Source organism: Pseudomonas sp. P8_229, from assembly GCF_034008635.1.
Classification (GTDB): Bacteria; Pseudomonadota; Gammaproteobacteria; order Pseudomonadales; family Pseudomonadaceae; genus Aquipseudomonas.
The window spans coordinates 5,834,902-5,892,194 of record NZ_CP125378.1 but is presented as its reverse complement, the minus strand read 5'-3'; the positions used below and the strand labels follow the sequence as shown (position 1 = coordinate 5,892,194).

The 57,293-nt window shown below is 59.1% G+C and carries 51 protein-coding genes and 2 pseudogenes; 36 read left to right on the top strand and 17 right to left on the bottom strand.

Annotated elements, in window-relative coordinates; genetic code table 11:
* The first annotated feature begins 108 nt into the window (after positions 1 to 108).
* From QMK55_RS26575 to QMK55_RS26555, 5 genes are all read left to right on the top strand, one after another.
* Positions 109 to 1,212 (top strand): sn-glycerol-3-phosphate ABC transporter ATP-binding protein UgpC, encoded by a 1,104-nt coding sequence (locus tag QMK55_RS26575; protein WP_320328136.1) that lies wholly within the window; start codon positions 109 to 111, stop codon positions 1,210 to 1,212.
* A gap of 17 nt (positions 1,213 to 1,229) precedes the next feature.
* Positions 1,230 to 2,702, top strand: a complete 1,473-nt coding sequence (locus tag QMK55_RS26570; RefSeq protein ID WP_320328135.1) for a mannitol dehydrogenase family protein — start codon at positions 1,230 to 1,232, stop codon at positions 2,700 to 2,702.
* Between the two features lie 135 nt (positions 2,703 to 2,837).
* Positions 2,838 to 4,334, top strand: a complete 1,497-nt coding sequence (gene xylB, locus QMK55_RS26565) for a xylulokinase (RefSeq protein ID WP_320328134.1) — start codon at positions 2,838 to 2,840, stop codon at positions 4,332 to 4,334.
* Between the two features lie 13 nt (positions 4,335 to 4,347).
* On the top strand, positions 4,348 to 5,286 hold the full coding sequence (locus QMK55_RS26560) for a carbohydrate kinase (protein WP_320328133.1): 939 nt from the start codon (positions 4,348 to 4,350) through the stop codon (positions 5,284 to 5,286).
* Positions 5,287 to 5,329: 43 nt separating this feature from the next.
* Positions 5,330 to 5,950, top strand: coding sequence for a hypothetical protein (locus QMK55_RS26555; protein WP_102356143.1), 621 nt, complete (start codon positions 5,330 to 5,332; stop codon positions 5,948 to 5,950).
* Positions 5,951 to 6,091: 141 nt separating this feature from the next.
* Here the strand turns inward: QMK55_RS26555 and QMK55_RS26550 are convergent, their stop codons facing one another.
* Entirely contained in the window at positions 6,092 to 7,393 is a 1,302-nt protein-coding gene (locus QMK55_RS26550) for an OprD family porin (protein WP_102356142.1), read from the bottom strand.
* A 374-nt stretch (positions 7,394 to 7,767) separates the two neighbouring features.
* On the opposite strand from QMK55_RS26550, the gene QMK55_RS26545 reads away from it, so the two are divergent.
* The 8 genes and pseudogenes from QMK55_RS26545 (at position 7,768) to QMK55_RS26510 (ending at position 16,451) form a co-directional block, all read left to right on the top strand.
* On the top strand, positions 7,768 to 9,840 hold the full coding sequence (locus tag QMK55_RS26545) for a type VI secretion system tip protein VgrG (protein ID WP_320328132.1): 2,073 nt from the start codon (positions 7,768 to 7,770) through the stop codon (positions 9,838 to 9,840).
* Positions 9,837 to 10,685, top strand: coding sequence for a DUF4123 domain-containing protein (locus QMK55_RS26540; RefSeq protein WP_320328131.1), 849 nt, complete (start codon positions 9,837 to 9,839; stop codon positions 10,683 to 10,685). Before QMK55_RS26545 ends, QMK55_RS26540 begins: the two co-directional genes overlap by 4 nt.
* A 343-nt stretch (positions 10,686 to 11,028) precedes the next feature.
* Entirely contained in the window at positions 11,029 to 11,898 is an 870-nt protein-coding gene (locus tag QMK55_RS26535; protein ID WP_320328130.1) for a hypothetical protein, read from the top strand.
* Between the two features lie 8 nt (positions 11,899 to 11,906).
* A complete protein-coding gene (locus QMK55_RS26530; RefSeq protein WP_320328129.1) occupies positions 11,907 to 14,132 on the top strand; it encodes a lipase family protein in 2,226 nt (741 codons plus the stop codon).
* Between the two features lie 112 nt (positions 14,133 to 14,244).
* Positions 14,245 to 14,361, top strand: a pseudogene (locus QMK55_RS26525) (contractile injection system protein, VgrG/Pvc8 family); the annotation flags it as partial.
* Between the two features lie 510 nt (positions 14,362 to 14,871).
* A complete protein-coding gene (locus QMK55_RS26520) occupies positions 14,872 to 15,429 on the top strand; it encodes a hypothetical protein (RefSeq protein ID WP_102356137.1) in 558 nt (185 codons plus the stop codon).
* A 262-nt stretch (positions 15,430 to 15,691) separates the two neighbouring features.
* Positions 15,692 to 15,961, top strand: coding sequence for a DUF2790 domain-containing protein (locus QMK55_RS26515; protein ID WP_320328128.1), 270 nt, complete (start codon positions 15,692 to 15,694; stop codon positions 15,959 to 15,961).
* 91 nt (positions 15,962 to 16,052) lie between these two features.
* Positions 16,053 to 16,451 carry a hypothetical protein gene (locus tag QMK55_RS26510; protein WP_102356198.1) on the top strand — a complete coding sequence of 133 codons (399 nt, stop codon included), beginning with the start codon at positions 16,053 to 16,055 and terminating at the stop codon, positions 16,449 to 16,451.
* Here QMK55_RS26510 and QMK55_RS26505 read toward each other — a convergent pair.
* Positions 16,448 to 16,717, bottom strand: a complete 270-nt coding sequence (locus QMK55_RS26505; RefSeq protein ID WP_102356135.1) for a DUF1652 domain-containing protein — start codon at positions 16,715 to 16,717, stop codon at positions 16,448 to 16,450. The two genes, QMK55_RS26510 and QMK55_RS26505, sit on opposite strands and share 4 nt — an antisense overlap.
* A gap of 370 nt (positions 16,718 to 17,087) precedes the next feature.
* Here QMK55_RS26505 and eco point away from each other — a divergent pair, with 370 nt between their 5' ends.
* Complete coding sequence (eco, locus tag QMK55_RS26500) at positions 17,088 to 17,573, top strand: serine protease inhibitor ecotin (RefSeq protein WP_102356134.1); 486 nt, start codon at positions 17,088 to 17,090, stop codon at positions 17,571 to 17,573.
* 21 nt (positions 17,574 to 17,594) lie between these two features.
* Positions 17,595 to 17,900 carry an NIPSNAP family protein gene (locus tag QMK55_RS26495; RefSeq protein WP_102356133.1) on the top strand — a complete coding sequence of 102 codons (306 nt, stop codon included), beginning with the start codon at positions 17,595 to 17,597 and terminating at the stop codon, positions 17,898 to 17,900.
* 30 nt (positions 17,901 to 17,930) lie between these two features.
* Here the strand turns inward: QMK55_RS26495 and ilvA are convergent.
* Positions 17,931 to 18,920: pseudogene (ilvA, locus tag QMK55_RS26490) on the bottom strand (threonine ammonia-lyase, biosynthetic); the annotation flags it as partial.
* A gap of 252 nt (positions 18,921 to 19,172) precedes the next feature.
* Between ilvA and QMK55_RS26485 the strand changes: the two are divergent.
* Entirely contained in the window at positions 19,173 to 19,508 is a 336-nt protein-coding gene (locus tag QMK55_RS26485) for a DUF2834 domain-containing protein (RefSeq protein WP_102356131.1), read from the top strand.
* 589 nt (positions 19,509 to 20,097) lie between these two features.
* Here QMK55_RS26485 and QMK55_RS26480 read toward each other — a convergent pair.
* Together QMK55_RS26480 and QMK55_RS26475 are read right to left on the bottom strand one after the other, a co-directional pair.
* Positions 20,098 to 21,021, bottom strand: coding sequence for a magnesium transporter CorA family protein (locus tag QMK55_RS26480; RefSeq protein WP_320328127.1), 924 nt, complete (start codon positions 21,019 to 21,021; stop codon positions 20,098 to 20,100).
* Positions 21,022 to 21,028: 7 nt separating this feature from the next.
* Positions 21,029 to 22,603 (bottom strand): RimK family protein, encoded by a 1,575-nt coding sequence (locus tag QMK55_RS26475; RefSeq protein WP_320328126.1) that lies wholly within the window; start codon positions 22,601 to 22,603, stop codon positions 21,029 to 21,031.
* A gap of 92 nt (positions 22,604 to 22,695) precedes the next feature.
* On the opposite strand from QMK55_RS26475, the gene QMK55_RS26470 reads away from it, so the two are divergent.
* Positions 22,696 to 23,790 (top strand): peptidase C39 family protein, encoded by a 1,095-nt coding sequence (locus QMK55_RS26470; RefSeq protein ID WP_320328125.1) that lies wholly within the window; start codon positions 22,696 to 22,698, stop codon positions 23,788 to 23,790.
* 143 nt (positions 23,791 to 23,933) lie between these two features.
* On the opposite strand, the gene QMK55_RS26465 is transcribed toward QMK55_RS26470, so the two are convergent.
* Both QMK55_RS26465 and QMK55_RS26460 read right to left on the bottom strand, forming a co-directional pair.
* Positions 23,934 to 25,079, bottom strand: a complete 1,146-nt coding sequence (locus QMK55_RS26465) for a PQQ-dependent sugar dehydrogenase (protein WP_320328124.1) — start codon at positions 25,077 to 25,079, stop codon at positions 23,934 to 23,936.
* A gap of 52 nt (positions 25,080 to 25,131) precedes the next feature.
* A complete protein-coding gene (locus QMK55_RS26460; RefSeq protein ID WP_320328123.1) occupies positions 25,132 to 25,473 on the bottom strand; it encodes a hypothetical protein in 342 nt (113 codons plus the stop codon).
* A gap of 188 nt (positions 25,474 to 25,661) precedes the next feature.
* On the opposite strand from QMK55_RS26460, the gene QMK55_RS26455 reads away from it, so the two are divergent.
* Positions 25,662 to 26,534 (top strand): Ku protein, encoded by an 873-nt coding sequence (locus QMK55_RS26455; protein WP_320328122.1) that lies wholly within the window; start codon positions 25,662 to 25,664, stop codon positions 26,532 to 26,534.
* A 150-nt stretch (positions 26,535 to 26,684) separates the two neighbouring features.
* Here the strand turns inward: QMK55_RS26455 and lpxO are convergent, their stop codons facing one another.
* Positions 26,685 to 27,584: a lipid A hydroxylase LpxO gene (gene lpxO / locus QMK55_RS26450; protein WP_102359104.1), complete on the bottom strand. Its 900-nt coding sequence runs from the start codon at positions 27,582 to 27,584 to the stop codon at positions 26,685 to 26,687.
* 391 nt (positions 27,585 to 27,975) lie between these two features.
* On the opposite strand from lpxO, the gene QMK55_RS26445 reads away from it, so the two are divergent.
* Together QMK55_RS26445 and QMK55_RS26440 are read left to right on the top strand one after the other, a co-directional pair.
* Entirely contained in the window at positions 27,976 to 29,562 is a 1,587-nt protein-coding gene (locus tag QMK55_RS26445; RefSeq protein WP_102359097.1) for an ABC-F family ATPase, read from the top strand.
* 281 nt (positions 29,563 to 29,843) lie between these two features.
* Positions 29,844 to 31,037, top strand: coding sequence for an MFS transporter (locus tag QMK55_RS26440; protein ID WP_320328121.1), 1,194 nt, complete (start codon positions 29,844 to 29,846; stop codon positions 31,035 to 31,037).
* Positions 31,038 to 31,069: 32 nt separating this feature from the next.
* Here the strand turns inward: QMK55_RS26440 and QMK55_RS26435 are convergent, their stop codons facing one another.
* On the bottom strand, positions 31,070 to 32,107 hold the full coding sequence (locus tag QMK55_RS26435) for an alpha/beta hydrolase family protein (protein ID WP_102358877.1): 1,038 nt from the start codon (positions 32,105 to 32,107) through the stop codon (positions 31,070 to 31,072).
* A gap of 238 nt (positions 32,108 to 32,345) precedes the next feature.
* On the bottom strand, positions 32,346 to 32,957 hold the full coding sequence (locus QMK55_RS26430) for an FMN-dependent NADH-azoreductase (RefSeq protein WP_102358876.1): 612 nt from the start codon (positions 32,955 to 32,957) through the stop codon (positions 32,346 to 32,348).
* A gap of 125 nt (positions 32,958 to 33,082) precedes the next feature.
* Here QMK55_RS26430 and QMK55_RS26425 point away from each other — a divergent pair, with 125 nt between their 5' ends.
* Together QMK55_RS26425 and QMK55_RS26420 are read left to right on the top strand one after the other, a co-directional pair.
* Positions 33,083 to 33,991 carry a LysR substrate-binding domain-containing protein gene (locus tag QMK55_RS26425; protein ID WP_320328120.1) on the top strand — a complete coding sequence of 303 codons (909 nt, stop codon included), beginning with the start codon at positions 33,083 to 33,085 and terminating at the stop codon, positions 33,989 to 33,991.
* Positions 33,988 to 34,347, top strand: a complete 360-nt coding sequence (locus tag QMK55_RS26420; RefSeq protein ID WP_102358874.1) for an MmcQ/YjbR family DNA-binding protein — start codon at positions 33,988 to 33,990, stop codon at positions 34,345 to 34,347. The genes QMK55_RS26425 and QMK55_RS26420 overlap by 4 nt, the downstream gene beginning before the upstream one ends.
* A gap of 114 nt (positions 34,348 to 34,461) precedes the next feature.
* Here the strand turns inward: QMK55_RS26420 and QMK55_RS26415 are convergent, their stop codons facing one another.
* Both QMK55_RS26415 and QMK55_RS26410 read right to left on the bottom strand, forming a co-directional pair.
* Positions 34,462 to 34,890, bottom strand: coding sequence for a DUF1294 domain-containing protein (locus tag QMK55_RS26415; RefSeq protein WP_320328119.1), 429 nt, complete (start codon positions 34,888 to 34,890; stop codon positions 34,462 to 34,464).
* On the bottom strand, positions 34,887 to 35,717 hold the full coding sequence (locus QMK55_RS26410; protein ID WP_102358872.1) for an undecaprenyl-diphosphate phosphatase: 831 nt from the start codon (positions 35,715 to 35,717) through the stop codon (positions 34,887 to 34,889). The genes QMK55_RS26415 and QMK55_RS26410 overlap by 4 nt, the downstream gene beginning before the upstream one ends.
* A gap of 305 nt (positions 35,718 to 36,022) precedes the next feature.
* On the opposite strand from QMK55_RS26410, the gene QMK55_RS26405 reads away from it, so the two are divergent.
* The 9 genes from QMK55_RS26405 to QMK55_RS26365 all read left to right on the top strand — a co-directional run bounded on the left by QMK55_RS26405 (position 36,023) and on the right by QMK55_RS26365 (position 44,230).
* Positions 36,023 to 37,657 (top strand): methyl-accepting chemotaxis protein, encoded by a 1,635-nt coding sequence (locus QMK55_RS26405; protein ID WP_102358871.1) that lies wholly within the window; start codon positions 36,023 to 36,025, stop codon positions 37,655 to 37,657.
* 150 nt (positions 37,658 to 37,807) lie between these two features.
* Positions 37,808 to 38,371, top strand: coding sequence for a nicotinamide riboside transporter PnuC (gene pnuC / locus QMK55_RS26400; RefSeq protein ID WP_102358870.1), 564 nt, complete (start codon positions 37,808 to 37,810; stop codon positions 38,369 to 38,371).
* Positions 38,368 to 38,892 (top strand): AAA family ATPase, encoded by a 525-nt coding sequence (locus QMK55_RS26395; RefSeq protein WP_102358869.1) that lies wholly within the window; start codon positions 38,368 to 38,370, stop codon positions 38,890 to 38,892. The genes pnuC and QMK55_RS26395 overlap by 4 nt, the downstream gene beginning before the upstream one ends.
* Before the next feature lie 335 nt (positions 38,893 to 39,227).
* Complete coding sequence (locus tag QMK55_RS26390) at positions 39,228 to 39,677, top strand: hypothetical protein (protein ID WP_102358868.1); 450 nt, start codon at positions 39,228 to 39,230, stop codon at positions 39,675 to 39,677.
* Position 39,678: 1 nt separating this feature from the next.
* Positions 39,679 to 40,251, top strand: coding sequence for an adhesin (locus QMK55_RS26385; RefSeq protein ID WP_320328118.1), 573 nt, complete (start codon positions 39,679 to 39,681; stop codon positions 40,249 to 40,251).
* Between the two features lie 71 nt (positions 40,252 to 40,322).
* The gene (locus tag QMK55_RS26380; RefSeq protein ID WP_102358866.1) at positions 40,323 to 41,327 is read left to right on the top strand and encodes a heme utilization protein; all 1,005 of its coding nucleotides are present in this window, start codon (positions 40,323 to 40,325) and stop codon (positions 41,325 to 41,327) included.
* Positions 41,328 to 41,390: 63 nt separating this feature from the next.
* Positions 41,391 to 42,071, top strand: coding sequence for a C39 family peptidase (locus QMK55_RS26375; protein ID WP_102358865.1), 681 nt, complete (start codon positions 41,391 to 41,393; stop codon positions 42,069 to 42,071).
* Between the two features lie 44 nt (positions 42,072 to 42,115).
* Complete coding sequence (locus QMK55_RS26370) at positions 42,116 to 42,862, top strand: hypothetical protein (protein ID WP_102358864.1); 747 nt, start codon at positions 42,116 to 42,118, stop codon at positions 42,860 to 42,862.
* A 45-nt stretch (positions 42,863 to 42,907) separates the two neighbouring features.
* Positions 42,908 to 44,230: a hypothetical protein gene (locus tag QMK55_RS26365; RefSeq protein ID WP_102358863.1), complete on the top strand. Its 1,323-nt coding sequence runs from the start codon at positions 42,908 to 42,910 to the stop codon at positions 44,228 to 44,230.
* Positions 44,231 to 44,333: 103 nt separating this feature from the next.
* Here QMK55_RS26365 and QMK55_RS26360 read toward each other — a convergent pair whose 3' ends face one another.
* Positions 44,334 to 45,659 (bottom strand): sigma-54 dependent transcriptional regulator, encoded by a 1,326-nt coding sequence (locus QMK55_RS26360; RefSeq protein ID WP_102358862.1) that lies wholly within the window; start codon positions 45,657 to 45,659, stop codon positions 44,334 to 44,336.
* A 344-nt stretch (positions 45,660 to 46,003) separates the two neighbouring features.
* Between QMK55_RS26360 and QMK55_RS26355 the strand changes: the two genes are divergently transcribed.
* From QMK55_RS26355 to nhaB, 3 genes are all read left to right on the top strand, one after another.
* Positions 46,004 to 46,270, top strand: a complete 267-nt coding sequence (locus QMK55_RS26355) for a hypothetical protein (RefSeq protein ID WP_102358861.1) — start codon at positions 46,004 to 46,006, stop codon at positions 46,268 to 46,270.
* 278 nt (positions 46,271 to 46,548) lie between these two features.
* A complete protein-coding gene (locus QMK55_RS26350; RefSeq protein WP_102358860.1) occupies positions 46,549 to 47,838 on the top strand; it encodes a hypothetical protein in 1,290 nt (429 codons plus the stop codon).
* Positions 47,839 to 47,905: 67 nt separating this feature from the next.
* Positions 47,906 to 49,408 (top strand): sodium/proton antiporter NhaB, encoded by a 1,503-nt coding sequence (gene nhaB, locus QMK55_RS26345; protein ID WP_102358859.1) that lies wholly within the window; start codon positions 47,906 to 47,908, stop codon positions 49,406 to 49,408.
* A 973-nt stretch (positions 49,409 to 50,381) separates the two neighbouring features.
* Here the strand turns inward: nhaB and QMK55_RS26340 are convergent.
* The 3 genes from QMK55_RS26340 to gnd are packed head-to-tail and all read right to left on the bottom strand — an operon-like array spanning position 50,382 to position 53,688.
* Positions 50,382 to 51,191 (bottom strand): HAD family hydrolase, encoded by an 810-nt coding sequence (locus QMK55_RS26340; RefSeq protein WP_102358514.1) that lies wholly within the window; start codon positions 51,189 to 51,191, stop codon positions 50,382 to 50,384.
* Positions 51,188 to 52,711: a glucose-6-phosphate dehydrogenase gene (gene zwf, locus QMK55_RS26335; RefSeq protein WP_320328117.1), complete on the bottom strand. Its 1,524-nt coding sequence runs from the start codon at positions 52,709 to 52,711 to the stop codon at positions 51,188 to 51,190. Before zwf ends, QMK55_RS26340 begins: the two co-directional genes overlap by 4 nt.
* Entirely contained in the window at positions 52,708 to 53,688 is a 981-nt protein-coding gene (gene gnd, locus QMK55_RS26330) for a phosphogluconate dehydrogenase (NAD(+)-dependent, decarboxylating) (RefSeq protein WP_320328116.1), read from the bottom strand. Before gnd ends, zwf begins: the two co-directional genes overlap by 4 nt.
* 273 nt (positions 53,689 to 53,961) lie before the next feature.
* On the opposite strand from gnd, the gene QMK55_RS26325 reads away from it, so the two are divergent.
* Both QMK55_RS26325 and QMK55_RS26320 read left to right on the top strand, forming a co-directional pair.
* Positions 53,962 to 54,144, top strand: a complete 183-nt coding sequence (locus QMK55_RS26325; protein WP_003225385.1) for a DUF6026 family protein — start codon at positions 53,962 to 53,964, stop codon at positions 54,142 to 54,144.
* 199 nt (positions 54,145 to 54,343) lie between these two features.
* Entirely contained in the window at positions 54,344 to 56,092 is a 1,749-nt protein-coding gene (locus QMK55_RS26320) for a phosphoethanolamine transferase CptA (protein WP_320328115.1), read from the top strand.
* A 346-nt stretch (positions 56,093 to 56,438) separates the two neighbouring features.
* Here the strand turns inward: QMK55_RS26320 and galU are convergent, their stop codons facing one another.
* Positions 56,439 to 57,278: a UTP--glucose-1-phosphate uridylyltransferase GalU gene (gene galU / locus QMK55_RS26315; RefSeq protein ID WP_008082670.1), complete on the bottom strand. Its 840-nt coding sequence runs from the start codon at positions 57,276 to 57,278 to the stop codon at positions 56,439 to 56,441.
* Positions 57,279 to 57,293 lie beyond the last annotated feature (15 nt).

Sequence of the window (57,293 nt, the reverse complement as noted above, 5' to 3'; positions counted from 1 at the left end):
GTCATTCAACGGCGATGTCGGCTGACATGGCCCTATCGCGAGCAGGCTCACTCCTACAGAAAAGCCCGTCTGGCTCAAACGAATAACAACATCTGGAGGCCCATCATCATGGCCAACCTGAAAATCAACAATCTGCAAAAAGGCTTCGAAGGTTTCTCCATCATCAAGGGCATCGACCTTGAGGTGAACGACAAGGAATTCGTGGTCTTCGTCGGCCCGTCCGGCTGCGGCAAATCCACCCTGCTGCGGCTGATTGCCGGCCTGGAAGAAGTCAGCGGCGGCACCATCGAACTCGATGGCCGCGACATCACCGAAGTCAGCCCGGCCAAGCGCGATCTGGCGATGGTGTTTCAGACCTACGCGCTGTACCCGCACATGACCGTAAAGAAAAACATGTCGTTCGCCCTCGATCTGGCGGGTGTGCCAAAAGCCGAAGTCGAAAAGAAAGTCGGCGAAGCGGCGCGCATTCTCGAACTCGGGCCGATGCTGGAACGCAAGCCAAAACAACTGTCCGGCGGGCAGCGCCAACGTGTCGCCATCGGCCGGGCGATCGTGCGCAATCCGAAGATTTTCCTGTTCGACGAACCGCTGTCCAACCTCGACGCCGCGCTGCGGGTGCAGATGCGACTGGAGCTGCTGCGCCTGCACAAGGACCTGCAGGCAACCATGATCTACGTGACCCACGATCAGGTCGAAGCAATGACCATGGCTGACAAGGTCGTGGTGCTCAATGGCGGCAAGATCGAGCAGGTCGGCTCGCCGCTGGACCTCTATCACAACCCGGCCAACCTGTTCGTCGCCGGTTTCCTTGGCACACCAAAAATGGGTTTCCTCAAGGGCAGGATCGCCCGGGTCGACGGCCAGAGCTGCGAAGTGTCGCTGGACGCCGGAACGCGCATCACCCTGCCGTTCAACGCCGCCAATCTGAGCGTCGGCAGCGCCGTGACCCTGGGCATTCGCCCGGAGCATCTGGAACTGGCGCGACCGGGCGACTGTACCCTGCAAGTCACCGCCGACGTCAGCGAACGCCTCGGCAGCGACACCTTCTGCCACGTCACCACCAACGCCGGCGAAGCCCTGACCATGCGTGTACGCGGTGACCTCGCGAGCCGCTATGGCGAGCAACTGAACCTGCACCTGGACGCCAGCCATTGCCACCTGTTCGACGCCGACGGCGTGGCGCTGACCCGCCCGCTGCGCGCGGCGGCCTGAATTTCGAGACTTGCCCGATGAAACTGAACAGACACAACCTGCATCGCCTCGCTCCCGAGGTGCAACTGCCGGCCTACAGCCTCAGCGACACCCGCCAGGGCATCGCACACATTGGCGTCGGCGGCTTCCACCGCGCGCATCAGGCGTATTACACCGATGCGCTGATGAACACCGGTCAGGCTCTGGACTGGGCCATTTGCGGTGTCGGCCTGCGCGCTGAAGACCGCCGTGCCCGTGACGATCTCAAAGAGCAGGACTACCTGTTCACCCTGTTCGAACTCGGCGACAGCGATGACACCGAAGTACGGGTGATCGGCGCGATTCGCGACATGCTCCTGGCCGAGGATGGCGCACAGGCGCTGATCGACAAACTCGCCGATCCGCAGATCCGCATCGTCTCGCTGACCATCACCGAGGGCGGTTACTGCATCGATGACAGCAACGGCGAATTCATGGCGCACTTGCCGCAGATCCTGCACGATCTGGCGAACCCGGGCGCACCGACAACCGTGTTCGGCTTTCTCTGCGCAGCGCTGGAAAAGCGCCGCGGCGCAGGCACTCCGGCGTTCACGATCATGTCCTGCGATAACCTGCCGCACAACGGCGCAGTGACCCGCAAGGCACTACTCGCATTCGCGACCCTGCGTGATAAAGGGCTGCGCGACTGGATTGAGCAGAACGTCAGTTTCCCCAACGCCATGGTCGACCGCATCACGCCGATGACCAGCACCGCGCATCGCCTGCAACTGGCCGACAAACACGCGGTGGACGACGCCTGGCCGGTGGTCTGCGAGCCGTTTGTGCAGTGGGTGCTGGAAGACAAATTCGTCAACGGTCGTCCGGCCTGGGAACAGGTCGGCGTGCAGTTCACCGATGACGTTTCGCCTTACGAAGAAATGAAGATCAAACTGCTCAACGGCAGCCACCTGGCCCTGACCTACCTGGGCTTTCTGAAGGGCTATCGCTTCGTCCACGAAACCATGAACGACCCGCTGTTCGTGCGCTACATGCGCGCCTACATGGACCTCGACGTCACCCCGCAACTGGCGCCGGTACCGGGCATTGATCTGACTGATTACAAAGACACGCTGGTGGCGCGATTTTCCAATCAGGCAATCGCCGATCAACTGGAGCGGGTGTGCTCGGACGGCTCGTCGAAGTTTCCCAAGTTCACCATTCCGACGATCAATCGCTTGATTGCCGACGGCCGTGAGACCAAGCGCGCAGCGTTGGTGGCGGCGGCCTGGGCGCTGTATCTGAAGGGGGTGGATGAGAATGGTGATACCTATTCGATTCCCGATCCGCGCGCGGCGTTTTGTCAGGGACTGGTGGCGGATGATGCGTTGACCACCCAGCGTTTGCTGGCGGTTGAGGAGATTTTCGGCACGGCAATTCCACGTTCGGCGGAGTTTGTTGCGGCGTTCGAATGGTGCTGCGACAGTTTGCGCGAGGTGGGTGTGACGCGCACGTTGGAGCGGGTGCTGGCCTGAGTCCAGCGCTGAGACGACTGACGCCTTCGCGAGCAAGCCCGCTCCCACAGAGGAACGCATTTCAAAATGTGGGAGTGAGCCTGCTCGCGAATGGCAGCCTCACATTGGCAGACCTGACACCCTGAGGACCTCACTGTGACAACCCGACAACTCTTCCTCGGCATCGACTGCGGCACCCAGGGCACCAAGGCGATCATCCTCGATGCCGCCAGCGGTCAGGTGCTCGGTCAGGGCGCCGCCACGCACACGATGATCAGCGGCGCCAACGGCCGCCGCGAGCAAGACACCCGGCAGTGGCTGGACGCCTTCGCCCTCGCCACCCGCCGCGCCTTGCTCGCGGCCAATATCGACGGCCAGTCGATCCTTGGCATCGGCGTCTCCGGCCAGCAACACGGCCTGGTACTGCTCGACGACCAGGGCCAGGTGCTGCGCCCGGCCAAGCTGTGGTGCGACACCGAAACCGCTGACGAAAACGACCGTCTGCTCAAACACCTGGGCGGTGAAAAAGGTTCGCTGGAGCGCCTCGGCGTGGTCATCGCGCCGGGCTACACCGTGTCGAAACTGCTGTGGACCAAAGAACAGCACCCGGCACTGTTCTCACGCATCGCACGCATCCTGCTGCCCCACGACTATCTGAACTTCTGGCTCACCGGCCGCGCCTGCAGCGAATACGGAGACGCCTCCGGCACCGGTTATTTCAACGTGCGCAGCCGTCAGTGGGACTTGCAACTGCTGCGCGACATCGACGCCACGGGGCGCCTGCAAGCGGCGTTGCCGGAGCTGGTCGACGCGCATCAGGCGGTCGGCACGCTGCTGCCGGCGATTGCCGAACAGCTCGGCCTCAACCCGAATGCGCTGGTTTCCAGCGGCGGTGGCGACAACATGCTGGGCGCGATCGGCACCGGCAACATTCAGCCGGGAGCGATTACCATGAGCCTCGGCTCCTCCGGCACGGTGTACGCCTACGCCGAGGCGCCGAAGGTCAGCCCGGATGCGTCAGTCGCGACGTTCTGTTCTTCCAGCGGTGGCTGGCTGCCGCTGATCTGCACCATGAACCTGACCAACGCCACCGGGGCGATCCGCGAGCTGTTCGACCTCGATCTGCAACAGTTCAACGACCTCGTCGCCCAGGCGCCCATCGGCGCCGAAGGCGTGAGCATGCTGCCGTTCCTCAATGGTGAACGCGTCCCCGCCCTGCCCCATGCCACCGGCAGCCTGCACGGGCTGACCCTGAGCAACCTGACCCAGGCCAATCTGTGTCGTGCCGCGGTCGAGGGTACGACCTTCGGTTTGCGTTATGGACTGGATCTGTTGCGCCACAATGGTTTACAAAGCCGCAGCATTTGCCTGATCGGCGGCGGCTCGAAAAGTGCGGTGTGGCGGCAGATCGTTGCCGACATCATGAACACCCCGGTGATCTGCACCGAGCAAAGCGAAGCCGCAGCCCTTGGCGCAGCGATTCAGGCAGCGTGGTGCAAGTCATGGTCGAACGGTCACGAAGACAGCCTTTCGACCCTGTGCGAACGCTGCGTGAAGCTCGACCTGAGCAGTGAAACCCTGCCGGTTGCCGCCAATGTCGCGGCGTTCCAGCAGGTCTATGAACGCTATCAACAGCATGTCGCAACCCTATAAAGAGCAAACAATTATGTATTTGGTGTGTGGCGAAGCCCTGTTCGATTTCTTCAGCGAAGACGATGCCAGCGGTCTGGCCTCAAAAGTGAATTTCAAGGCGATTGCCGGCGGCTCGCCGTTCAACGTCGCCGTCGGTTTGCGCCGCTTGGGTGTGGATTCAGCGCTGTTTGCCGGGCTGTCCACGGATTACCTGGGCCGGCGTTTGCAGCAAGTGCTGCGCGAAGAAGGTGTGCGCCCGGACTATCTGCTGGACTTCGCCGCGCCGACCACCCTGGCGATGGTCGCGGTCGGCGCCAATGGTTCGCCGCATTACAGCTTTCGCGGTGAAGGCTGTGCCGATCGCCAGTTGAGCGTTGCGCATCTGCCGGAGCTTGGCGCGGACGTGCGCGGATTGCACATCGGCTCGTTCTCGCTGGTGGTGCAACCGATTGCCGACACCCTGCTGACCCTGGTGCAACGCGAAAGCGGCAAGCGCCTGATCACCCTCGACCCCAACGTGCGCCTCAACCCCGAGCCGAACATCAACCTGTGGCGCGAGCGCGTGGCGACCCTGGTGCAACTGGCCGACATGATCAAGGTCAGCGATGAAGACCTGAGCCTGCTGTATCCCGAGCAAGACCCACAACGGGTCATCGAAGGCTGGCTGCAGCATCGCTGCCAGGTGGTGTTCCTGACCCGTGGCGGTGCAGGCGCGACCGCGTTCAGCCGCGCGCATGGTTCGTGGTCGGTGCCGGCGTGCTCGGTGAAAATCGCCGATACCGTCGGCGCCGGCGATACCTTCCAGGCCGCGTTGATCACCTGGCTGACCGAGCAAGGCCTGGACTCGGTTGAAGGTGTGCAACAACTCAGCCGCGAGCAGATCGACGCAATGCTCAGGTTTGCCGTACAGGCGGCCGCCCTTACGTGCAGCAAGACCGGTCCGGATTTACCCTATCGTCACCAGTTGAACTGAGCGCGTAGACTGTCGCCCTTTTTGCGCGCATGGGGATGACAGTTTGATTTCGGGGCGGACGGCGGGACTTTTGATACTGGCGGGATTACTCAGCGGTTGCGGCACCTCGCCGCCGCGATCGCCTGAAGACATCTGCGAAATCTTCCGCGAGAAAAGCGATTGGTACGACGCCGCGCAAGTCACGCAGAAGCGCTGGGGCGTACCGATCCAGGTGCCCTTCGCGATCATGTATCAGGAGTCCGGCTACCGCTACGACGCCAAGACGCCGCGCAAATACCTGTTGTGGGTGATCCCGTGGGGTCGGGTCACGACGGCGTCGGGATACGCTCAGGCCAAGGATGAAGTCTGGTCCGATTATCAGAAAAGCACCGGCAGACACGGCGCCGACCGCGAAGACTTCGACGATGCCATCGACTTCGTCGGCTGGTACATGGACAAGACCACCTCGATCAACGGCGTGTACAAGTACGACGCCTATAACCAGTACCTCAACTACCACGAGGGCTGGGGCGGTTTCCGCAACAAGACCTACGCCAGCAAGGCCTGGCTGATGCCGACTGCACGCAAGGTACAGGTGCGGTCCGACGTGTATGCGCGGCAGTATGCCGGGTGCAAGGAAGACCTGAATCGGGGCTTCTGGAGCCGGTTCTGGCATTGGTTGTAGCGGTGGCTTTCGGACCCAATCGCGAGCAGGCTCACTCCTACAAAGGGATTTTGGTAGACGCGAATAGCGTGTTCGCCATCGATCCCTGTAGGAGTGAGCCTGCTCGCGATAGCGGTCTCCCAGGCGCCACAATTCTAAGGGTTACAACACCGAAAAGTTGTAACTCACAATCAACCGGGTCTCATCCACATCCCGCGCAAACTTTTCATAGTTGGTGCGGTAAGTCGCATTACGCAGACGCAAGCTGACATCCTTGAACGTGCCCGTCTGGATCACGTACTTCAGCTCGCTGTCGCGTTCCCACTCTTTGCCTTCCTGATCGCTGCCCGGGACCTTGATGTGGTCACCGTTCACATAACGGGTCAGGAAGCTCAGGCCGTTGATGCCGATGGCCTTGAAGTCATAGTCGTAACGCAGCTGCCAGGAACGCTCCTGCGCCGCGGCGAAGTCGTTGACCTGCACGTAGTTGACCAGATACGGATTGCTGCCATCGAGGTACGGCATCGAGTTGTCGCCGTTCATGCGCTGCCAGCCGGCGCTGAAGGTGTGGCCACTGATGCCGTACGAGAGCATGCCGCTCAAGGCGCGGTTGTCGATGGAGCCGGCACGCTCAGCGCCGCTGTCGGCACTCTTGATCAAACGCAGGTCAGCCTTCAATACGCCGTCGCCCAACGGCTGATTGCCCAGCAAACCGATGAAGTGCTGACGGTAAATATCTTCCAGCTCCGCGTAGTGATACTGCGTGGTCAGGCGATCGTTGATCTTGTAGTCCAAGCCGTACATGTCGAAATGATCGGCGGTGGTGTTACAGGCGTAGCGCTTGTTCTTGCAGTGCACGCGGATGTCTTGCGAATCGGTGGAATCGCGCGCGGTGTACTTGTCCAGACGCGCGGCCATGAAGGTCAGATCCTTGACCTCTTTGGAGGTCAGCATGGCGCCGTTGAACATGGTCGGCAGCAAACGACCGTCGTTGTACTTGAGCAGCGGCAGATCCGGCAGCAACGCGCCGTACTTCAGCACCGTGTCCGAGACTTTGACCTTGGCGGTCAGGCCCATTTTCGCGTACTGGCCCTTCGAGCCGCGCGGGTTCTCGCCGCTGGACGGCAGCAAGCCGCTGTTGCTGCGATCAGGGCTGGAATCGAGCTGAAAGCCGAGCATGCCCAGCGCATCGAGACCGAAGCCGACCGTGCCCTCGGTGTAGCCCGATTGCAGATTGAGAATGAAGCCCTGTGCCGACTCTTCACGCTTGGAAGCGCCCTGGTCGCTGGAGGTGTGCCCATCACGGAAATCGCGGTTGAAGTACACCGTGCGCGATTCGATTTTCGCCGTGGTGTCTTCGAGAAAACCACTGGCCTGAGCCTGCGCGGCAAAACCTGCGCACAGCACAACGGCTCCGAAGCCAAACGCCTGGCGCGGGGTGATGAGGGGAAATGGGGGACGCATGAAAAACTCCAACAGTACAGCGTTTGCGCCGGGGCGCAGTTAGCCAGAAAAATAGCTCCCGTCCCGGGTCAAAAACAGCCGGGAAGAAGTGGACACGCAGGGGTGAGGCGCAATGATGGCAGATGGCTTTGACGGGCTGAAGGCGACTTTAGTCTGAAACTGACCGATCATTCTTCAGCGCAGGGCTGGCCCGACCTGCGCGTTCGACACGCGTTCATGACGACGAAGTGCCCGGTTTCATTAGGCGAAATCGCCGACATAAGGGTTTTCCCTATGCCCTGCGGCCCCCGTCCCTACGGCATTTGCGCCTTGAACGAGGCGGTTTAATCCTCCATCATCCGTCACCTGCTTATTCAACGGACGGAATTCAAGGCATGCTGGACGCCAACGCTACCCACATTACCCTTACGCTCGAAGGCGCCTCCGCCGACCTGCAAGTGCTCAGCTTCACCGGTCGCGAAGCCCTCAACGAGCCTTTCCGTTTCGACCTCGAACTGGTCAGCGCCCGCCCCGACCTCAAACTCGAAGAGCTGCTGCACAAGCCCGGCGTGCTGACCTTCGGCGCCACCGGCGAGGGCAAGATTCACGGCCTGGTGTATCGCATCGAGCAAGGCGATTCCGGCAAGACCCTGACCCGTTACAGCATCAGCCTGGTGCCGCAACTGGCCTATCTGCGGCACAATCATGACCAGCAGATTTTCCAGAACCTCACCGTGCCGAAGATCATCGCCCAGGTCCTCGAAGATCGCGGCATTCTGGCCGACGCTTACAGCTTCCAGCTCAACGCCGAGTACCCGCAGCGCGATTACTGTGTGCAGTACGACGAGTCCGACCTGCACTTCATCCAGCGCCTGTGCGAAGAGGAAGGCATTCACTTCCACTTCCAGCACAGCAGCAGCGGGCACAAACTGGTGTTCGGCGACGACCAGACGGTGTTCCGCAAACTCAAGGCCGTGAGCTACCAGCAAGACTCCGGCATGAGCGCCGACAAACCGGTGATCAAGCGTTTCAACCTGCGCCTGGAAACCCGCACCACCCGCGTCAGCCGCCGCGACTACGACTTCGAAAAACCGAAGATCCTGCCCGAAGGCGCGGTCAAATCCGAGTTCGCCCCAGACCTCGAAGACTACGATTACCCCGGTCGCTTCACCACCCGCGAACGCGGCAAATTCCTCTCGACTCGCGCCCTTGAACGTCATCGCAGCGACTACAAACTCGCCGAAGGCAAAGGTGACGAACCGACCCTGACCAGCGGCCACTTCCTGACCCTGGCCGAACACCCGCGCGCTGAATGGAACGACCTGTGGCTGCTGCTGGAAGTCTTTCACGAAGGCAAACAACCGCAAGTGCTGGGCGAGAACGTCACCAGCGACGTTACCGACAACAAAAGCGATTTCCACCAGGGCTACCGCAACAGCTTCCTCGCCACGCCGTGGGATGCGCACTACCGCCCTGCCCTCGAACACCCGAAACCAAAAGTCCTTGGCAGCCAGACCGCGGTCGTCACCGGCCCTAAAGGTGAAGAAATCCACTGCGACCAGTACGGCCGCATCAAAGTCCAGTTCCACTGGGACCGCGACGGCCAAAGCGACGACAAAACCACCTGCTGGCTACGCGTCGCCAGCGGCTGGGCCGGCGCGGCCTACGGCGGCATCGCCATCCCGCGCATCGGCATGGAAGTACTCGTCACCTTCCTCGAAGGCGACCCCGACCAGCCACTCGTCACCGGCTGCCTGTACCACAAGGAAAACGTCGTCCCCTACGACCTGCCGGCGAACAAGACCCGCAGCACCTTCAAGACCCTCAGCTCCCCGGGCGGCAAGGGCTACAACGAGTTCCGCATCGAAGACAAAAAGGGCGTGGAGCAGATCTATATCCATGCCCAGCGCGACTGGGACGAGAACATCGAGCACGACCAGAAGATCCGCGTGGGGAATGAGCGGCATGACACGGTTGAAGCCAACACCCTGAGCGAGTTCAAGGTCGAGGAACACCGGATTACCCATCTGGATCGTGTCAGTGAGATGCGCGCAGATGATCACCTGACGGTGGGCGTGACGCAGCATGTGAAGGTCGGTACGGCGCAGTTTGTCGAGGCTGGGACCGAGATTCACTATCACGCGGGTGAGAAAGTGGTGATCGAGGGTGGCATGGAGCTGACCGCCAAGGCTGGCGGGAGTTTTGTGAAGGTGGATGCCGGTGGGGTGACCATCAGCGGGGCTGAGGTGAAGGTGAATACCGGCGGTGCGCCTGGAGTGGGGACGGGAATCGGGATTCTGGAACCTGTCATCCCGTGGGCCGCAGCGAAAGACAAAGCAGGTGCCCTGCTCGTCCCGGCCGCCGCACAGATGGCCTTGGCCAAAGCCGCTCGCGCTACCGGCGACATACGCTGTCCGATCTGCGAAGCCTGCCGCGAAGGCAACTGCGATCTGGGAGCCACAGCATGAGCGAAGTACTCAACAACTGGCTAGGCGAACAGTCCAGACTCAATCGCGTGCTGATTTTGGCACTGGACAGCCTCGCCGAACCCAACCCGGTCACCTCGCTGTACAGCGCCGGCGTCATGCAACGCTCGGTACAACTTTACCGACGTACCGAGTTCTCAAAATTCGCCGCTATCAGTCCATGGCTGACTGAACTGCAGAACCCGGGCAACGATGCTTTCCGCAAACTACTCGAAGACCCACAGCGCAACTGGGGCTGGATCGGCAGTATGGACAAGGCTGATCTCGACAGTCTTACCCGGCACTGGATTGCCCGTATGGTCATTGATGAAGATGGCGAGCGCTCACTGTTCCGCTTCCAGGACAACCGGGTTCTGGCCCGCTGCCTGGGCAACATGAAAGAAACCGAATGGCCGCTGCTGCTCGGGCCGATCAGCAGCGTGCTGTATTGGGACCAGGACCATTGGAAAAGCGCGGACAACAGTAGGCCTGGAATGTATCCGGTACCGAATCCGGCGCCATGGCTACGCACTCCGGAATCGGGCGAGCAAGCCAGAAGCATCCTGCGAGACAACCTCAAGCGCTGGTTGCTGACCTACCACGTCGATGCGGCTGCCACACTGGCCGAAACCCGAGTTGTCAGTGAGTGGCTTGAGGAGCAATTGGACCTGCTTGAGGCTTGGGACTGGCGCACACCGGAACAGCGAGAAATGATGCTGAGTCATCGTCTGTCCCCAGCTTGCATGACCGATGTTGCGTGGGAGCCGCTTCCCGGAGAAACGTCCCAACTGCACTTTGACCGGTGCCAACGAGTGTTCGTTGATCAGAAAGCAGGCAGCGCGGCTTGAAAATTCAACCTGGGGCTGCGGTCGTGGTGCTGTGGCTGCTCGGCGGCTGCAGTACCTCGCGCCAAGTTGCAGAAGGCAGCGTGAGCTACCACTCCCGCGAGCACTTCCCCCCCATCACTACCGTGCCTGCAAACTTCGGTTTCACCTCCAAAGCTCTTTATTTGTCCAAATCGGGTCAGAACTGCGAGGTCTATAGCTTAGGTTTCGGTAGCAATGTTATACGCCAACAACGGAAGTCCAATACGGTCAAGGTAAAGTCGGCTCCGCAGACAACGTCTACGGAGATACCACTGGCTTCGCAAATGCACAATCCATCCAAACAGTGTTGAGTAGGAAGCCATTAATGGGTAGCAAATACTTTTCAAACAGTGCTCAAGCTGCGTTTTTCCTAGTATTACCGTTGATTGGTGCATGCAGCTTTGCTGGACAGATGGCGAAGGACTCTATTGAGGGTGCAACGAGCTACTACAGCAGAGAGCATTTCACGCTGATCGCCACTGTTCCTGCAAAATTTGGCTTTACTTCAAAAGCTCAGTATTCACCTAAGCAGGGTGAAACCTGTCAAGTATACAGTTCTGGCTTGGGTGGTTCTGTGACCCGTCAACAACAGAAGTCAAATACGATCGACGCGAAAGACATTGAGCAGACGGTGTCTACAGACGTTCCGTTAGAGTTTCACATTGCCGATTGCTCGATGGAGCTAACGAGGGTGAGCTACGAAGTTAATGCCACGTACGGGTCGGACGCTTGGGACCAGGGTTTGGAGATGGCGGGTGGGCTTTCTATCAAGACCGAAAGCACAGACAGTACCGCGACACCCTACCCGGATCTAATCGAGCAAAGAGGCCTCTGTGTTTGGAGCTTTCAGATAAGCACCGCTAAAGCCAAGAAAGATCAGATTGAAAAGTTATTATCGTGTTCTGCCGCAGATCCTGAATGGAAAGTTCCAGAGAGTCGTTTACAGCGTCGCAAACCAGGCGGATCCTTGTCAAAAAAAGCGATTATCGACAAGACGATCCATGTGACATTCAAGCTGTCAAATGATGAAGTACCCAGCTACTTACGCTACTGGGTAAAAGTCCCTAACGGCTGGAAACCTTGTACCGGGAGATGGAATTCTGGAAGGGAAGAGTTATGCACTACACCGCCCCAATTTAGAACTTTCAAACAAGATGGACGTGAGTGCACCGTGTACCCTGGCTGTAATGAATAAGGATTTTTATGCAGAACCAAGAAAAATCAATGCTTTCTGACCAAAGCCGAACTTGCCCATTACGCGGGGGCTGGATCAGCTTTCGCCTAGTAGACGAGTTTGGAGATGCCAAGCCCTATGCAGGCCTGAGTTACGTGTTAACGGACTCGGAAGGTACTAAATATCAAGGCAACTTGGACGGAGAAGCTTTTGCACGATTAACGGGAACCTATAACGGCCCGCTGATATTGACGCTATCCGCCGCTTACGCGGGAGCGGAAAAGTTCTATGTTGATATGTCTGAGCGAATCGACTATCCGTTACCGATAACAGAGCTTCAAGTAGCCGCTGAAAAAACGCTTCGTCGCCCTGTCGGCAGCACCAGCAAGACGGGCGCTTACCGGGCTTCTGCCGAAAAAGGCGAATATCACAAGGTTGAAGTTCGCGATTTCGTTGAGTTCAACAAACACTTGCCACCTGCGGCAGACCTTACAAACCCTCTACCGGCAGGTTGCGCCAAACTCGCCCGAGATTTTGCCGGAGACAAGGTCCCGAGCTTTGGTATAGGTCTGCTTCCAGAGAAACATTACGTTCTCGAAGTACGCGCCTTACGTGCATTCAGACCGCTATTATCATTAGCTCCCAAATTCAGCGCCTTGAATCTTTATCAGTTGTCGCTCCTGGCCACATTGAGCTACGGCGATTTCGGGCAAAAGCCGGAAAAGCTGGAAGCGACGCTGCCGAAGGATTTTTCTTTCACCTATCCCACTCAGGGCACCGTCGGACATGTGCTGAACACCTGCCTGGCCTGCTTCGAAGAACCAACGAAGTATGCGGACTCTAAAAACCCTTCGTTCCCGCTGGTTGAAGATGTGCCCTACTCCAAGCGCCTTGAGATCGTCCCTTTTGACCCAGGTCTTTACCCGCAAAACGACCCCAATGCCGGAGCAGGAATAGAAACACCGTCGAGCGTGCACTTTTTCAACGACGCGAGGCAGGGTCCATCCGATTGGAAAAACACCGATACGCAAGCCTATGCCACACACGATGACCGGATGATTCTAATCGCAGTGAGAGGCACGGCTGAGAATTGGGACAAATGGCGAGACATTGATGCTCAGCAAGTCCCGATTGAAGGGGGAACCGGAAAGGCACACCAAGGTTTTTATGAGTCCTTCATGGCGCTGAAACCATTCATTGATAACTATATTCGCCGTTTCCGCACTAACCAAAAAATCATCGTCTGCGGCCACAGCCTCGGCGGCGCTATTGCCTTATTGCTCTCTGATTGGCTATACCGCGAAATAACCAGCGACGTCATTCTCTATACCTTCGGCTCCCCCCGTGCTGGCGACAAAGAATTCGTCGAGTCGGCAAAAGGGCTGGTTCATCACCGAATCGTTAACCAAAATGACCCTGTACCCAGCGTTCCAGCGGGATGGATGGATACAAAAAAACCGATTTGGATTACCGGTCTCGCTGCAACCGTCTCGGGCGTTCTGACGCCAGCTGCCGGAGGACTGGTGATGGCCGCCGGGATGACACGCTTTGGCGGTAAGCCTTATTGGCACCACGGTGAACAGCGTTATTTCATGCCTGTGCAATTGCCCGGGCGAGTGCTCTCCTCTGTGTTATGGACACCCGGCTGCGAAGGATATGAAGAAGCGGCCATGGCTCGCTGCGTCGCACAGTTGAAAAACAACGATACGCCGGATCGCAAGCAGTTCCTGGTTCAGGCGGCCAACGGCGGCGATCACAAAATGCTCGACGGTTATATTCCGGCATGTTGGGCAACGATACGTCGCTGGCAAGAGACGGAGAAAACCGGCGGCTACATCATCAGTGCGACCGAATCCGACCGGTTAAAACTCGAAGTTGAAACCTACCGTACCCAATTGGAACAGTGGCAGATTGCGGCGGACAAGGAGTTTCCGGGGGGAATGATTGAAAGCCGGCCACAAGATCGCGCGACTGCATTCCAACGCCGCGCAACAATGTCGGATCTTCAGGAACGTCAAAAAGCAATCAGGCAAGCGATCGAGCACAATCAAAAGGAATTGGATGCGCTCAAAGGAACAATCACGACGATTACACGCCTGAGCACCACCACACTGACGCTGGCTGATATTTATGGTGATTGCACTGCACTTCCGGAATTGCAAATCCATATCGATCGCTGGGCTGCGCACAGTGAAAATCAGAAATCTGAGCGTTTGGCACAAATTCCATCAGCGACTATCAGGGCTACGGCTTGATGTAAATAAAGTGATGGCGCCTGATTGCAGGAGGGAGTCTCGTCGGACTCCCGTTCCATCCTGCCACTACAGGCAAGCGTCAACATTTGCTGCCCAAGTCATTGCGAATCGCCGCATCCTCGCCGACGCCTATAGTTTCCAGCTCAACGCCGAGTACCCGCAGCGCGATTACTGCGTGCAGTACGACGAGTCCGACCTGCACTTCATTCAGCGCCTGTGCGAAGAGGAAGAGCACCGGATTACCCATTTGGATCGTGTCAGTGAAATGCGGGCGGATGATCACTTGACGGTGGGCGTGACGCAGCATGTGAAGTGAAGGTCGGTACGGCGCAATTTGTCGAGGCTGGGATTAGTTGACCACTACAGGCCCAACCACAAGGCTGATTGATTTAGAGCGCGAACGCAGCCTTTCAGTTTGAACCTGAAGCCTTGCTACGCTGGTTTGGGGTAAGAACTCAAGTGGAGCATGTATCCGATTCGGATACATGACTTCATACCACGGCCATACGGTAGGTGAGGTTTATCGATCGCTGACGCACAAACCCGGCATCCTGACCTTCGGCGCCACCGGCAAGGCCAGATCCACGGTCTGGTGTACCGCATCGAAGCACATTGAGATTGGAAAATGAATAAACTGGACAAGCTTGTAAAAAATGCGCCAGATGTGTCGTTCGAATTGGCGGACGGAACCTCGGTGGTGAGACCGCCGTGTTCCTTTCGACCACGGCGTGTGCACTGAATGATGCGACTTTTCAAGCGCTGCCTGGCCGGGATAACCCTTACGACACTGTGCTTTCAAGTCTGGGCGACGCCGGTGCCGTTCTCGACGTTGACTCGCTGTGATCTGGCTGCTGACCACCGGATTTCTCTGCTGCGTGGTGATGCGTTCAGCGGCTCGAGTGTTTACAAAGTGCGTGAAGCTCACGGACTCCAGTTCCTGTACGAGGATTCGGATGCCTCTCGCGGTAGTGATGTTCACTGGAAGTGCGTGGCTCTCGATAAGCACTCGAACGCGCTCGTCGTCTCGGGTGAATTCACGTCCAACTACATTCAGGGACTTTTGTTTTACTACGATGCGGCCGAGCGAAAGGTCAACCGGATCAGTTTTGCCGAAAGGAACCGTCCAGGCTGGATATGGCTGAGCACTCAAGGCACACAGGTGATTTTCTTGAACGTCGGCCATGAAAGTTCACACAAGTACCTGCGTTACGGCAAAAACGAGGCTTATCAGGAGACCGATGAGCTTCCGTTTCCAGTGAGCGCTCGTGGTGAAAAGCTCATCAGGCTTAAACTTTAACCGCGTGCACATCCGAGGGTTGCTTGCGGTATCTGTCATTGCCCCGACGGGTGCCAGCATTGGCTGCTTCGAGGTTTCAGCCCTACCCTTCGAGAAATCACCCCTCTGCCAGACAGCCGGCGTTCAGCCAGGTTAACCATCGCTTAACGCCGCAGTCCAAAACTGTACTGAACCGCACACCTCAGCCCTTGGCTGGCGCCGAGTGCGGCAGGTTTGGCCGTATTGCGCCGAACGCTCATTCCGTCGCACGGGAGTCCGATTCATGAACATTCGCACGCTGTTGCTCACCTCCGCCCTCGCCTGCACCGCCTTCGCGGGGCTGGCTCAGGCCAATGACACCACCGCTGCAACCAAGCCGGTTCCCTATCAGTACGGCATGCCGTTGCATGTGAACAAAGTGATCTCCATGACCGAGCAACCCACTCGTCAGTGCAAAGTCGTTACTGCTGACATGAAGTACGTCGACAATGCCGGCAAGCCGGAGGAAATCACCTACCGGAAAATGTCTGATGCCTGCAGCGACCAGAACTGACAGAAGGCTCTGATTTGCGGCGTTGCGGTAGGCGCTGGAGGGCTCGCGGGTTATGCTCGGGGCCTTCTTCTTACTGCCGCAAGGACTCGCCATGCAGTTGTCGTTTCGCACGTTGTCGATCATCACTTCTTCGTTGTGTTTTGTGCTGGCGCTGGTCTGGGGCTTTTTCCCGGAGGTATTGCTGGCGATCTGGAGCATCGAGTATTCGAGCGCTGCCGGGTTTGTCGCGCGGCGCAGCGCGGTGCTGTTTGCGGCGTTGGGGGTGATGTTCTATCTGGTGCGCAACGCGCCGCCGTCGCTGGGCCGCAACGCCCTGAGCAACGGGTTTATCGTCGGTTGTTTTGGTTTGGCGGTATTAGGTTTCAGCGAGTGGCTGAACGGCCATGCCGGCCCCGGGATTCTGCTCGCGGTGCTGGTCGAGTTCGCGCTGGGCCTTGGCTTTGTGCAGGCCCGGCGCGTGACGGTCGAACTGGGTGAAACCGTGAGTTAAACCGCTCTGGATCTCGGGCTGTAATGGTTTGGCATGGTTTGTTGCGCCAGGTCCGAACGCAGGCCGGCGATCAAGTCGTTGATTTCGCGACAGCCATTCAAATGGCTGGCGTCGATACCGCTGACGTGTAGATCAACCTGGTCAGTCTGGTGGTCGCCGAATACCTTGACCGTCATCGACAAGTCTGGCGACAGCGTGCACTGGCAGCGTTTAGGCAGAAAACTGCTTTCAATGATATTGCGTAGTTCCAAGGCAGACAGAAACATGATGAACCTCTCCTTATTAATGAAACTGCCAATCAACTCTTCACGTTGACCGCTTTTTCTGCCCCTGCGCGGGTGTGTCCCCGCTGATTCCCTGGTGCGGCAAACGGTTGTACTGCGAAATGCCTCATGGAGTGTAGGCGCCCGAACCCGGTGCGCCGCACCAAATAGACGCATAAAGCGTGCCTTTCATCGGGTTGTTTTGACCCTCGATAAATCAAGCACTTGGCGCTGTGGCCAGTGGTTGGCCAGTTGCAAAATGCAAGATGAACCCGCTTGCGCACTGCAATTTGCAAGTCGACGCCGGTTTGCATTCATCGCTGATGACAGTGAGAATGCCCGTCATCCACCCTACACCCGCCAGGAGGCTTCCATGGGTTCTTTACGCGCTCGCGCGACAATCGGTCTGCTCGTTGCCGGCCTGTCCACCCTCGCCCACGCGGCCAAGCTCGAAGATGTCGCGCCGTATCCCAAGGCGGAAAACGGCTTTACCCGCCAGGTCATCTACCTGCCCAAGCAGGATCAGGAAGAGAACTTCCAGGTTGAAGTCCTCGCCGGCAAAACCCTGGAAGTCGACTGCAATCGCCAGCGACTGGGCGGCGCTCTGGACGAGAAAAACCTCGAAGGCTGGGGCTACCCGTTCTACCGCCTGGAAAAAGTCATCGGCCCGATGAGCACCCTGATGGCCTGCCCGCCTGGCTCCCAAAAGAAACGCGCCTTTGTCCCGGTGGTCGGTGACGGCTTCATGCTGCGTTACAACAGCAAGCTGCCGCTGGTGATTTACGCCCCCAAAGACGTCGAGGTGCGCTACCGCATCTGGTCGGCATCGGACAAGGTCGGCACCGCCATCGCGGAATGACCTGAACCGGGGGGCCCAAACGTGATTACCTGCCATGTGCGATACGTGATCGATCCATACCAACTGACCGAATTCGAGGCCTACGCCAAGGCCTGGCTGGACATCGTCGAGCGGTTGGGCGGCACTCATCACGGCTACTTCCTGCCCTCCGAGGGCGCGAGCAACATCGCTTATTGCCTGTTCAGCTTTCCATCGCTGGCCGATTACGAAAGCTACCGGCACATCGCGCTGACCGACCCGCAAAGCACGGCGCTGGTGGAATCACTGGTGCAGAAGAAGTTCATCGTCAGCTACGAGCGCAGTTTCCTGCGCCCACTGCTGCCCTGAGCGTTGTCACGCCGGGACGCCACACACTGCGGCGCGCTCGGCGACGTGACGCAGGCTGTCAAAATTGATGTTGGCGCCGGAGTCGATCGCGACGAAGGTCTGCTCCCGAACACCGGTGCGGGCCACGTACTGTTTGATCCCGGCCACCGCCAACGCACCGGAAGGTTCGGTGATCGAGCGGGTATCGTCGTAGATATTCTTGATCGCGGCGCAGAGGTCGTCATTGCTGACGGTGACCACCTCGTCCACGCAAAACCTGCACACTTCAAATCCATAAGCGCCGATCTGCGCCACCGCCACGCCATCGGCGAACGTCCCGACGTTGGGCAGCACCACCCGTTCATCCGCTTGCAGCGCCGCCTTCAGGCAGGCCGAGTGCTCCGATTCGACACCGATGATGCGCACTTCCGGCCGCAGGTATTTGACGTACGCCGCGATGCCGGCGATGAAGCCGCCACCGCCCACCGGAACGAAGATCGCATCCAGCGAACCCTGATGCTGACGCAGGATTTCCATGGCCACCGTGCCTTGGCCGGCGATCACGTCCGGGTCGTCGAACGGCGAGACAAAGGTGCGCCCGGTTTGCTCGGCCAGTTGCAGCGCATGGGCCAGGGCAAATGGAAAACTCTCGCCATGCAGCAGCGCTTCGGCGCCACGACTTCGCACCCCGAGCACTTTCAGTTCGGGGGTGGTCGAGGGCATGACGATGGTCGCGGCGATCCCCAGTTCCCGCGCCGCCAGCGCCACGCCCTGGGCATGATTGCCCGCCGATGCGGTGATCACCCCGCATGCTTTCTGCGCATCGCTCAACTGGACCAGCCTGTTGTAGGCGCCACGGATCTTGAAGGAAAACGTCGGCTGCAGGTCTTCGCGCTTGAGCAGGATCCGGTTGCCCAGCATCTCGGACAGTGCCGGCGCCGCTTGCAACGGCGTGCGTACGGCAATGTCGTAGACCGGCGCGGCCAGGATCTTTTTCACGTACTGCTCAAGCAGGGCTTGCTGGTCGGGGCTGTGCGGCATGGTCGTCTCCTGACGTTTTGATCAAAACCCCGGAGACAGAAAGTAAAAACCCGCCTCTAGGGCGGGTTGGGTGCTGCAGTCGTGAGCTAGCCCGCCAAATGAGGAATGGCGGTAATAATGCTTGGCTGGCAGCGCAATACGGTGGAAGTCATGGGCCTGAAATTAGCCCGACGGCGGTGCGCGCGTCAATGGCTTATTTGGCGATGGCGCTATAGGCTGGCAATTCTGCTCATCACCCCAAGGAAGGAATGCATGATGTCTGTCGCCCTGCCCCTCACTGCGTTGATTGCGTTTACCGGCTATACCGTGTCGGTGATGCTCCAGGCCGAACAGTCGTTGATCGACTTCGGCATCAGCCTGATGTCGCGTCCGGATACGGCGCAGGTGGTGATTGATCTGTATCTGCTGGCGACGCTGGCCGGGGTGTGGATGGTCAAGGATGCGCGGTCGCGGGGGATGTCTGTGTGGTCGGTGGTGCCGTATTTGCTGCTGACGGCGGTGTTTGTGTCGATTGGGCCTTTGTTGTATCTGGTGGTACGTGGAGTTCGGGAGCGCACAAAGGTGGTTGTGGCGGATCCAGCGAGCTGATCCCGAGCCTCCAGTGCTGCTGAAATAGCTTTCGCGAGCAAGCCCGCTCCCACAGGGGTTATGCGTCAGACACAGATCCAATGTGGCAGCTGATCCCGAGCTCCAGTGCTGCCGAAATAGCTTTCGCGAGCAAGCCCGCTCCCACAGGGGTTATGCGTCAGACACAGATCCAATGTGGCAGTTGATCCCGAGCTCCAGTGCTGCTGAAATAGCTTTCGCGAGCAAGCCTGATCCCACAGAGGTTATGCGCCAGACACAGATCCAATGTGGCAGCTGATCCCGAGCTCCAGTGCTGCTGAAATAGCTTTCGAGAGCAAGCCCGCTCCCACAGGGGTTATGCGTCAGACACAGATCCAATGTGGCAGCTGATCCCGAGCTCCAGTGCTGCCGAAATAGCTTTCGCGAGCAAGCCCGCTCCCACAGGGGTTATGCGTCAGACACAGATCCAATGTGGCAACTGATCCCGAGCTCCAGTGCTGCTGAAATAGCTTTCGCGAGCAAGCCCGCTCCCACAGGGGTTATGCGTCAGACACAGATCCAATGTGGGAGCGGGCTTGCTCGCGAAGGCGTCAGCTCAGGCACCGATTAATCACTTGGCCAACCGCCGCAGCCCAAACAACATCCCCCCCGCCCCCAACAGCATCACCAGCAGAAACACCGGGTACGAGATCCACCACGGCGTGCCTGCCGTCATCATGCTGAACTCCGACATCCCGCCAATGCTGGCGATCAGGTTCAACGGCAGAAACACCACGTTGATCAACGTCAGTTTACGCAGCAGGTTGTTCATGCTGTTGTTCATCAAGTTGCCGCGCGCATCGATCAGCCCGGAAAACACCGTGGAGTAGATTTCCGCCTGCTTGTAGCACTGGTTGTTTTCGATGATCAGGTCGTCGATCAGCCCGATCGCTTCACCGCCGAAATGCTGTTTATCGGCATGATTGCGCAGCCGCGTCAGCACCGCGCCGTTGCTATGCAGCGCGTTGATGTAATAGATCAGGCTTTCGCTGAGGTTGAACATTTGCACCAGATGCTGGTTCTGCATCGAGGCGTTGAACTTCTGTTGAAGCTCACGGGCTACCAGTTTGATCACCTTCAGGTGGCCGAGGTAGTGGTGGATGTTGTTGAACAGCAAATCGAGCAACACATCCAGCGGCGCATTGAGCGGCTGGCGCGTGCCAATGCCGTGCAGCGGCGTGTCGTCAGTGGCGATCACCAGCAACTGGCCGGGCGAAAACAACAGGCCGCAGGACGACACTTCAAACGCCAGGCTGCCACCGCCTGAATAATTTTCCGGGCGCTTCCAGATCAGAAACAAGTGGTCGGGATGGAACTCGATTCGCGAGACCTCATCCGGGTCCAACGCCGAGGCCAGCGCGTGTTCGTCGACCTTGTAGTGGCGGTGGAGCAAGTCGCGCTCGCCAGCATCGGGATTACTGAACAGCATCACCTCGGCATCCAGCCGCTCGACCCGCTGCAACGCGCCATGACTCAATGCAAAACTGCTGATCATCGGCGCTTCACCAGGCCTGGCCGCGACGTTTGAGCTCCAGCCGTCGCACGAACTCTTCCAGCACCAGTGAATACAGATCGTCCTGCAAATAGGCGTCTTCGATGCCGGCGTCGAGGTTCGGGTTGTCGTTGACCTCGATCACCACCACTTTGTCGCCGGCCTGTTTCAGGTCCACGCCGTAGAGGCCATCGCCAATCAGGTTGGCGGTCTTCACCGCCAGTTCCACCACCGCTCGCGGCGCTTCGTGAACGGCCAGGGTGCGGCACTCGCCGTTGATGTCCTGGCCCTTGGCCTTGTGGTTGTAGATTTGCCAGTGGCCCTTGGACATGAAGTATTGGCAGGCAAAGATCGGTTTGCGGTTGAGCACGCCGATGCGCCAGTCGTATTCGGTGTAGAAAAACTCCTGCGCCAGCAGCAACACCGAGTGTTCGAACAGTTCGGCGGTGGCTTCAAGCAGCGCCTGCTGGCTTTCGACCTTGATTACCCCACGGGAAAAGCAGCCGTCGGGGATCTTCAGCACCAGCGGAAACCCCAGGCGTTCGCCGACCCGTTCAAAGTCTTCCGGTCGTTCCTTGTAGAGAATTTCGGTGGCCGGCATGCCCAGTTGATGGCTGTTGAGCAGATCGGTCAGGTAGACCTTGTTGGTGCAACGCAGGATCGACGTCGGGTCATCCATCACCACTAGCCCTTCACTTTCAGCTTTCTTGGCGAAGCGATAGGTGTGGTTGTCGACGCTGGTGGTCTCGCGGATCAGCAAGCCGTCGTATTCGGCCAGGCGCGCATAATCCTTGCGCTCGATCAGCTCGACATCGATACCCATGCGCTTGCCGACCCGGACGAAATTCTCCAGTGCCTTGGCGTTTGATGGTGGCAAGGCCTCCTGCGGATCGTGCAGGATTGCCAGGTCATAACGCGCCACTTGTGGCGAGCGTGGCACCCGCCAGACTTTACGGCTGAAACCGTCCAGCGCATTGGCGAATTGATCTTCCTGATCGTCACGCAACTTGTGCAAGGCGCCAGACTTAATGCCTTCGATGTGCCAACCGTTAGTTCGGCGAAATTCAACTAACAAAATCGGACACGGGAACACTTCAAACAACTGTCGAGCCAAATCCTGCAGCGGCTCGATATGCGTCGTGCCGAAGTAAAGTGTCAGGGTGAAACCTTCGGTATCGCTATACAGGTGATGACTCAGGGCTTTTTCCAGGGTTTTATCCAGGTCATCCAGTGCCAGGCCGTACAGTGATTTTCTGGTCAGTTCGCTGATGGTGCGCACCGATGGAATCACCTTGTGCCCACGTGCTTCAGCCAGCAGCGAGCAGTAGTAACCGTGCCCCAGGTACTTGTAACTGCGGCACAGATTGATCACCTGCACGCGCTTGCCCGGCTCGCTGTCACGGATTTGCTCAAGGTATTCCTGCGCGGTGACGATGTCCTCGCTGGGAAAGTATGAGGCCCAGTCTTCCTTGCGTTCGACGATGATCAACACTTGACCGGAAGTTCTGATGGCTGGATTTAAAATAGTTGCCGCCGGCAAACTTTGCTCGGATACTTCGCGCCAATGACCCTGTACCGCTGACATAGAGATTGATCCGTTGGAGAACAAGACCATTTCTATTAAGCACGAAGTTTTTCGAAAGTCCCGTTTCGTTACGCAACTTTTACGGTGGTCATATGAAGGCTGTTTTTCGTTTGGCGGTAGTTGAAGATCTGCCGGCGCTGCTGGCCCTGGAAATGCAATGTTTCACCACGGACCGGCTGACCAGCCGTAGCTTTCAATGGATGATCACCCGCGCCCATGCGCAGTTGCTGGTCGCCGAACATGCCGGTCAACTGCTCGGCTACGCACTGGTGCTGTTTCATCGCGGCACCTCGCTGGCGCGGCTGTATTCCATCGCCATTGCTGGTGAAGCGCGCGGCATCGGTTTGGGTAACCAATTACTGCAACGCATCGAGGCCCGCGCGGTTGAGCACGATTGCGCGTACCTGCGCCTGGAAGTGCGCATAGACAACCCCACCGCGATTGCCTTGTACGAGCGCAACAGCTATCGGCGTTTTGCGCTGATTCACGATTACTACGAAGACCATGCCGACGCGCTGCGCCTGGAAAAACGCATTGTTCAACACCGTGATTCACGCAGCATCAAGGTGCCCTACTACCCGCAAACCACCGAGTTCACCTGCGGCCCGGCATGCCTGTTGATGGCCATGGGGGCGCTGCAACCCGGGCGTTTGCTGGAGCGGCGCGAGGAACTGCAACTCTGGCGAGAAGCGACCACGGTGTTCATGACCTCTGGCCACGGTGGCTGCAGCCCACAAGGGTTGGCACTGGCGGCATGGCGCCGGGGTTTGCGCGTGCGTCTGCAATTGAGTATGGCCGGGCCGTTGTTTCTCGATGGCGTGCGCGATGAGCATAAAAAAGATGTCATGCGCCTGGTACATGAGGAGTTCACCGCGCAACTGCAGGAGACCGACATCGAACGCATGATCGACACCCATCTGGATCTGCCGCGCCTGCTGAAGACGGGTGGTCAGCCTCTGGTGCTGATCAGCAGCTACCGCCTGACCCGCTCCAAGTCACCACATTGGGTGGTGGTGACCGACTGCGACGAGGACTTTGTGTACCTGCACGACCCCGACGTCGATCACAGCCAGCATCGCCAGCCCATGGACTGCCAGCATGTGCCGGTCAGCCATGGGGAGTTTGAGAAGATGAGCCGGTTTGGGCGAGGAAAATTGCGCGCGGCGGTGGTTTTGTCACCTCGGTAAGTCTTGGTGCCCAGACACCTGTGACGAGGGGGCTTGCCCTCGCTGGGTCGCAGAGCGGCCCCCGTTTTAACTACGCCTGCTTCGCAGGCGAACGGGGGGCAAGCCCCCCTCACCACTGGACTATCCGCCTGCCATAACGAAGGTTACTTCAGGCCGACCTTGTACAACGAACCATTGTCCTCATCCGTCAGCACATACAGATAACCATCCGGCCCCTGTCGCACGTCACGAATCCGCTGTTTCAGGCCCCCCAGCAACCGCTCCTCATGCACCACCTTGTCGCCGTCAAACTGCAAGCGGATCAGCTCCTGACTGACCAATGCGCCGATGAACAGATTCTGCTGCCAAGGCTTGAAGCGATCAGCGTCGTAGAACGCCATGCCGGTAACGCCGGGGGATTTCTCCCACACATGGTGCGGATCGACGGCGCCCTCGACGCTTTTGCCCTTGGCTTCCGGAATCGGTTGCAGCGAGTAGTTGATGCCGTGGGTCGCCAGCGGCCAACCGTAATTCTTGCCGCGCTCGATGATGTTCACCTCATCGCCACCATGGGGGCCGTGCTCGTTCTCCCAGAGTGTGCCGTTCCACGGGTTGAGTGCCGCGCCTTGCGGGTTACGATGGCCGTAGGACCAGATTTCCGGACGTACGCCAGACTGGCCCACGAACGGGTTGTCATCCGGCACCCTGCCATCGGGGAAGATTCGCACCACTTTGCCCTGCAATTTGTCGAGGTCCTGCGCGGTCGGCCGGTCGTTGTTTTCGCCGAGGGTGATGAACAGGTAACCGTCGCGGTCGAATACCAGCCGTGAGCCGAAGTGATTACCGGTCGAGAGCTTCGGCTCCTGACGGAAGATCACTTTGAAGTCTTTCAAGGTCCGCAGGTCGTCCGACAGCCGTCCACGGCCCACTGCCGTTCCGGCCTTGTCCCCGGCGCCACCGCCCTCCGCGTACGACAGGTAAACCAGCCGATCCTGCTTGAAGTCCGGCGACAGCACCACGTCGAGCAAACCACCCTGGCCCTTGGCCCAGACTTTCGGCACGCCACTGATGGGTTCCGAACGCTTGCCATCGGCGCCAATCACCCGCAGGTTGCCCGGGCGCTCGGTCACCAGCATGCCCTGGCCGTCCGGCAGAAACGCCAGCGCCCATGGATGCTCGAGGTTTTGAGTAATCGTCGTGACTTCAAGGGTGCCCTGCTCGCTTTGCAGCTCTTTGGGGGCGACGGCGAAGGCTGGCGCGCTGATCAGCGCGCCGGCGCACAGCGTGGCTAGAAGGGTTTTACGCAACATGCACGATTCCTTTTGTTCGTTTGAAAGGCTGACAGGCGCTCAGTCCTGCCGTTCAACGGTTGCTGTCTGCGTCTCGTGGAGGTGGGTTGGGAATGAATTTCGGCGGTGTGCTCGGCACCGAACGTTGCTGCTGGCCATTGCCGATGCCGCCGTTACCGACAGTGGGTGAACTGGGCACAGGCGCCGTGTTCGGCCCGCGAATCGCCGGTGCATTGGGCTGTGTGCCCTGCATGCTGTTGGGATTGGCCCGACGGATCGGGCTGTTGTAGGGGTTGTTGTTGGTACCCGTGGGACTTTGTGCCAGCAACAACGACGGGGGCGGTGCCGCGATGTCGGCGTGCGCCAGACCGGCCCCGAGGAGCAGAACGATGATGCCTAGCGGAATTCGGTTCATGGGCGGCCTCACGATGCACAGGGAATAGAGCCTTGGAGTCCACGCTACGCCGCCGGTTCGGATTTGTTAACCCATGGGCGTTAAACAACATGTAACACGGCTTGACCAGAACCCTTGAGTCCTGCGCAATCACTGGAAACTTTCGCCACGCGCCGCAGGTCACCTGATCATCACTCGGAGATCTCACTATGGCTCGGGCAATCTGGAAAGGCGCGATCAGTTTCGGATTGGTACACATCCCCGTCGCGCTGGTATCGGCAACCTCCTCCCACGGCGTGGACTTCGACTGGCTGGACAGCCGCAGCATGGACCCGGTGGGCTATAAACGGGTAAACAAGGTCACCGGCAAGGAGGTCACCAAAGAGCACATCGTCAAAGGCGTGGCCTATGAAAAGGGGCGCTACGTGGTGCTCAGCGAGGAGGAAATCCGTTCGGCGCACCCAGTGTCGACCCAGACCATCGACATCTTTTCGTTTGTCGACGCCGAACAGATTCCCCTGCAAAACATCGACACGCCCTACTACCTCGCCCCGGACAAGCGCGGTGGCAAGGTCTACGCATTACTGCGTGAAACCCTGAGTAAAACCAACAAGGTCGCCCTCGCCCGCGTCGTTCTGCACACCCGGCAATATCTCGCGGCGCTGATGCCGCTGGAATCGGCGCTGGTGCTGGTCAAACTGCGCTGGCCGCAGGAAGTGCGCGGGCTGGACGAGCTGGAGTTGGGCAGCGAAGTGACCAAGCCGCAACTGGCCAAGGGCGAACTGGATATGGCCAGGCGCCTGGTACAGGACATGAGCGGCGAATGGAGTCCTGAGGACTACAAGGATGAATTCGAAGACAAGATCATGGCCCTGGTCGAGAAAAAGGCCCATGAAGGCAAGATCGAGGATGTCGAGACGGTCGGTGGTGAGGAAGAGCGCAAAACGGCGGATGTCATCGATTTGACCGAACTGCTTAAGCGCAGCCTGGGTGGCAAAGCCCCGGCCAGGTCGAAGGCGAAAGCCAAGCCTGCCGGCAAGGCTGCGCCGGCGAGGAAGACCAAAAAAGCTTCTGGGGAATAATCAGATGCGGTTCCTGTCAGGAAGCTGACAGGTTGGCTTTGAGAGACTTTTCGCGAGCAGGCTCGCTCCCACATTTGGAATGCATTTCGTTCTGAAGGGAGCCCCCAGAATTACACATCGCCTGTGGAAGCCAACCTGTTGGCGATGGCCTCAGATCAGAATGAACACCGCCAGCAGACCGCCGAAGATCGCCCACTTTTCCATGTAGTAACGCGCGCGATTACGCTTTTTCAGCTCTTTGCCACGCAGGCGGACTTTGTAGATTTTGGTAAACAGGCGGTTGATCCCGCCGGTACGGTCGCCCGCATCGTTCGGCGCACCGGCCGCCGACATCACGGTGCGGCTGAACCAGGCGTTGAACGCCGCCGCCCAGCGATATTTCATCGGCCGCTCGATGTCGCAGAACAGGATGATGCGGTTCTTGTCCGTGGTGTTTTCGGCGTAGTGGATATAGGTCTCATCGAACATCACCGCTTCGCCGTCGCGCCAGTGGTAGCTCTCGCCGTCGACATTGATGTAGCAACCCGCATCGTTCGGCGTATCCAGCCCCAGGTGGTAACGATAGGAGCCGGCATAAGGATCTCGGTGACGCACCAGTTTCGACCCCGGTGGCAGCTCGGCGAACATCGCCGCCTTGATCGAACCGATGCTCTGCACCAGCTCGGTGGTGCGCGGGCACAGCTTCATTGCCGACGGATGGCTCTCGCCGTACCACTTGAGGTAGAAACGTTTCCAGCCACTTTTGAAGAATGAGTTGAAACCGACGTCATCGTACTGATTCGAACGCTTGATCTCACCGGCGCGCAGCAGATCCTGCCCTTCCTGACGGATTTCTTCCCAGTGCGCCTGCAACGGACTCAGGTCAGGAAACTCGCAAGGATCGAGATACGGTTTGTTCGGTTTCTTCGAAAACAGGTACAGGAAGCAATTGATAGGCGCCAGAAACGTCGAGTGATCGCTCAGTTGACGGCCCAGTTTGTGACGCACACGACCACGAAGGTGAACGTATGCAATCGAAATGACATAAATAGCGGCAATGATGAGTTTCACGGAAATCGTCACACGTCAAAAGTGAACAAACTGCGCGCCTGCCGGCCGGAGGCCCAGGGTCTGATGCAGTGGCATGAATACGAATACTGTCCCGGTGGCACTTCCTTGAGCCCATGCCGTTAGCGGCTATTGGGTAATTGGATGGCATTTTAGCCATACTTTGTAACCAATAGTGAACCTCATCTGTGAAAAACTGTCCGCTGAATCTGCCAAACAGCAGGCGCGGCATCATCGCCCTATCGTTTAAAGAGCCAGACCAGTACAATCGCCGCCAAACTTTACGCGCCCCCCTTGGTTGATGCCGGGACTCTCCCCGCCTCAGCGCACTTTGACTCGGGCCAAGCGCTCCGGCCGCACCCTCGCTACTCAGAATGCTTCGCAGGAAAAACTCTTGATTTCTACAGCTAACATCACGATGCAGTTCGGCGCCAAGCCGCTGTTCGAAAACGTTTCGGTCAAATTCGGCGCGGGCAACCGCTATGGTCTGATCGGCGCCAACGGTTGCGGCAAGTCGACCTTCATGAAAATCCTCGGCGGCGACCTCGATCCGTCCGGCGGTCAGGTCATGCTCGAGCCGAACGTGCGCCTGGGCAAGCTGCGCCAGGACCAGTTCGCCTACGAAGAATTCACCGTGATCGACACCGTGATCATGGGTCACGAAGAGCTGTGGAAGGTCAAGGCCGAACGCGACCGTATCTACTCGCTGGCAGAAATGTCGGAAGAAGACGGCATGGCCGTGGCCGAGCTGGAAACCGAATTCGCCGAGATGGACGGCTACACCGCCGAATCCCGCGCCGGTGAACTGTTGCTGGGCCTGGGTATCGGCATCGAGCAACACTTCGGCCCGATGAGCGAAGTCTCGCCAGGCTGGAAGCTGCGCGTGTTGCTGGCGCAGGCACTGTTCTCCGATCCGGAAGTGCTGCTGCTCGACGAACCGACCAACCACCTGGACATCAACACTATTCGCTGGCTGGAAAACGTCCTGACCCAGCGCAACAGCCTGATGATCATCATCTCTCACGACCGTCACTTCCTGAACAGCGTGTGCACGCACATGGCTGACCTGGATTACGGCGAGCTGCGTCTGTTCCCGGGCAACTACGACGAGTACATGACCGTGGCGACCCAGTCCCGCGAGCAACTGCTGTCGGACAACGCCAAGAAGAAAGCGCAGATTACCGAGCTGCAATCGTTCGTCAGCCGCTTCTCGGCCAACGCCTCGAAAGCCAAGCAGGCTACTTCCCGTGCCAAGGCGATCGACAAGATCCAGTTGGCCGAGGTCAAGCCTTCCAGCCGTGTCAGCCCGTTCATTCGTTTCGAACAGAACAAGAAGCTGCACCGTCAGGCGGTCATGGTTGAAAAGATGGCCAAAGGTTTCGACGGCAAGCCGTTGTTCAAAGACTTCAGCTTCCAGGTTGAAGCTGGCGAGCGCGTGGCGATCATCGGCCCGAACGGTATTGGCAAGACCACCCTGCTGCGCACCCTGGTCAACGAACTGACGCCGGATGCCGGTAGCGTCAAGTGGACCGACGCCGCAGAACTGGGCTACTACGCTCAGGACCACGCGCACGACTTCGAAGACGACGTGACGCTGTTCGACTGGATGGGTCAGTGGACGCAGGGCGAGCAGATGATTCGCGGCACTTTGGGCCGCATGCTGTTCTCCAACGACGAGATCCTCAAGTCGGTCAAAGTGATTTCCGGTGGTGAGCAAGGTCGCATGCTGTTCGGCAAGCTGATCCTGCAAAAGCCGAACGTACTGGTGATGGACGAACCGACCAACCACCTGGACATGGAGTCGATCGAGGCGCTGAACCTGGCTTTGGAAAACTACCCGGGCACGCTGATCTTCGTCAGCCACGACCGTGAGTTCGTATCGTCCCTGGCCACGCGCATCATCGAGCTGAGCCCGGATGGCGTGACCGACTTCAGCGGCACTTACGATGACTACCTGCGTAGTCAGGGTGTGGTGTTCTAAGAACAGCTGCGAGTATTGAGCTGCCAGCTTCAAGCTAAGGCCCTGTCCATGTGACGGGGCTTTTTGCATTCCAGAGCCCAGTATCTATACGGGTACCGACACCATCGCGAGCAGGCTCACTCCTACAGGAGGACGCGTTTCAACTGTGGGAGTGAGCCTGCTCGCGATGAGGCCATCAGCAACAATCGGGATAGCCAGGAAAAATAGTTAGCCTGCTTCCTTTTATTCCAGCGCCAAGCCATGATGCCGACTCTCCTGCCGCCGCCCGCGAACGAGTCCTCATGTCTGCGCAGCAACAGCCCCCGCAAAGCTCAATGGCGATCACCTTGCAGATCGTCTCCATCGTTTTCTACACCTTTGTTGCCTTCCTGTGCATTGGCCTGCCGATTGCCGTGCTGCCCGGCTATGTGCACGAACAACTGGGGTTCAGCGCCATTATTGCGGGGCTGGTCATCGGCTCGCAGTACCTGGCCACGCTGCTCAGCCGGCCAATGGCCGGACGCATGTCGGACACCATCGGCACCAAGCGCGCGATTGTTTACGGGTTATCGGGGATTGTGCTCAGTGGGCTGCTGACGCTGATGTCGACGCTGCTGCAGGACTTCCCGTTGCCGAGCCTGCTGATTCTGGTCGCCGGACGGCTGTTGCTTGGGGTCGCGCAGGGCTTGATCGGGGTCGGCACCATCAGTTGGTGCATGGGCCAGCTCGGCACCGAACACACGGCAAGGTCGATCGGCTGGAACGGCATTGCTTCCTATGGCGCGATTGCGATTGGCGCGCCACTGGGCGTGGTGATGGTCGCCGATTACGGCTTCGCGAGCCTGGGTATCGCCCTGTCGGTATTGGCGGCGGGTGCTTTGGTGCTGATCCGCAATAAACCCTCGGTGCCCGTGGTGCGTGGCGAGCGGCTGCCTTTTTGGGCGGTGTTCGGGCGCATTGCACCGTTTGGCGCCAGTTTGAGCCTGGCGTCCATTGGTTACGGCACGCTGACCACGTTTATCACCCTCTATTACCTCAATCGGGGCTGGAGCGGCGCCGCGTACTGCCTGACAGTGTTTGGCGTGTGCTTCATCCTCTCGCGGCTGCTGTTCATTTCAGCCATCAGTCGATTTGGCGGGTTCAACTCAGCGATTGCCTGCATGAGCATCGAAACCGTTGGACTGGTGCTGCTGTGGCTGGCGCCGTCCACCGCGATCGCGCTGATCGGTGCGGGGCTGGCCGGTTTCGGCCTGTCGCTGGTGTATCCGGCGCTGGGGGTTGAGGCGATCAGGCAGGTGCCCAATTCCAGCCGGGGTTCGGGATTGGGGGCTTACGCGGTGTTCTTCGATCTGGCGCTGGCGATTGCCGGGCCGTTGATGGGGGCGGTGGCGCTGAACCTGGGGTATTCGTGGATTTTCTTCAGCGCGGCACTGTTGTCGGTGATCGGGCTGGGGTTGACCTTGTTGCTCAAGCGCCGGGCAAGTTTTCAAGACTGAAATACATCTCCCACAGGGGGGAGTTGAGTCGCTCACTGATCCGCGGTCTGCATCCCCGCCCGGCTCGGTTTGCCCAGCGTGCGCGAGAAGAACTGCCCGGCTTCGGAAATCAGATTGCGGTGGATGTCTTCGCGATCCACACCGTCGGCGTCGGTACACAGCGCCGGCATTGCGCGAATCTGCTCTTCGTTGCACGGCGCCATAAAGACGAAATGCCCTGCCCCGGCGAGCAATTTGAAGTCCGGCGCAGTCGGCAGCTTGCGCGCCAGCGCCGCGGCATTCTTGTCGAAGGCCACCAGCTTGTCGCCATCGCCGCTGTAGAGCAGCACCGGCACATGCACATCCGCCAAGGTGTGACGACCGAACTTCAGGCTCAGCGGCGCCATCAGCAACAACGCATGCACGCGCGGATCGGCTACAGGCTGCAAGTCATCCCGATCGACGATCAGCTCGCCCTGGGTGTTGCAGGCATCGCGGTCGTCCGGGCGCTCCTGGCAGTAACGGCGCAGGCGGTCCAGGTCCGGCTGCGCGCCAGAGAGGATCAGCGCGGTCTCGCCGCCAGCCGAATAACCGATCACCCCGACCTGATCGGCGTTGACGAACGGCGACAGCATCGGGTCGCCGAGGGTGGCGGTGATCGCTTCGGAAATCTGGATCGGCCGCCCATACAGATTGCTCAGGGTGCCGAGTCGGCTGTGATCCCTGGAGTTGTCGCCGGGATGAATCACCGCCACCACCACAAAGCCCTTGCGTGCCAGCGAGGTGGCGAGGTCATGCAGCGCGATGGGCGTGCCGGTGTTGCCGTGGGACAGCATCAGCATCGGAAAGCGGCCGATGGCGACCTTGGTATCGGCACCCGCCTCGACGGTGTAACCCTCAAGCAGGCTGGTGTGTTCGCGGTCGCTGGAGGGATAGAAGGCGATGGCGCGCATCGGTTGCAGATCCAGCGGATCGAGGAATGTCATCTCGTGGTAACCGACACTCCAGACAGGGTGTCGCCCGGGCGCGGCATGCACTGAACCGAGGCTGCCAAGCAGGCAAATCAGTAACGTTGCACAAAGACGCATCATCGGATGGCCCACCCTGTGTTACTCAATCGAAAGATCCTTTGTGTTCCGACACGCCCGAAACCCCGAGGTTCGGTGATCCGGCGCGGCGTTGCACTCAGACGTTGATCGTTTGACTGCATAACCCGGGCCAGATTATGCAACAGTCAGAAACAAAAAACTCCGCATCTGGCCCTTGCAGAACCAGAATACAGAGTTTTTTGAGAGACTACCTGAACGGCAGCTGGTCTTTACGCAATGCTTACGCAGCGGCGAACAGTTGCTCGCTGATCTTCGCCTGAGCAGCGCTCATCGCGTTGTTGCGCACTTCATCACCGTAGGCCAGGCCTTCGGCACGGACGATTTCGATGTCGGTGATGCCGAGGAAGCCCAGAACCAGCTTCAGGTATTCTTCGTGAGCAATGCCGCTCGCCTGACCGGCATGAATCCCGCCGGCGGTGGAGACGATGACCACTTTCTTGCCACCGCACAGGCCTTCAGGGCCGGCTTCGGTGTAGCGGAAAGTCTGGCCGGCAACGGCGACGCGGTCGATCCAGGCCTTGAGCTGGGTCGGTACGGTGAAGTTGTACATCGGTGCGGCGATAACGACGGCGTCAGCAGCGATGAATTCAGCCAGGGTCGAAGCGCTCAGTTCAGCTTCATGCTGTTGTGCGGCGTTGCGCAGCTCAGCAGTGGTGCCGGCGGCGACCAGGGTGGTCGACGAGAAGTGGCTGATGGCGTCGGCGGCCAGGTCGCGGTAGGTCACGACGGCAGCAGGCTCGGCGGCTTGCCAGGCTTTGACGACTTGGCTGCTCAACTGACGGGAAGCCGAGTTGTCGCCCAGAATGCTCGAATCGATGTGCAGCAGTTTCATGTGGAATCTCCTGGAAAGAATCGCCGGCGGCGACGGAATGGAGACAATCCTACGGAAGAAACCAATAGCTGATTAGCCGCCTACAATGCGATAGTTCGTCCCACTGATAGAACGGTGGACTTTTCATGCAGGATCTCAACGATCTCTACTATTTCGCCAAGGTGGTCGAGGCCGGTGGTTTCGCGGCGGCCGGGCGCTTGCTGGGCATTCCCAAGTCACGGTTGTCACGGCGCATTGCCGAACTTGAAGAGCGTCTGGGCGCCCGCCTGCTGCAGCGCACCACCCGCCAGTTGAACCTGACCGCTGTCGGCGAACGTTACCTGCGTCACTGTCAGGCCATGCTGCTCGAAGCGGAAATGGCCGACGAAGCTGTCGCCAGCATGTCCAGCGAGCCGCGCGGCCGCTTGCGCGTGTCGTGTCCAACCGGTCTGGCGCGAGAAATGTTGCCCTGGGTGATCAGTGAGTTCCTCGGCAAATTTCCTCAGGTGCAACTGGAGGTGGTGCTGCTCAATCGGCGGGTGGATCTGGTTGCAGAAGGGTTCGACGTAGCGCTGCGCGTGCGGGAACTCGGCGATGAAGATCCGTTGCTGGTGACCCGCCGTCTGCGCCAGGCGCAAATGGTGGTGGTGGCCAGCCCGGCATTTGTCGAGGGCAAAACAATCACCCACCCGCAAGACCTGAAGAACCTGCCGGTACTCGGCGCGCTGGAAGCCGACCGCATGGTGCACGTACGCTTGCTCGATCAACAGGGCCACAGCGTCGAACTGAACATGGAAGCGCGGCTGGGCATCGATGACTTCATCGTGCGCAAGGCCTGTGTGCTGGCCGGCCAAGGTTTTACCCTGTTGCCGATGATGTATTGCGAAGGCGATCTTGAGAGCGGTGCGCTGGTGCAATTGCTGCCCGAGTGGTCGTTGCCTGGTGGCTGGTTGCAGGCGGTGTATCCGCATCGACGCGGGGTGATGCCGGCGGTGCGGGCGTGGATCGATCATCTGGTCGAATCGTTCAATGCGTGTGGGGAGCGACTGTTATGACCAAGGGAAAGATGAACGAAGCGGATGTCGCGGCCTTCTGCCTGGCCTTGCCGGGCGCGCGGGAGGATTACAAATGGGGTGGCGTGCGGGTGTTTTCGATCGCCGGCAACAAGATGTTCGCCTTGCAGGGGCTACGCGGAGATTCGTTGGCGTTCAAGGTCGACAGGGATCTGTTTCTCGGCCATTGCGACCGTCCGGGCATTCATCCGGCGCCTTATCTGGCGCGGGCACAGTGGATCATCATGCACCCGCCCTACCCGCTGGGCGCCGAGGAATTGCGCGGATTGCTGACGCGATCGCATCAGTTGGTGGTGAGCAAGCTGCCGAAGAAAACCCAAGTTGGATTACTGCTTTGACACCATCCCTGTAGGAGTGAGCCTGCTCGCGATAGCGGTGTATCAGTCGACATCTCTTTGACAGGTACGACGCTATCGCGAGCAGGCTCACTCCTACAGGGGATTTGTGGTGATTTAGAACAGTGAAAGCAGGTTCGAGCCGAGAAACAGCTGATCAATCCAGAACACCTGGTGCAACGCCACGATCGCCCAGAACAGAATCTGAAACGACACCTTGCGCGTCTTGTGCCGGAACACCTGCTGGGCGATCAGCGCGCCGGGCCAGCCGCCGGCCAGTTCCAGTGCGTGCAGGATGTTCTCCGGGGTGCGCCAGGCATCGGCGCGGGCCTTGCGCTTGTCCGCCCAGTACATGAAGAACGTCAACACGCTGACCACACCATAGGCGGTCAGCGGCACCAGCGAGATCCCGCGCAGCCACATCGACAGCGCGCCGAATGCCGGCAATGCGCAGACGATCAGCAATACCGCCAGTTTCAGTTTCAGATGCTGAACGCCGCCACCGGACGGGCGCCCGTCCGGGCGACGGGCGCGTGAATCATTCATGGCTTGGCCGCCGACCAGTCGACCCAGCCGAACTGCCAGGTTGCGAGAATCACCAGACCGAAGACAATCCGATACCAGGCGAATGCCGCGTAGCTGTGGCTGGCAATGAACTTGAGCAGACCGCGCACGGCGATCATGGCGAAGATGAACGCGGTGATGAAGCCGATGGCGAACACCGGGAAATCTGCCGGCACGAACAGGTGGCGATACTTGTAACCGGAGTAAACCGCCGCGCCGACCATGGTCGGCATCGCCAGAAAGAACGAGAACTCGGTGGCGGTCTTGCGCGACAGGCCGAACAGCAGACCGCCGATGATCGTCGAGCCAGAGCGCGAGGTGCCGGGAATCATCGCCAGGCACTGGGCGAAACCGACCTTCAACGCGTCCTTCCAAGTGATCTCGTCAACGGTTTCGGCATGCACTTCATGCTGGCGGCGTTCGGCCCATAACATGATCACCCCGCCGATTACCAACGCGGTCGCCACGGTGATCGGGTTGAACAGGTATTGGTGGATCAAGTCGGCAAAAATCACCCCCAACACCACCGCCGGCAGGAAAGCGATCAGCAGGTTGGCGGTGAAGCGTCGCGCACTCGGCTGGGTCGGCAAGCCAATCACCACGTCGAGGATCTTGCGGCGAAATTCCCAGACCACCGCGAGGATCGCGCCGAGCTGAATAATGATGTTGAACGCCATGGCCCGTTCGCCGCCGAAGTCGAGCAAGTCGGCAACAATGATCTGGTGTCCGGTACTGGAAATGGGCAAAAACTCCGTCAGCCCCTCTACAACTCCAAGAATCAGTGCCTGCAAGGCGGTCCAAAGATCCATCAATCCCCCAAAGAGCGATGCACGCCGGCATGCCCCGATAATATTTTTCTAACGTTCACTGCGTTCAGCGTAGCTGTTTGTAGCTGTACCGATTCCGCGCGCACAGGATCCACACGAAACGGTCAAAATTCCGTGAAATATCAACTTGGATTCAGGTTTTCGCGCGCGGGGCCGAAATCCTAACAGACAAGCCTTAATAGTGCTGCGGCGTTATACGACTTGGGTCGCGTATGCCCGATCACCGAAACGTGGTTGGATGCTGGCGTTGATTTATTACAAGAAAAAGAAATCGGAGTGACAGCGTTATGAACAGCTTGCGCAGTGTGTCGATCAGCCGACGCTTGTGGCTCATTTTGATTGTGGCCGTGGTCATGTTGTTGACTTTGGGCGTGTTGATGCTCAAGCAGATCCACGATGACCTGTACCACGCCAAGGCGCAGAAAACCCAGCATGTGGTGCAAACCGCCAGCGGCCTGCTGACCTACTATCATGACCTGGAAACTGCCGGCACCCTCACCCGCGACGCCGCACAGAAACAGGCGCTGACCGCCATTCGTGGCCTGCGCTACGACCAGAGCGACTACTTCTGGATCAACGACCTCACGCCCGTGATGGTAATGCACCCGACCAACCCCAAACTTGAAGGCCAGAACCTCTCGGCAATCCGCGATCCCGACGGTTTCGCGGTGTTCAACGAGATGGTCGCGATCGCCAAAAGCCGGGGCGCAGGCATGGTCGATTACCGTTGGCCCAAGCCCGGCGCCAGCGAGCCGGTGGCCAAGACTTCCTACGTCAAACTGTTCGAACCGTGGGGCTGGGTGCTCGGCTCCGGCGTCTATATCGATGATGTGCAGAGCGAGTTCCGCGGCCAGGTGATCAAGGCCACGATAATCGGCCTGGTGATCGCCTTGATCATGGCCCTGCTGGTGATCCTGATTGCCCGCAGCATCGTGCGCCCGCTGCAGGAAACCGTGAATGCCATGGCCAACATCGCCAGCGGCGAAAGCGACCTGACCCGCAGTCTCGATACCCACGGCCAGGACGAAGTCACGCAACTGGCGCATCACTTCAACGCTTTTACCGCCAAGTTGCGCCGGGTCATCGGTGATTTGCAGGTCTCGGCCAGCGCGCTGGGCCAGTCGTCCAGTGAGCTGGGCAACGATGCCACCCAGGCCCAGCAACGCAGCCAGCAGCAATCGCAGCAGATGGAACTGGTGGCAACCGCGATCAATGAAGTGACCTACGGCGTGCAGGACGTGGCGAAGAATGCCGAACACGCCGCCGCTGAAATGCGCGACGCCGAAGCCCAGGCGCAACAGGGCCAGATCAACATCGACGGCAGCCTGCAACAGATCGACAAGCTGTCCGGGACCATTGATCAAGCCGTCGAAGTGATTCGTACGCTGGCGGCGGAAAGCACGCAGATCGGCAGTGTGCTGGAGGTGATCCGTTCGATTGCCGAGCAGACCAACCTGCTGGCGCTCAACGCAGCCATCGAAGCGGCGCGTGCCGGTGAACAGGGCCGCGGCTTTGCGGTGGTGGCCGATGAGGTTCGGCTGTTGGCGCAGCGCACGCAAAAATCGACGGCGGAAATCCAGACCATGATCGAACGCCTGCAGAATCACTCCGAAGCGGCGGTCAAGGTCATCGGCGACAGCAGCAAGGCCTCGCAACTGACCATCGAACAGGCCGGCCTCGCCGGTGCCAGCCTGAACGCCATCGGCCAGGCACTGCGCAACCTCAATGGCCTGAACGCTTCGATTGCCAGCGCCACGCTGCAACAGGCGCATGTGGTCGAGGACATCAATCAGAACGTCACCCAGGCGGCCGGCCTGTCCCACAGCACGGCGCTGGCGGCGGAGCAGTCGAGTGCAGCGAGCGTTAAGCTTGGGCAATTAAGTGAGCAGCTGAACCAGCTTCTACGCCAGTTCCGCGTCTAACACCGCCCCCCTGCAGGAGTGAGCCTGCTCGCGATAGCGTCGTATCAGTCAACCACAGAGTGACTGACACACCGCCATCGCGAGCAGGCTCACTCCTACAGGTTTTTGGGTACAATCCGCTCCCTCCTCAACTCCCCCCAAGGAACCCCCATGTCCGGGCTTGAACTGTTTGCCGCCGCCCTCGGTGTGATCGCCGTCTGGCTGACGGTCAAACAGAATCCATGGTGCTGGCCGATCGGCCTGGTCATGGTGTTGCTGTACAGCTGGATCTTCTATGACGTGAAGCTGTACTCGGACATGTTGCTGCAAGTGATCTACGCCGCGCTGCAAGTCTACGGCTGGTGGCAATGGACCCGCGCCGGAACCCTGCATGACGGGCGCGACGTCACGCGTCTGGACCGACGCTCGATCCTGCTCGGTCTGAGCGTGGGCGCCCTCGGCAGCCTGCTGCTGGGGGCGGCCATGGCGCACTGGACTGACGCCGCGCAGCCGTGGCTCGATGCCGCACTGACGGCATTCAGCCTGGTCGCGCAATTGTGGATGGCGCAGAAACGCCTGCAATGCTGGGCGCTGTGGTTCGTGCTGGATGTGATTTTCGTCGGCCTGTTTCTTTATAAGGGGCTGTACCTCACCGCCGCACTGTATGCCCTGTTCACCCTGATTGCGGTGCAAGGCTGGCGTGAGTGGCGCGCCGATCCGGCGTTGCAGCCATGAAGGTCGTGGTCCTGACCGGCCCTGAATCCACGGGCAAGAGCTGGCTGGCGGCCGACCTTCAGGCGCATTTTGGTGGTTTGCGGGTGGATGAATACGTGCGCTGGTTCATCGAACAAAATCCGCGCGATACCTGCCTCAACGACATCCCCGACATCGCCCGTGGACAGTTGCAATGGGAAGATCAGGCACGGGCGCAGCAACCCGGGCTGCTGATTCTCGACACCCATCTGCTGAGCAACATTCTGTGGAGCCAGACTCTGTTCGGCGATTGCCCGGCATGGCTGGAACCGGAGCTGTTGGCGCGGCACTACGACCTGCACCTGGTGTTGTCGCCGGAGCAGATCGACTGGACCGACGATGGCCAGCGTTGCCAGCCGCAACTCAGCGAACGCATGGCGTTCTTTCAAGCCACCCGCGACTGGCTTGAACAGCATGGGCAAACGCTGCAGATCATTCAGGGCAACTGGGATGAGCGCCGCGCGCAGGCTTTCGAGGCGGTCGCTGATTTATTGGCTGATTGACCCGGCGAACAGCCCCTTTCGGGGCACAAGTGTCCATTCCTGAAACACCCACTCCAGCGCAAAGCAGCCATTTCAATGGCCTTCATCGTTTTGTCAGAATATCTGTTACGCCCGTGAAACAGTCCCCGGCAAACCCTTGTTCCAGAGCTTTGCGCCGCCATTGACCGACTGGGTGCCCGCGCGACTGTTTCAGCGCTGAAACAGTTTTTGTATCAGCGCTGCACGGCCCATCACCAACCGGTTGAAAATCAACAACAATTCAAAAGCGGCACAGCTTTCGCTCTCTCCTTTCCAACGCTGACAAGAGCCAGCCCACTGAAGAAGGAATTGCCGCCGTGGGGAATTTCAATAAAGGCCTGACCTGCCTTCTGCTGATTGGATCAGCCGCCAGCACATTCATCAGTTTCAACGTTCAGGCCGAAGGCAATGGCGTGATCGTTCTCAACCGCGACGTCCAGCCCATTCCCATCGGACGCAGCGGCGGCAAAGATCCCTATCCCACCACGGTCAATGCCAACCCTTCCGATCGAATCAATCAAGCGATGAACAGCACCGAACTCAGTGACGGTGACTTTGCCAGTGTAGCCAGCGGCTCCTCGATCCGCAGCAACATGATCACGCCGAACTCGGACATGCCCGGCATGAACGTCCTGACCAACCCCAACGGCCTGCCAGGCATGAGCGCCGGTCATGGCGGCGGCGGTGGCGGCACGATCTCCAACACGATCAATCGCTCGTTGAGCACCGGTCTGGCACCGCTGACCCGTATGGCTGGAGGCCAATGAGATGAATCGTTCCCTTCTGCTGCTTGCCCTCTTCAGCTGCGCCAGCGCAATGGCCGATCCAAGTTCCGTGAACAACGCAGACATCCAGGATACCGGTGTGCAATACCACGGCAACTTCAACGTCAACCAGGCGGCCGGCGACCAGATGCAACAGGTCAACACCAAGGCGATCGCCATCGGCACCAATGCCAGCGCCTCGACCATCGTCAGGCAAAAGCTCGATACACCCGCCAACCCGTCGATGAACGCCAGCGCCAACATTGGTGGCAACTCTTTCAGTAATGGCAACGGGATCCTGGGCGTGAACCAGGGTGCCGGGGCCAACAACCAGATGGCCAACGTGACGCGCGTCAGCATCAGTGCTGCCCCGCAGAGCGTTGACGACAGCGCCCTTTCGCAACAGAACGTGGCGCTTTTACCGAGCTCAGGAGCAACTGGCACCTCACCCGGCAGTCGCCAGGTCACGACAAGTGATCAGGCCTTCACCGGCAGCCGAGGGGTGATCCAGGTGAACCAGAGTGCCGGGGTGGGGAACCGTATGGCTAACACCCTGAGCATCCGGGTCGCTGACTGACCCAAACAAGAAGCAGTGCAATTAGAAAGTACCAACACTTAACCAACTAATAAGCACGACGGAGAAACACCATGAAAACTACAATGGCTCTCAAACCACTGGTTTTCGCTCTTGCAGCAGTAATGGCAATGGCGGCTCAAGCAGGCGGCAACGATCATGGTAACAATGGTGGTCACGGTCACAACCCTCCTCCACCAAAAGGTCCAACCCTGGAAGAGCTGCTGCAAATCGGCGCAGGTGCCGGTGCCGCAGTGCTCGACGTGCAAAACAACGGCGGTAACACCGTCCTGAACCAGGGCACCCAGAACAACGCCGGCATCAGTGGCTCGCTCAACGGCGCCAACGGCAACATCGGTGCAAACAACGTGGCCGGTGACGGCAACCAACAAGACAACGCCGCTGCTCTGGCAACTGCTGACGAAAGCTTCATCTTCGGCTCTGCGGTGTCCGCTTCCAGCGCCACTCAAGTCAACAGCAACAACACCGTTGGCAACTACTCCAGCACCAACACTGCCGGCATGAACAACGTCGGCAACAGTGGCTCGGGTAACATCGGCGTGAACAACGCTGCCGGCAACTTCAACCAACAGAAAAACAACCTGGCAATCGCTGTGTCCGGTGGTCGTGTAGCGCAAGCCGCTGCTGCTGCCAACCAAAGCACTACCGGTCTGCAAGTCGGCAACAACGGCACTCAGACCTTCAAGAAAGATACCCTCACTGGCACTGTCGCCGCCGTCGGCGTATTCGGCGCCGTTGGCACAGCCACCATCAAAGATGACGATCACGGTCACGGCGGTGGCGGTTACGGCAACGACGACAAAGGTCATGGCGGCAATGGTGGTGGCAAAGATCAAAAAGCTACCTTCGAAGCTGTGGGTGCCTTCGGTCTGGCTGGTGTAACCACTCAACAAGTGCTGACCCCAGACGGCTGGAAAAACCCTGTCACCAACACTGCAGGCATGACCAACGTAGGCAACAACTGGTCGGGTAACGGTGGCTTCAACAACGCCGCCGGTGTTGGCAACCAACAAAGCAACTCGCTGTCCATCGCTGCAGGTTGCAAAGCCTGCATGTAATCGCGATCGAAACGAAAGCCCCGGAAACGGGGCTTTTCCTCAGTCCGCAAAGGCGTATCGATCATGCGTAAGACTGCCTTTATCGCCCTGCTTTGCCTGTCCGGCCTGACTCAGGCTGCCCAGATGCCCGTCGCTGCCCTGCCCGGCGGCGTACTCGTCTACAAGAACGTGCAAAGCATCCGTGAACGCAAGTTTGCCGACATCGTCGAACAAAAAACCGATTTCAGCTGCGGCGCTGCCGCACTGGCCACGGTTCTGCGCCAGGCCTATTGGCTTGACGTCGATGAGGAGCACATCATCAAAGGCATGCTGGTCAACTCTGACCAGGACCTTGTTCGCACTCAGGGTTTTTCCATGCTGGACATGAAGCGCTACATAGAAAGCATCGGCATGCGCGCCAGGGGTTACAAGATACCGCCGGAAAAGCTCGACGATGTCACGATCCCGGTGGTGGTACTGATGGAAATTCGCGGCTACAAGCATTTCGTGGTGCTGCAGCGCTCGGACAAGAATTGGGTTTACATCGGAGACCCGGTTCTCGGTCACAAACGCTACGCCCATGATGACTTTGTCAAAGGCTGGAACGGCATTGTCTTCGCCATCGTCGGCCCCGGATACGACAAAACCAATGCACTTCGCAGTCCTCCGGCACCGCTGACCGCCAAGAACAAGCTCGACTCTTTCAACCCTGTCAAAGATGCTGAATTGATGGACTTCGGGTTCATACAGAGCGACTTCTTTTAATCGCCGATTATAAAGAATGGGGCTGGATGTCCCGGGAGCAGCAGATGAAAACCTCATACTGGCTGGCCGCCGCCTGCCTGGCAGCGAGCGCGTCAGGCTATGCCAATGCAGGGTTCAAACCTATCGAAATCAATGACCAGGAGCTCTCCGAGCTACGCGGTCGTTACGTCATGCCGGGGCGGATCATCAGCTTCGGCATTGTCATGAGCAGTACCTGGCGCAACGCCAGCGGTGATCTGATTGGCGCTGCGACCTCGATGCAGATTCAGGCCGCCACGATCAAACCGGAATTTTACGTCTCGACCATCAAGCAACACGGCAACGGCAGCACCCCGACTCCGGGCACTGGCAATGTCATCGGTGGTGCGGGACTCGACAGCAGCCAGGGCGTGACCCAAAGCGTACGCGCCGCCGGCGACGGCAACACCGCCAACAACAACGTGGCGATCAACGTAAAAGAAGCCAACACCCCTCCTCCTTTGGCGCCAGCACAAGGTCAGGCCCTGATGGCCGGCCAGACGATCGGCGCCAGCAATGCCGCCGGCAGCGTCGCCGTTTCAGCCACGAGCGGTGGCGTGCAGATGGCTATTCAAGCCTCGGGGAATCAAGGTACGGCCCTGCAACAAGTCGCCCAGGGTGGCCTGCTGCAGAACACTCGCCTGCTCGGCAGTGCCAACGTGGTCAACAACATGACCCAACTCAATGTTGTGCTTAGCAATAACGGCATCAGCCCCGGCGCACTGGACTGCAACCTGACTCAACTCAGGGCACTACGCAATATCGGATATTGAACTACGCTGAGTCTCGATCATTGGGCTTAAAGGGACGGCTTATTCATGTATCGATCAGTATCACTGCGTGCAGCTGTATGTTTGAGCACTCTTCTACCTGCAGCCATGCTGCAAGCGGCACCGGACGCCGACGTAGAAGCCCTGAAACAGGAGCTTCTGGAGCTGAAGCAACGCTACGATGTACAACAAAAAGCGCTGGCGGTGCTCGAGCAGCGGGTTCGCCAGGTCGAAGACCAACCGGCGGCGCCGCAACCCAAGCGTCTGGCCAAGTCGCCAGCCGACATGAAAGGCAATCCAAAAGTCGCTACCAGTACCGGGGCTCCTGGTGTCGGGGCGGCAGCAGCGTCGGGGGGCGCAGCCGGGGGCAGTGGCGCTTCTTACGGGCAATCACTGGCCGACGATTCGCAACCGGCCCAGAGTGTGTCCAACCTCTATGACGAAGCCAGCGGCTTCTTCGGTGGCGGTAAGTTCAGCTTCGAAACCGGTGTGACCTACTCGCGTTACGACACCCGCCAACTGATCCTCAACGGCTTTCTGGCCCTGGATTCGATCTTTCTGGGCAACATCAACCTCGACCGGATCAAGGCCGACACCTGGACGCTGGACCTGACCGGCCGCTACAACTTCGACAACCGCTGGCAGTTCGATGTGAACGTGCCAGTGGTTTACCGCGATTCGACCTACCAGTCCGGTGGCGGCAATGGCGGTGCGTCCAACGTCACCACGGAACAGGATGTTTCGCGTGATCCGACGATCGGCGACGTCAACTTCGGCATTGCATACAAGTTCCTCGACGAGTCGGTCAACACCCCGGACGCCGTGGTCACCCTGCGAGTCAAGGCGCCAACCGGCAAGGACCCGTTCGGGATCAAGCTGCGTCAGACCGACGCCAACTCCAACCTGTTCGTGCCTGACACGCTGCCCACCGGCAACGGCGTCTGGTCGATCACCCCGGGCGTCTCGCTGGTCAAGACGTTCGACCCGGCTGTGCTGTTCGGCAGCTTGTCTTACACGCACAACCTGGAAGAGTCGTTCGATGACATCAGTTCGACGGTCAACCAGAAAACCCCGGGCAAGGTCAGCATTGGCGACAGCTTCCAGATCGGCGCCGGTATTGCGTTTGCACTGAACGAAAAGATGAGTATGTCGTTCTCGATGTCTGATCTGGTGCAACGCAGAAGCAAGCTGAAACAGGACGGTGGCGACTGGCAATCGGTGGTCTCCAGCGATGCCAACGCCGGCTACTTCAACGTCGGCATGACCATTGCCGCCACGGACAACCTGACCATCGTACCCAACCTGTCGATCGGCATGACCCCAGATGCCCCGGACTTCTCCTTCAGCCTTAAATTCCCGTACTACTTCTGACGTAAAAAAGCCCCGCCGATGCGGGGCTTTCATACAAGAGATCGCCGTGTTTACAGCGCCTGCAGATTCACTGCACAAGCGCTGCGCCCACGGCGATTTTTTTTTAGCGAATCTGATGTTTGTGCAACAGGCGATAAAACGTCGGCCGCGACACCCCCAGCACCTTGGCCGCCACACTCAGATTGTCGCTGTGCCGGTTCAACACGTCGCACAACGCCTGGCGTTCGGCGCGGGTCTTGTAGTCCTCTAGCGTGCCCATCGGCGTGTTGATCGAGTGCTGGCTGATCAACCCCAGGTCTCGAGCTTCGATCTGCCGGCCCTCGGCCAGCACCAGCCCCCTGCGCACGCGATTGGCCAGTTCGCGAACGTTGCCCGGCCAATCGTGTTTGCCCATGGCGATCAACGCGTCTTCACTGAAGCTGCGCGGACGGCGGCCGGTTTCATGGCTGTAGAAGTGCGAAAAATGGTTGGCCAGCATCGCCAGATCACCGTGGCGCTCGCGCAACGGGGCGGTCACCACTTGCAGCACATTGAGCCGGTAATACAGGTCTTCACGAAAACGCTTTTTCTCAATGGCGGCTTCCAGGTCGACGTGGGTGGCCGCCAGGACGCGCACATCAACCGGGATCGGCTGGCTGCCGCCGACACGTTCGATGTGTTTTTCCTGAAGAAAACGCAGCAGGTTGGCCTGTAATTCCAAAGGCAGATCGCCGATCTCATCAAGAAACAAGGTGCCACCGTTGGCCGCCTCGATACGCCCGACCTTGCGCTGATGCGCACCGGTAAAAGCGCCTTTTTCGTGGCCGAACAGTTCGGACTGGATCAAGTGTTCGGGAATCGCGCCACAATTGATCGCCACAAACGGCTTGCTGTGGCGTTGGGACTGGCGATGCAGGGTGCGGGCGACCAGTTCTTTGCCGGTCCCGCTTTCACCCCGGATCAGCACGGGTGACTCGGTCGGCGCCAGTTTGCTCAGCAATTTGCGCAGCTCGCGGATCGGCTTGCTGTCGCCGAGCAGTTCGTGCTCCGGCTGATCGATGTGAATCGTCCCTTGTCCGCGCAAACGCGCCATGCCGAACGCTCGCCCAAGAGTCACCTGGACCCGTGAGACATCAAACGGCAAGGTATGGAAATCGAAAAACCATTCGCAGACGAAGTCACCGACGTTTTGCAGGCGCAGGACTTCCTGATTCAACACCGCGATCCATTCGGTGCCGCTACGGCTGATCAGTTCCTTGACCGCTTCGGGACGTTCGAGGTGAAAGGGTTGCAGTCGCAGTAATCCGACATCGCATGTCCGATCGGCGGCATTTTCCAGGGTACAACTGTCGACATCCCAGCCCACGGCGCGCAAACCGGGTAACAGGCGATGACAGTCGTCACAGGGGTCGACTACCAATAAACGTCGTAACGCTGGCGCTTCGATCATGACTGTTCCTTGGCGCCAAATTTAAGGAAATTATTGTAAAAACAGTCATTTGGCAGACCCGACTGTAACATTAGCAAGAAATTGACAGACCCTTGTATCGATTGCTTATAGATGTACAAGGTAACGAGTTATAAGACGGGAGTTTATTAGTCTGCTATCGAGTTGAATCTTTCAGCCAGCTTTCAAAAACTGTCTGATTCCTGAGCATAAGCAACAAAGTTGAAATTTCTTTGTGTCATGTGTGACCCGCCACGGGGTTGCGTGCATCAGTACAAGTAACCAGCCGCACGGTAAGCCCAACCGACGGCACATCACTTGATTGGGCACGACAGAGAGAAGACCCCATGACCGCCCCGCTCCGTATCAACGAAGCTCTTTTGATTGCCAACCACGCGTTCAAACCCTTCCAGTGCGTGGCCTGGGCCCCACAAGACGGCAACGGCGAACTGAACCTGACTGTCATCGACCGTACCAACTCGCACATTGGCCGCAAGCAGATTCCGAGCAGCACCTACTCCGACCCGGCGCAACTGGAGCAGTTGCTGCAGCAGGCACGCGCCGAATTGAGCGAAGAAGGCCATCAACTGCAATCGTGGTCGATGCCACATTGATCAGAGGGTCATGCGGATGACTTTCACGTCATCCGCCCTGTGCATCTTTAGTTATCAGTTACTTTTTATCTTCTGTACTTTTGTACAACTTCTTTTAAAGCGTCAGGCGCCATTGCTTGCGACGCTTTCATTTGGTTCCAAAAGACACTGTTCTGGCACAGTGCGACCCTCCACCTGTTAGTTATGTCAGTTGTACTTCGGCGTATTCAGCGATTGAATGTTTCGCTCATGCAGTTACCCGCCCACCGGGACTGGTCAACTTGCAAGGAGAAGCATGCATGACCACCGAGAACGCCTTCGCGCTCCCGACACCAACGACCAACGCCGGGCGACTCGACAGACAATTTGCCCACTCCGGCGTTGCTCAAGTGTATTTCGCCGGCAGCGTATCCAGCATGACCCAAGGCCTGGCCCTGGACCCGCAAGGTCGGGTATTGGTGGCCGCCAAGGTCGGCACTGCCAATGGCAGCTGTTTCGGACTGGCGCGGATGCTCGCCGACGGTTCTGCCGACCTCGGCTTCGGCGTTCAAGGCAGCGTGATCGGTGAATTCGCCCCCGGCTTCGAAGCCATGGGCGCAAAAGTACAGGTACTGGCGGACGGGCGAATCCTGCTGGCCGGCTTGCACTATGAAAATGCCCATCGCAGCTTGCCCGCCCTCGCCCTGTTCAACACTGACGGCTCACCTGACACCTCGTTTGGCGACAACGGTCGACAAGTCGTGCGCCTGCCGGGCGATCTTTCCATCGGCTCACGCGATATCTGGCTACCGCCCGGTATATCCGGTGCAGAAGCCTGCGACATTGCCGTGCAGGACGACGGGCACATTCTGCTGATCGCCAATCACCACTTCGAACTCGCCGACCATGCCGGCATGCTGATCCGCCTCACCCCTGACGGCGCGCTCGATGCAAGTTTCAACGGTCGCGGTTTCGTGATGATCCGCCATCTGCTGCTCAATACCTGGCTCAGCAGCCTCCTGCTACAGAAGGATGGACGCATCGTTGTCGCCGGCTCCATTGACTTCCCTCAGGAGGGGCTGGTGGCGCGCTATCTGCCTGACGGGCGCCTGGACGAGCGCTTTGCGGTGGATGGCTTCCTCGCCTTCAAGGCTCACGGGCAAAGCGCGATGGTCAGTCAGGTACTCGAATCGATGGAGCACCTGCACTGCTTTGGCAGCAGTCGCGATCCGATCCGCTGCATGGCGCTGAGTTTGCATCCCAACGGTCGCCCGGAATTGCGCAGCAACGCCGGCCACCCGCACTTGCTGGAAATCGGCCCCAGTGGCTGCCAATGGAGCGCTGCCCAACGCATGGCCGATGACCGAATCATCGCCGTGGGCGCAACCATTGGCGGTATCGAGGCGGATTTCATCGTGGCGCGCTATCTGCCCGACGGACAACTCGACGCACAGTTCGGCAACGGCCACGGTTGGCTACGCACACGTCTGGGACGCAGCCTGGATACCGCCAACTCATTGGCGTTGCAGGCGGACGGGCAAATCCTGGTCGGCGGCTATTCACTGGACGGCAACTACCGGGCCATGGTCGCGCGCTATCTGAATCAATAGTCCCCCAGACTTGAACTTGACCGACACTTGCGGCAACTTGCGCGCTTCTTAATACAAGGAGCAACCGATGTCCGGTTCACTGGCCCAGGCGTTCGCGCACAACTTCCTCGGGCACTCGCCCCGCTGGTACAAGGCGTGCATCGTCGGGTTCCTGATCCTCAATGCCGTGGTGCTGTTCACCGTTGGCCCGGTCGCTGCCGGCTGGCTGCTGGTGATCGAATTCATTTTCACCCTGGCGATGGCCCTCAAGTGCTATCCGTTGATGCCCGGTGGATTGTTACTGATCGAAGCCCTGCTGCTGAAGATGACCACCCCACAGGCTCTGTACGATGAGCTGGTGCACAACTTCCCGGTGATCCTGCTGCTGATGTTCATGGTCGCGGGCATCTACTTCATGAAGGATCTGCTGCTGTTTCTGTTCTCACGGCTGCTGCTGGGCGTGCGCTCCAAGGCGTTTCTGGCGCTGATGTTCTGCTTTCTCTCGGCATTTCTGTCGGCATTTCTCGATGCCCTGACCGTGACGGCGGTGATCATCAGCGCGGCCGTTGGTTTCTACTCGGTCTACCACCGTGTGGCCTCGGGCAACGACCCACGCCAGGACAGCGAATTCGGCGACGACCAGCACCTGCCGGCCCTGCACCATGACGATCTGGAACAGTTTCGTGCGTTCCTGCGCAGTCTGTTGATGCATGGCGCGGTCGGCACCGCACTCGGTGGGGTTTGCACCCTGGTGGGCGAGCCGCAGAATCTGTTGATCGGCCATGAAATGGGCTGGCACTTCGGCGAGTTCTTCCAGAAAGTCGCACCGGTATCGCTGCCAGTGCTGGTGGCAGGCCTGGTGACCTGCGTGTTGCTGGAAAAACTTCGCTGGTTTGGCTACGGCACCTTGCTGCCGGACAACGTGCGCGCCGTCCTTGCCAATTACGCCGCTGAAGACAACGCCGAACGCACTCCGCGCCAGCGCGCCGCCCTGCTGGTGCAAGGCACTGCCGCGCTGATCCTGATTGGCTGCCTGGCATTTCACGTGGCCGAAGTGGGCTTGATCGGTCTGATGGTGATCGTGTTGATCACGGCCTTCACCGGCATCACCGACGAGCATCGCCTGGGCACTGCGTTCAAGGACGCCATGCCGTTCACCGCGTTGCTGGTGGTGTTTTTTGCCGTAGTTGCGGTGATTCACGATCAACAGCTGTTTGCCCCGCTGATCCAGTGGGTGCTGGCGCTGCCGGCGGATCAACAGCCGGGCATGCTGTTCATTGCCAACGGCCTGCTCTCGGCGATCAGCGACAACGTGTTCGTTGCCACGATCTACATCACCGAGGTTAAACAGGCATTCCTGTCCGGGCACATGAGCCGCGAACACTTCGAGACCCTGGCAATCGCGATCAATACCGGCACCAACCTGCCGAGCGTGGCGACGCCCAATGGTCAGGCAGCATTCCTGTTTCTGCTGACCTCGGCGATTGCGCCGCTGGTGCGCCTGTCGTATGGGCGAATGGTGTGGATGGCGTTGCCGTACACCGTGGTGATGGGGCTGCTGGGCTGGTATGCGGTGAGCTACTGGCTGTAATTACAGCGAATAAACTGTAGGAGTGAGCCAATGGCTCTGGCATCACTCGATCAAAACGGTGGGAGCGAGCTTGCTCGCGAAGAGGGCGTGTCAGGCACTTGATGCGTTGGCTGATACACCGCATTCGCGAGCAAGCCCGCTCCCACATTGGTATGCGCTGAGCCAATGGCTCTGACAACACTCGATTAAAACTGTGGGAGCGGGCTTGCTCGCGAAGAGGGCGTGTCAGGCACTTGATGTGTTGACTGATACACCGCATTCGCGAGCAAGCCCGCTCCCACATTGGTATGCGGTGAGCCAATGGCTCTGACAACACTCGATTAAAACTGTGGGAGCGGGCTTGCTCGCGAAGAGGGCGTGTCAGGCACTTGATGTGTTGACTGATACACCGCATTCGCGAGCAAGCTCACTCCTACATTGGTATGCAGTGAGCCAATGGCTCTGGCATCACTCGATCAAAACGGTGGGAGCGGGCTTGCTCGCGAAGAGGGCGTGTCAGGCACTTGATGCGTTGACTGATACACCGCATTCGCGAGCAAGCCCGCTCCCACATTGGTATGCGGTGAGCCAATGGCTCTGGCATCACTCGATTAAAACTGTGGGAGCGGGCTTGCTCGCGAAGAGGGCGTGTCAGGCACTTGATGCGTTGGCTGATACACCGCATTCGCGAGCAAGCCCGCTCCCACATTGGTATGCGCTGAGCCAATGGCTCTGGCATCACTCGATCAAAACGGTGGGAGCGAGCTTGCTCGCGAAGAGGACGTGTCAGGCACTTGATGTGTTGACTGATACACCGCATTCGCGAGCAAGCCCGCTCCCACATTGGTATGCGCTGAGCCAATGGCTCTGACAACACTCGATTAAAACTGTGGGAGCGGGCTTGCTCGCGAAGAGGACGTGTCAGGCACTTGATGTGTTGACTGATACACCGCATTCGCGAGCAAGCCCGCTTCTACATTTGTTCCGGTGTGATTCAGCGCGGCAGGATGTACTGCTCGATGGCCTGCGCTACGCCATCTTCGGTGTTTGGGCCGGTGATGACATCGGCCTGGCGCTTCACCGCCTCTTCCGCTTGCCCCATGGCAATCGACAGCCCCGCGCAATGGAACATCGCCGGGTCGTTGCCGCCATCGCCAATCGCCGCCGTCTGCTCCAGCGGGATGCCAAGGTGCGCGGCAATGGTCGCCAGCGCGCTGCCCTTGTTGGCTTCCAGCGCCGTCACGTCCAGGTACACCGGTTGCGAACGCGAGACCTGGGCCTTGCCGTTGACCTTAGGCAACAGGCGCGCCTCAAGCTCGATCAGCAAATCCGTGTTGTTACTGGTGGCGACGATCTTGTCGATGCGCTCCAGATACGGTTCGAAACTCTCGACCACCACCGGCGGATAACCAAGTCCATGCTGTTCGCGCGGCACCATCGGTCCGTGCGGATCCTTGAGCAACCAGTCGCCACCGCTGAACACCCAGACTTCGACATCCGGCTGATCAGCGAACGTCGCCAGTGCAATCAACGCTGTCGTGGCCGGCAGGTAATGCGCGACCAGCAAGCTGCCGTCCGGATTGACGATGGTGCCGCCATTGAACGCCGCCGTTGGCAGATCGACACCCAAGGCTTCGATCTGCTGCAGCATGGCTTTGGGTGGGCGACCGGTGGCCAGGCTGAACAACACGCCGGCCTCGCGCAGCGAACGAACGGCGTCGATGGTGCGCTGACTCAGGCTGTGATCGGGCAACAACAGCGTGCCGTCCATGTCGCTAAGCAAAAAACGAATCGGGTCACTCATCCAAGACCATGCCAGACGCGACCATCGCGAGTCAGCAGATCATTGGCAGCTTGCGGGCCGTCTTCGCCGGCAGCGTAGGTTTGCACACTCGCGTCCTGCTGCCAGGCGTCGAGGAACGGTTGCACTGCGCGCCAGCCGTTCTCGATGTTGTCGGCGCGCTGGAACAGCGTCTGGTCGCCGGTCAGGCAGTCGTAGATCAGGGTTTCGTAGCCAGTGGACGGCTGCATCTCGAAGAAGTCTTTGTAAGCGAAACCCAGCTCGATGTTGGCCATGTTCAGTGCCGGCCCCGGCCGTTTGGCCAGCAGGTCGAACCACATGCCTTCATTGGGCTGAATCTGGATGCGCAGATAGGTCGGCTGCAACTCGTCGACTTCGGTATCACGGAACTGCGCGTACGGCGCCGGTTTGAAGCAGATGACAATCTCGGTGTCGCGCACGCTCATGCGCTTGCCGGTGCGCAGGTAGAACGGCACGCCGACCCAGCGCCAGTTGTCGATCATGACTTTCAGCGCGACATAGGTTTCAGTGTTGCTGTCGGGCGACACGTTGGCTTCCTGGCGATAACCAGCCAACAGCTTGCCATCGATCTCGCCAGCGCTGTACTGGCCGCGCACCGAGTTGGCCCGCGCCTCTTCAACAGTCCATGGGCGGATCGCGCCGACCACTTTGGCCTTCTCGCCGCGCACCGCATCCGCGCCGAACGCGGCCGGCGGCTCCATGGCAACCATCGCCAGCAGCTGGAACAGGTGATTGGGCACCATGTCGCGCAGCGCACCGGTGTGTTCGTAAAAACTGCCACGGGTTTCGACGCCGACGGTTTCGGCGGCGGTGATCTGCACGTGGTCGATGTAGTGGTTGTTCCAGAACGCCTCGAACAGGCTGTTGGAGAACCGGCTGACAAGAATGTTCTGCACGGTCTCCTTGCCCAGGTAATGATCGATCCGGTAGATCTGCTTCTCGCTCATGACTTTGAGCAAGCAGGCGTTCAGCGCTTCAGCGGTTTGCAGGTCTGAGCCGAAAGGCTTCTCGATCACCACCCTTCTGAACGCTTCGGGGGTTTCTTCCAGCAGTTTGGCGGCGCCCAGACGGCGCACCACTTCACTGAAGAAACGCGGCGCGGTGGCCAGGTAGAACACCGCATTGCCGGTGCCGCTGTCGGCGATTTTCGCCGCCAGCGCGGAATAAGTGCTGTCATCCAGGAAGTCGCCCTGGACGTAGCTGATACCTTTGGCAAGCTTGGCCCACAAGGCCGGATCAAGCATCTGATCGCCCTTGCCGACCTTCGCCGCCACTTCGGTACGGATGAAGTCTTCGAGTTTTTGCGCGAAGGCTTCATCGGTAATGGCGTTGTGATCAACGCCGACGATCCGCAGATTTTCGTCAAGCAAGCCGTCGCGACTGAGGTTGTACAGCGCCGGCATCAGCAAGCGCTTGACCAGGTCGCCGTGGGCACCGAACAAAAACAGCGTGGTCGGTGGTGCGGGTTCTGCCTTGGATTTTCTGCGGATCGTATGGGTCATTTCTTCGGTGTCTCCACATGGCCGCCGAAGCCGAAGCGCTGGGCCGAAAGAATCTTGTCGCCAAAGGTGCCCTGGCCGCGGGAGCGGTAGCGCGAGAACAGCGAGTTCGACAGCACCGGCACCGGTACCGCTTGCTCCATGGCCGCTTCGATGGTCCATTGACCTTCGCCGCTGTCAGCCACCGAACCAGAGAAGCCGTCGAGCTTCGGATCGCTTGCCAGCGCATCGGCGGTCAAGTCGAGCAACCACGACGACACCACGCTGCCACGGCGCCACACTTCGGCGATGTCGGCAACGTTCAGGTCAAAGCGCTGATCTTCCGGCAGGCGCTCGCTGGACTTGGTCTTGAGGATGTCGAAGCCCTCGGCAAATGCAGCCATCATGCCGTACTCGATACCGTTGTGAATCATCTTCACGAAGTGCCCGGCACCGGCCGGACCTGCGTGGATGTAGCCGTGCTCGGCACGGTGATCCTCGGACTTGCGATCCTTGGTGCGCGGGATTTCGCCCATGCCCGGCGCCAGCGCGGCGAACAGCGGGTCCAGACGGTTCACGGTCTCGGCGTCGCCGCCGATCATCATGCAATAGCCGCGCTCCAGGCCCCAGACGCCGCCGGAGGTACCGACGTCGATGTAGTGCAGGCCCCTCTCGGCCAGGGTCTTGGCCCGGCGGATATCATCCTTATAGTTGGTGTTGCCGCCGTCGATGATGGTGTCGCCGGCTTCAAGCAGGTTGCTCAGGGTTTCAATGGTGTCTTCGGTCGGCGCGCCGGCCGGCAGCATGACCCATACGGCGCGAGGCTTGGCCAGGCCGGCGACCAGTGCTGGCAAATCGGCAACGCCTGTGGCGCCCTCGGCGGCCAGGGTGTCGACAAAGGCGGTATTGCGGTCATAAACAACGGTGGTGTGCCCGTTGAGCATCAGACGTCGCGCAATATTGCCGCCCATGCGGCCCAGTCCAATAATCCCGAGTTGCATGTGCTGATGCTCCTTACTACAAATAAATGTGTGACATTGGTTATAGCCCAACGCGACTAATGGAGGTTAGTCCAGAGCGTCCGGCGGAAGTTTCCGGGCATTGTGCCCGATCCAGACTGATAACGCCCCGATTCATGCCGAAGACACACCGACCATGAAAAATAAAAAAGTTCCATTCATGAGCGAAAGAAATCAAAATTGGCGCCGATAGCAAGTCAGGAACCCGAAAGCGGGACGATTTGCAGTTGAGACACGCCATTTGCGAGGTGAGCAATGGGCACAGTACACACAGCAATGCCGCCACAAACCCTGTACGTCACGATCCGTCGCGATGAATTGCGTCAGTTGAAAGACGAGCGCGACCAATTGAAGCAGGAGCTGGCGCAACTGCGCTCGCTGACCCAGGGCGCCCAGCCCAAACCTTTGCCGGTTGTCCAGCGCAATCCGCACGCCTGACCTGCCCCGCCAGCTCCGGGAACGGCACTTGTCGTTCCCGACATGATCCTCTTCTGCCCCTTATCAGCAACTAACGAAGTTTTCACATTCCGTTCGTGATACTCCGGCGCATTCTGGCCGTGCGTTTGCGCGCGGCCTCCGTTCGTCGGTTTCATGAAGCGTTCCGGCGGTGGTTAGTGACGATGAGCTGGAGTGCTGAATGGCATTGTTCAAACGCAGCAAAGCGACTGCGACAGGTTTCGACTGGGCTGGGGTTCTCTGGCTTTTCGCGTTTTTCTGGTATTTCTCGGGTATCACCCAACTCCTGATCCAGCTGACCGGCACCTCCGGCTTCAGCGGGTTCCGTCAAGCCTTCGTGATGAGTGCGCTGTGGCTCGCCCCGATGCTGCTGTTTCCCAAACGCACCAAGCTGCTGGCCGCATTGATCGGCATCGTCTTGTGGGCCTGCTCCATGGCCAGCCTGGGCTACTTCTTCATCTATCAGCAGGAATTCTCGCAAAGCGTCATCTTCATCATGTTCGAGTCGAACATTTCTGAAGCTGGCGAGTACATGACCCAGTACTTTGCCTGGTGGATGATCCCGGCGTTCCTCGCCCATACCGCTTTCGCCTACTTCCTGTGGACACGCCTGCGCCCGGTGACCATGCCGCGTGGCCGCGCTTTCGTCGCCGCGATGGCAATCCTGATTGCCGTGGTGGGCTGGCCGCTGATCAAGCAGACCCAGCGCACCGGCAGTTTCGCCGGTGGTTTCGAGAAGTTCGAAGACCGCATCGAGCCTGCCGTGCCTTGGCAAATGGCGGTGGCTTACCACCGCTACCTCGATACCCTGGCGGGCATGCAAGACATGCTGCACAGCACGAGCAAGGTCCCGCCACTACATAACCTCAAGGCCGCAGACGCCGACAAACCCTCGACCCTGGTGCTGGTGATCGGTGAGTCGACCAACCGTCAGCGCATGAGCCTGTACGGCTATCCGCGCAAGACCACACCGGAACTGGACAAGCTCAAGGATCAGCTCGCGGTGTTCGACAACGTCATCACCCCGCGCCCTTACACCATTGAAGCGCTGCAACAGGTGCTGACCTTCGCCGACGAAGAAAACCCGGACCTGTACCTGTCCACGCCGTCGCTGGTCAGCATGATGAAACAGGCCGGCTACAAGACGTTCTGGATCACCAACCAGCAGACCATGACCAAGCGCAACACCATGCTCACGACCTTCTCCGAACAGGCCGACGAGCAGGTTTACCTGAACAACAACCGCAACCAGAACGCCGCGCAGTACGACGGCGACGTGATCGAGCCGTTCAACAAGGCCCTGATCGACCCGGCGCCGCGCAAGTTGATCGTCGTGCACCTGCTCGGTACTCACATGAGCTACCAGTACCGTTATCCGCCGAGCTTCGACAAGTTCCAGGATCGCGATGGCGTCCCGGCCGGCGTGCGTGACGATCAGGTACCGACCTACAACAGCTACGATAACGCCGTGCTGTACAACGACTTCGTGGTGTCGAGCCTGATCAAGGACTACGCCAAGTCCGATCCGAACGGTTTCCTGCTGTACCTCTCCGACCACGGTGAAGACGTGTTCGATTCGGCCGGCCACGACACCCTGGGCCGCAACGAGAACAAACCGACCGCGCCGATGTACACCATTCCGTTCATGGCCTGGGCTTCGCCGAAATGGCGCGAGAACCATGACTGGAACTTCGCTGCGGATCTGGGGCGGCCGTACAGCAGCTCGCACCTGATCCACACCTGGGCAGACATGGCCGGTTTGAGTTTCGATGAGCTGGACCGCAGCAAAAGCCTGGTCAGTGACAGCTTCAAGCCGCGTCCGCTGATGATCGGCAACCCGTACGAACGTGAGCAGCGGGCCCTGATCGACTTCAGCCTGATGAAGCCAAAGAAGGTCGAGCCGACCAGCGCAAATGTCGTGAAGCAGTAAACCGGTAAAAGTCGCCGAAGCAGGTGGCCTGAAACCTCGTAATCGACGTAGCGCATAAAGAAAAAGCTCCGTATCGAAAGATACGGAGCTTTTTTGTTCTGGGTGGACAGGCTGCCCGCTTGTGCTGCCCTCTGTTGTGCCGTCTGGAAGGAATCGGGGCTGCGCCGACGCTGGTCATCCCCTCCCCCTCAAGCAAGCAGCCAGCGCGCTCAGAGGCCGCCAGTAAATCGCGCTGCCGGACTCAAGGGTTTTTCCAGCACAAAAGCAAACGCCCCGAACAAGTCGGGGCGTTTGTGGGTACTTCACCTGGTGCTCTCACACCTCTGGCGGTACAGATCCGGCGCTATCAGTAAGCCTTGCCAGTCTTGTAGAAGTTCTCGAAGCAGAAGTTGGTTGCTTCGATGTAGCCTTCAGCACCACCGCAGTCGAAACGCTTGCCTTTGAACTTGTAGGCCATGACGCAGCCGTTCTGGGCTTGCTTCATCAGGGCGTCGGTGATCTGGATCTCACCGCCCTTGCCTGGCTCGGTCTGTTCGATCAGGTCGAAGATGTCCGGGGTCAGGATGTAGCGGCCAATGATCGCCAGGTTCGACGGTGCGTCTTCCGGCTTTGGCTTCTCGACCATGCTGTGTACGCGGTAGATGTCGTCGCGGATCATCTCGCCGGCGATCACGCCGTACTTGCTGGTTTCCTCCGGATCGACTTCCTGGATGGCGATGATCGAGCAGCGGAACTGCTTGTACAGCTTGACCATCTGAGTCAGTACGCCGTCGCCGTCGAGGTTGACGCACAGGTCATCCGCCAGCACCACGGCGAACGGTTCGTCACCGATCAGCGGGCGACCGGTCAGGATCGCGTGGCCCAGGCCTTTCATCTCGGTCTGACGGGTGTAGGAGAACGAGCACTCATCCAGCAGTTTGCGGATGCCGACCAGGTATTTCTCCTTGTCGGTGCCTTTGATCTGGTTTTCCAGCTCATAGCTGATGTCGAAGTGGTCTTCCAGAGCGCGCTTGCCACGACCAGTAACAATGGAGATTTCCGTCAGGCCAGCGTCCAGAGCTTCTTCAACGCCGTACTGGATCAGTGGCTTGTTTACCACCGGCAGCATTTCTTTGGGCATGGCTTTAGTCGCTGGCAGGAAGCGAGTACCGTAACCGGCTGCTGGGAACAAGCATTTCTTGATCATATAAGTCCTTGAAAG

Coding starts and splice junctions, on each gene's coding strand:
- QMK55_RS26575 (WP_320328136.1), top strand. CDS start 109: ATGGCCAACCTGAAAATCAACAATCTGCAAAAAGGCTTCGAAGGTTTC.
- QMK55_RS26570 (WP_320328135.1), top strand. CDS start 1,230: ATGAAACTGAACAGACACAACCTGCATCGCCTCGCTCCCGAGGTGCAA.
- QMK55_RS26560 (WP_320328133.1), top strand. CDS start 4,348: ATGTATTTGGTGTGTGGCGAAGCCCTGTTCGATTTCTTCAGCGAAGAC.
- QMK55_RS26550 (WP_102356142.1), bottom strand. CDS start 7,393: ATGCGTCCCCCATTTCCCCTCATCACCCCGCGCCAGGCGTTTGGCTTC.
- QMK55_RS26545 (WP_320328132.1), top strand. CDS start 7,768: ATGCTGGACGCCAACGCTACCCACATTACCCTTACGCTCGAAGGCGCC.
- QMK55_RS26540 (WP_320328131.1), top strand. CDS start 9,837: ATGAGCGAAGTACTCAACAACTGGCTAGGCGAACAGTCCAGACTCAAT.
- QMK55_RS26535 (WP_320328130.1), top strand. CDS start 11,029: ATGGGTAGCAAATACTTTTCAAACAGTGCTCAAGCTGCGTTTTTCCTA.
- QMK55_RS26530 (WP_320328129.1), top strand. CDS start 11,907: ATGCAGAACCAAGAAAAATCAATGCTTTCTGACCAAAGCCGAACTTGC.
- QMK55_RS26520 (WP_102356137.1), top strand. CDS start 14,872: ATGATGCGACTTTTCAAGCGCTGCCTGGCCGGGATAACCCTTACGACA.
- QMK55_RS26515 (WP_320328128.1), top strand. CDS start 15,692: ATGAACATTCGCACGCTGTTGCTCACCTCCGCCCTCGCCTGCACCGCC.
- QMK55_RS26510 (WP_102356198.1), top strand. CDS start 16,053: ATGCAGTTGTCGTTTCGCACGTTGTCGATCATCACTTCTTCGTTGTGT.
- QMK55_RS26505 (WP_102356135.1), bottom strand. CDS start 16,717: ATGTTTCTGTCTGCCTTGGAACTACGCAATATCATTGAAAGCAGTTTT.
- eco (WP_102356134.1), top strand. CDS start 17,088: ATGGGTTCTTTACGCGCTCGCGCGACAATCGGTCTGCTCGTTGCCGGC.
- QMK55_RS26485 (WP_102356131.1), top strand. CDS start 19,173: ATGATGTCTGTCGCCCTGCCCCTCACTGCGTTGATTGCGTTTACCGGC.
- QMK55_RS26480 (WP_320328127.1), bottom strand. CDS start 21,021: ATGATCAGCAGTTTTGCATTGAGTCATGGCGCGTTGCAGCGGGTCGAG.
- QMK55_RS26475 (WP_320328126.1), bottom strand. CDS start 22,603: ATGTCAGCGGTACAGGGTCATTGGCGCGAAGTATCCGAGCAAAGTTTG.
- QMK55_RS26470 (WP_320328125.1), top strand. CDS start 22,696: ATGAAGGCTGTTTTTCGTTTGGCGGTAGTTGAAGATCTGCCGGCGCTG.
- QMK55_RS26465 (WP_320328124.1), bottom strand. CDS start 25,079: ATGTTGCGTAAAACCCTTCTAGCCACGCTGTGCGCCGGCGCGCTGATC.
- QMK55_RS26460 (WP_320328123.1), bottom strand. CDS start 25,473: ATGAACCGAATTCCGCTAGGCATCATCGTTCTGCTCCTCGGGGCCGGT.
- QMK55_RS26455 (WP_320328122.1), top strand. CDS start 25,662: ATGGCTCGGGCAATCTGGAAAGGCGCGATCAGTTTCGGATTGGTACAC.
- QMK55_RS26440 (WP_320328121.1), top strand. CDS start 29,844: ATGTCTGCGCAGCAACAGCCCCCGCAAAGCTCAATGGCGATCACCTTG.
- QMK55_RS26435 (WP_102358877.1), bottom strand. CDS start 32,107: ATGATGCGTCTTTGTGCAACGTTACTGATTTGCCTGCTTGGCAGCCTC.
- QMK55_RS26430 (WP_102358876.1), bottom strand. CDS start 32,957: ATGAAACTGCTGCACATCGATTCGAGCATTCTGGGCGACAACTCGGCT.
- QMK55_RS26425 (WP_320328120.1), top strand. CDS start 33,083: ATGCAGGATCTCAACGATCTCTACTATTTCGCCAAGGTGGTCGAGGCC.
- QMK55_RS26420 (WP_102358874.1), top strand. CDS start 33,988: ATGACCAAGGGAAAGATGAACGAAGCGGATGTCGCGGCCTTCTGCCTG.
- QMK55_RS26415 (WP_320328119.1), bottom strand. CDS start 34,890: ATGAATGATTCACGCGCCCGTCGCCCGGACGGGCGCCCGTCCGGTGGC.
- QMK55_RS26410 (WP_102358872.1), bottom strand. CDS start 35,717: ATGGATCTTTGGACCGCCTTGCAGGCACTGATTCTTGGAGTTGTAGAG.
- QMK55_RS26405 (WP_102358871.1), top strand. CDS start 36,023: ATGAACAGCTTGCGCAGTGTGTCGATCAGCCGACGCTTGTGGCTCATT.
- pnuC (WP_102358870.1), top strand. CDS start 37,808: ATGTCCGGGCTTGAACTGTTTGCCGCCGCCCTCGGTGTGATCGCCGTC.
- QMK55_RS26395 (WP_102358869.1), top strand. CDS start 38,368: ATGAAGGTCGTGGTCCTGACCGGCCCTGAATCCACGGGCAAGAGCTGG.
- QMK55_RS26385 (WP_320328118.1), top strand. CDS start 39,679: ATGAATCGTTCCCTTCTGCTGCTTGCCCTCTTCAGCTGCGCCAGCGCA.
- QMK55_RS26380 (WP_102358866.1), top strand. CDS start 40,323: ATGAAAACTACAATGGCTCTCAAACCACTGGTTTTCGCTCTTGCAGCA.
- QMK55_RS26375 (WP_102358865.1), top strand. CDS start 41,391: ATGCGTAAGACTGCCTTTATCGCCCTGCTTTGCCTGTCCGGCCTGACT.
- QMK55_RS26370 (WP_102358864.1), top strand. CDS start 42,116: ATGAAAACCTCATACTGGCTGGCCGCCGCCTGCCTGGCAGCGAGCGCG.
- QMK55_RS26365 (WP_102358863.1), top strand. CDS start 42,908: ATGTATCGATCAGTATCACTGCGTGCAGCTGTATGTTTGAGCACTCTT.
- QMK55_RS26360 (WP_102358862.1), bottom strand. CDS start 45,659: ATGATCGAAGCGCCAGCGTTACGACGTTTATTGGTAGTCGACCCCTGT.
- QMK55_RS26355 (WP_102358861.1), top strand. CDS start 46,004: ATGACCGCCCCGCTCCGTATCAACGAAGCTCTTTTGATTGCCAACCAC.
- QMK55_RS26350 (WP_102358860.1), top strand. CDS start 46,549: ATGACCACCGAGAACGCCTTCGCGCTCCCGACACCAACGACCAACGCC.
- nhaB (WP_102358859.1), top strand. CDS start 47,906: ATGTCCGGTTCACTGGCCCAGGCGTTCGCGCACAACTTCCTCGGGCAC.
- QMK55_RS26340 (WP_102358514.1), bottom strand. CDS start 51,191: ATGAGTGACCCGATTCGTTTTTTGCTTAGCGACATGGACGGCACGCTG.
- zwf (WP_320328117.1), bottom strand. CDS start 52,711: ATGACCCATACGATCCGCAGAAAATCCAAGGCAGAACCCGCACCACCG.
- gnd (WP_320328116.1), bottom strand. CDS start 53,688: ATGCAACTCGGGATTATTGGACTGGGCCGCATGGGCGGCAATATTGCG.
- QMK55_RS26325 (WP_003225385.1), top strand. CDS start 53,962: ATGGGCACAGTACACACAGCAATGCCGCCACAAACCCTGTACGTCACG.
- QMK55_RS26320 (WP_320328115.1), top strand. CDS start 54,344: ATGGCATTGTTCAAACGCAGCAAAGCGACTGCGACAGGTTTCGACTGG.
- galU (WP_008082670.1), bottom strand. CDS start 57,278: ATGATCAAGAAATGCTTGTTCCCAGCAGCCGGTTACGGTACTCGCTTC.